The sequence below is a fragment of the Mesorhizobium sp. M1334 genome (genome assembly GCF_040317995.1).
GTDB lineage: Bacteria > Pseudomonadota > Alphaproteobacteria > Rhizobiales > Rhizobiaceae > Mesorhizobium.
Map to the genome: position 1 here is coordinate 1 of NZ_JAMYLM010000026.1, position 55,719 is coordinate 55,719.

The window sequence follows — 55,719 nt, forward strand, 5'->3', positions numbered from 1 at the left end:
CACACCCTTGCGCTCGTGGGGGGCGGGTTGTTTTTTATACCCCCCCCCCTCCGCGGGGGCCGCGCCCCCCCCCTCTTGTCTGGAATTCCAATTCGGCTGTTAGTTGTTGCCGAAGAGGTTGCGGTCGGCGCCCTGAGGCGCGGACTTGGGCACATCGCCGGACGAATTCAGCAACTTGTAGATCGGCGAGTTGCTGTCACGCACCGAATACGTCTGCGTCTTGTCGACATTGACGGTCGACTGCTTATTGATGTCGCTCCCGCCAACATTGTCGTTTTGGGCATAGGCGCCGCCGGCGGTAATCAAGAGAGCGGCGGCAGTAAGAACAATCTTTTTCATTTGGATACTCCTGGATTTCGGATCAAAGCGGCGGGCATGCCCGCCCGCCTTGATGGTGGGATCGGCTGTTAGTTGTTGCCGAAGAGGTTGCGATCGGCGCCCTGGCCGACCGGCTGCTTTTCAGCCTGATCTGACTTCTTGAGGGAGGCCGTGTACGAGCTGTCGACCGCGACAGCCGGCTGGTTGGCTCCGTTGGAACCATAATTGTCGCTGCCGGCGAAGGCGCTGCCGGTGATGGCCAAAACGGCGACGGCGGCAAGAAAGATCTTTTTCATTTCAATACTCCTGAATTTTTTCAGATCCCGGGCGGCGGATATGCCCGCCGCCCTGATGCTGGGATCGGCTGTTAGTTGTTGCCGAAGAGGTTCCGGTCGGCGCCCTGGACAGGCTGCTTGTCAGCATCAGCCGGCTTCTGAATGGAAGCCGTGTACGAGCTGTCGCCCGAGGCGGCAGGCTGGTTCGCACCATTGGAACCATAATTGTCGCTGCCGGCGAAGGCGCTGCCGGTGATGGCCAAAACGGCGACGGCGGCAAGAGCGATCTTTTTCATTTTTAGTACTCCAGTATCTTAGTCTCAGTCCGTCTAGCGGCGTGTCTTGGGAGGAGTTCGCGTCGTTCGGACCGCCCCGATGTGGGAAAGCCAATGGCCAGTTTCCAATCACGAAGTTGTTTGGTGTGGACCAAGAATCTACACCTTGAAATTGTGCCACGGACTCCCTCCGCCACATTTTTACCGTTTAATGCCAACAAGATAGCCCATCGCCTCGGTCTGACTGCAAGGGGACTTGGAAGGCAGCGTTCACAGCGTCCTGCACGCATTGTCAACAGAAACGAACCGTTCGGTTCGATTTTTTAAACCGATAAAAGTCGCAGCCGGGGTTGTTTGTCGAATCGTTAACCATTTCAGCCAAGCGCGGCCTCGCCGTTCTGCCGGTTTTCGGCCCGTTTAGGCCGGCCGGCAAAGGCAGCAACCGGGCAAGCAGAACCGGGTCAGACCCCGTAGCGTTCGGTGCGGATGAGAGCCGCAGGCACCCCGGCATCGATCAGTGCCTCGGCGGCGGCCGTCACGAATGCGTTCGAGCCGCAGACAAAGGCCAGCTTCGGCGGCGCGGGCAACCTGGTCATGGCTTGCACCATCATCGCGGCGTCGACCCGCCGCGCATAATCCGCCGGACGGCGGGCCGGCTCGCGCGTCAGCGTCAGCACCAGGTCGAAGCCATCCCGGCGCTCGGCGAGGTCGATCAGCTCATCGCGAAAGATCACCTCGTCCCAGACCCGCGCCGAAACCACCAGGGCGGCGGCAACCAGCGACCCCCGCATCGCCCGGTGACGGACCATCGACATCAACGGCACCACGCCCGACCCACCGCCGACGAGCAGGAGCGGTCCGCCATCGCCGTCGGACCAGACGAAATGGCCGCCGAGCGGCCCGCGCAATTCGAACTCGTCGCCCACCGCCGCGATCTCGTGAAAGAACGGCGAGACCTCGCCGTCCTCGAGTTTTTCAATCGCCAGCTCGATGGTCTCGCCGGTCTCCGGTGCCGAGGCGATGGAGTAGGAGCGCCGCGCCTGATAACCGTCAGGCGCCGTCAGCCTGACATCGACATGCTGTCCGGCACGGTAGGCGAAGGGCCGCGACGGCTGCAGGAAAAAGCTGGTGACGCGCGGCGTGCGCTTTTGGATGCGGGTGATGGTGACTATCTGCCAGGGCGACTGCGCCGCCGGTGCGTCGCTCATGGATCGTTCGTGTAGCGCTGCTCGCGCCACGGGTCGCCATAGATATGATAGCCTCGCAACTCCCAGAAACCCGGCTCGTCACGCTCGGTGAACTGCAGCCCGTTCAGCCATTTGGCCGATTTCCAGAAATAGAGATGCGGAACGAGCAGCCGCGCCGGGCCGCCATGGTCGGGGGTGATCGGCTTGCCCTCGTAAAGCAGCGCCACCATCGCCTTGCCGCCGGTGAGATCCTTCGTTGGCACGTTGGTGGAATAGCCGTCGAAACCCAACGCCAGCGTGAAGGCGGTGGGCGGCTCGATGCCGGCGTCGGCAAGGATGTCGTCGACCAGCACGCCCTGCCACGCCGTGTCGAACTTGGTCCATGCGGTGACGCAATGGATGTCGCGCGTCATCTTGGTCAGGGGCAGCGCGTTGAACTCGGCCCAGTTCCACTTCTTGATCGGCCGCGGCCCGTGCTTAAGCGTGAACGACCAATCCTCGGTGCGCACATGCGGCGTCGGGCCGGCCGACAGGACCGGGAAACCTTGCTCGAGATATTGCCCCGGCGGGATACGTGCACCCGTATCTGTCGGCGGCTTTCGTCCGGAAGAGAAACCTCGGGTAGCCATCGAGAATATCCGTTTGCGCAAGGTCCAATCGACCTTTGTCAGTTTTCTCGAAGACGCGCGCTCGGGCAACCGAAATCTTGGCTCGGCCGGCAATGCCCTCCATCGATCTTGGCAGCGCGGCGCCTGCCTCAGCCACTGGCGAAGGGGACGGCGACAAACATCTGGGCGTCGCCGCGCTGGACAAGCAGCAGCACCGATTTCTTGCCGGATTTGGCAGCCTGCACAATCGCCTGGTTAGCCTGCCTGGCGCTTCTCACCGGATGCTGGTCGACGGCGACGATGATGTCGCCGGGCTGGATGCCGGAAGCCGATGCCGCCTTGTTCGGGTCGACGCGCTCGACCAGTGCGCCGTGCTGGTTGCCTGCCAGGTTCATTGCCTGGCGTACATCCGGGGTGACATCCATCAGGCGGAAACCGAGCGCCGGTGCACGGAGGCCCTGCTCCGTCGACGGCTGACCCTGATCGCCGGTCACCGATCCCGTTGCCATGTCGTCTTCGTTGCGCCCGATCTCGACGGAGATCTGCAGGCTTTGGCCCTTGCGCCAGACATTGAGGGTTTCCCTCGTGCCGGGCGCAACGTCGGCGACAGCGCGCGACAGGTCCCTTGGGTCCTTTATGTCGCGATCGGCGAAGCTGGTGATGACGTCGCCGGTCTCGATGCCGGCCTTGGCGGCCGGCGATCCGTCGCTGACCTGCGCGACGAGCACGCCGGCGGGGTGATCGAGGCCGATGGCGCTCGCCATATCAGGCGTCACCGGCTGGATCTGGACGCCCAGGTAGCCGTACTGGATGGAGCCGCCCTTCATCAGCTTGGCGACGACCTTTTGCGCCTGGTCGGAGGGGATGGCGAAGCCGACGCCGACACTGCCGCCATTCGGCGAAAAGATCGCCGTGTTGATGCCGACGACATTGCCGTTCACATCCGTCAGCGGGCCGCCGGAATTGCCCCGGTTGATCGGTGCGTCGATCTGGATGAAGTCGTCAAACGGCCCGCTGTGCAGGTCGCGGCCGCGCGCCGAGACGATGCCGGCCGTGACCGTGGTGCCAAGGCCGAAAGGATTGCCGAAGGCGAGCACCTGGTCACCCGGCATGAGCTTGTCGGAATCGCCCCATCTGACGGTCGGCAAGGGCTTGCCGGCTTTGACCTTGAGCACGGCAAGATCGTTCTTGGCGTCATGGCCGATCAATTTGGCGGGAAGCTCGGTGCCGTCGTCGAGCGTCACCTTGATCGATTGGGCGCCATCGACAACGTGATTGTTGGTGACGATGGTGCCGTCGCTGGCGACGATGAAGCCTGAACCGAGCGCCTCGGTGCGCGGCGCCTGTTCCGGCGGTGTTTTGGGAGCGGGCAATCCCTGGTCACCGAAGAAATGGCGGAAATAGTCGTCGAAAGGGGAGGTTCCGCCAAAGGGAGAGGCGTCGCTCATGGTGTCGGGCTGTTGTACTTTCATGACCGTCGTGATGGTCACCACCGCCGGCTTATCGGCCGCCACGACCGGCGCGAACGAGCCGCTCGGCGCCGTCATGCCGGTGACGGGAGGGGTGACCGTTGCCGCCAGGACATCATTCAGCCTGGGAGCGAGAGGCAGGGCGAAAGGGCTGACGATCAACGCTGCGCCCAGCAGAGCGGCGACGCGATGTCTGCGAAGGGTCTGAATTGGTGACATGGCCGTTGTCCGGGCGAGAGATTGGTGAAGCGCCCTAACGTTCCGTCACCGGAACAATTCATCGGCGCGTCGGTCGTCGGCCTTGCCTGTCTCGCCTGTCAGGCAGCCGACCGGATCGACAGCCCCGCATCTAGGGCGCCGATCATGGTTTCCAGATAATGTTACGAAGATTTAATTTTCGGCTGGCAACCGCCGTGCCGGGCTTGCGCCGAAACCCGAAAACAAAAACCCGCCTGACGGCGGGTCGTTGGGGCAAATCAGCACCATACCCAGATTACTAGCATAGCTGCCGGCACAAAGCAAGAACAAAATAGTTGCCCAAGCCAAATCGCTTCAGGCCGCCCCTCACTGCCCCGCCAAGGCTTCTATGCCGCTGTCCCGTCCGTTCGCCTGAGATACGCCGAGGCGATCTCACGCATCCGCCTGCCGTCGAAGCTCGGTCCATGACCGCCATGGCCGATCCGGATCGGCAGATCGCGCAGCCGCTGCATGGTGCGGCGGTAGGCGGCACGATCGGAATCCGGCAGGTCGTCGATCAGCGTGGCGTCATAGATGGCGTCGCCGGCGAAGAACAGGCCGTCTGCCTCATCGAACAGCGCGATCGAATCCGGAGAGTGGCCGGGCAGGTGCAGGACGCGGAATTGCCGGTCGCCGAGGTCGATCCTATCGCCCTCGTCCAGGGTCCGGTCCAGCGGCGCCGGTGGAATCCTGTAATCGGCCGCTTTCCAGCCGTTTGCCGGCAGTCTGGAGACGGCGCCTTCGAGATCATGGAACATGTAGGCGTAGGTCACCGCTTCGTCCATGCTGTCGAACTGCGTGGCGCTGTGGCGCGGACCTGCCCGCAACGGAAACTCGTGCAGCGAGCCGACATGATCGAGATGGATATGCGTGGCGACGACGAGCAGCGGCTTGCCGGCCGGCGTGTCGATCTGCGGCGCCAGCGGGCAGATCCCCATGCCGGTGTCGACCAGCAGGTCGACATCGCGGCCGCGCACATGCCAGATGTTGGCGCGCACGAAATCATGCACGAAGGGCTCGGTCAGCATCATCGTCTTGGCGTCGACGATGGTTTTGCTGAACCAGCTGTCCATCAGATAAAGGCCGGCATCAGACGAACGGCTTACCGACCTTGTACTTTCGCGGAACCAGCCGCTTCAGATAGACCATGCCCGCATCGGACAGCCGGTTGACGTCGGGCAGCATGAAATCATCCGGCATATGGCGCGTCTTGCCGGCGACGTTCTTCAGCGGCACCTTCTTCAGCACGGTTTTTTTGCCGTCATATTGCAGCGCCACCGAACCGCCGCCCTCGTCGGCCACGGTGACGGCGAAGGCGCCGGCATCGAAGGCCTCCTGCGCGTCCACCGCGCTGATGGCGCCGACATAGCCGCGCGGCATATAGCCGAGCGCATCGACGCGCGCCCGCTTGCCCGGCAATCCTTCGGCGAGCGCGCGCTCCAAGGCTGCCGGCAGGTCGCTGCCCGACAGCTTGACGTTGCCGTGCTGGTCGCGCTCCAGCCTTTCGGGCGGCACCAGGCTTTCGACCAGCGCCTTGCCGTCGGCGGTGCTGACGCCTTCGGAGACGGCAACGATGCAGCGCTTGTGGCGGTCGAGCGTGGCGCGCACGTCGTCGATGAAACCGGCCGCCGAGAACGGCCGCTCCGGCACGTAGACGAGATGCGGGCCGCTGTCCTGGTCGAGCTGCCAGGCCGCGGATGCGGCCGTCAGGAAACCGGCATGCCGCCCCATGACGATGCCGACATAGATGCCCGGCAGAGCGCGGAAATCGAGATCGACCGAAAGGAATGCTCCAGCGACGAACTCGGCCGCCGACATGAAGCCGGGCGTGTGATCGTTCTCCTCGAGATCGTTGTCGATGGTTTTCGGCGCATGCACGAAGGCGATCTTGCCGCCGGCGGCGTCGGTGAGGATCTGCTGCGTGCCCGAGGTGTCGTTGCCGCCGATATAGATGAAGGCGTCGGCGCCGGCTTTCTTCAAGCCATTGAGGATGAGGTCGCAATAGGCGGCATCCGGCTTGTCGCGCGTCGAACCAAGCGCGGCGCTCGGCGTCGCTGCGATCAGCCGCAGGCGGTCCTCGGGGATGGCGGAAAGATCGACGTAATTGCCGTCACGAATGCCGCGCACGCCGTGGATGGATCCCAGCACCTTGGCGCCGGGATGCCGTTTGCGGATTTCGAGCGCAGCACCCACCACGGTTTGGTTGATGACGGCGGTCGGGCCGCCGCCCTGCGCGATGACAAAAGTTCCGGCCATTGTTCACGTCTCCCGGGCAATGAAATCGCAGGCACATTCGCCTGTCTTGCGGCATCGCGCAACGGCAGAGTGATCGCTGAAGGCGAAGCCGCCGTTCAGACGACGACGACCGGGTTTTTCTTGGAGACGCGGCTGTAGAGATCGATGACGTCCTGGTTGATCAGGCGCACGCAGCCCGACGACATCGCCTGGCCGATGCTCCACCATTCGGGCGAGCCGTGGATGCGATAACCGGTGTCGCTGCCGTTCTGATAAATGTAGAGGGCACGCGCGCCGAGCGGATTGTCGAGGCCGCCCGGCTGTCCGCCTTGCCACTTCACCAGTTCCGGCCTGCGGGCGATCATCTCGGGCGGCGGGGTCCAGACCGGCCATTCCTTGCCGTACTGGATGTTGGCGCGGCCGGACCAGCGGAATCCGTCCTTGCCGATACCGACGCCGTAACGGATCGCCTCGCCGCCGGGCTGCACGAGATAGAGCAGCCGTTCCTGCGAGTGAACGACAATGGTACCGGGCTGCTCGCCGGTCGGATCGACGACAATCTGGCGGCGAAACTCCGGCTTGATCTTGAGGTAGGGCACCTCCGGCACGTTGAAGCCACCGTCGGTAAGCGAAGCGTACATCACGTCGGGGCTGGTGATGTTCTTGTCGACGCTGATGCTCGGACGGACGGGCCGGATCGAGCCGGTGGTGACGTCGTCGAGCTGGAGCGACGGCAGATCCAGCGTCTGGCTGCAGCCTGTGACGCCGAGCAGCGCCAACGCGCCGGCGCCGGACAGCACCGTGCGGCGGGAAAGCTGTAGTTCGGTTTCGATTGCGTCGCCATTATGCGGCAGCGACAGACCGTGCGGCAACTCACGCATTTACCCAAACCCTACGCTGTCGGCGGGAAACACGGTCCGGCCGGATAGCAGGCATTTTCACCAATCATGGTTGAAAAAGCGTGAAGGCCAGCCGCCTGGCGTTAACGACGCGCTTTTTCGATTCTTGCCTCTTTACATCTGCGCGAGGCCAAGGATTTATCCTCTTCTTTAAGCTCAAGGAGAAGAAAATGTCCTTCGAAAACTGGGCCGCGTTTGCCGCCGCCTCGGCAGTCCTTCTGGTCATTCCAGGCCCGACCATCCTGCTGGTGGTTTCCTATGCACTCGGCCAAGGCTGGCGCACCGCGCTGCCGATGGCAGTCGGCGTGGCGCTCGGCGACTTCACCGCGATGACACTGTCGATGCTGGGCATCGGCGCGCTGCTGGCGGCGTCGGCCACCGTATTCACGGTGCTGAAGGTGATCGGCGCCCTCTATCTGATCTATCTCGGCATCAAGCTGTTTCGCGCCGGCGGCGCGCTCCGGGCCGAACCGCGCACCGATGCGGTGTCATCGGCGAAAATGGCGGCGCATGCCTGGCTGGTTACTGCGCTCAATCCGAAAAGCATCACCTTCTTCGTCGCCTTCCTGCCGCAGTTCCTCGACCGGCACGCGGATTTCTGGACACAGATGCTGATCTTCGAGACGACCTTCCTGACGCTCGCCTTCGCCAACGCGCTCGGTTATGCGCTGATCGCCGCAAGGGCGCGCAACGTCGTGCGCAATCCAAAGGCGATCCGCATCTTCAACCGCACCGGCGGCACGCTGCTGGTCGGCGCAGGCATCGCCACGGTGGCGATGCGATCGGGCAACTGAGGACACGCCATGGCGGTCAGGGATGCATTCGGCCTGACACTGTCTGGCGCGACGGAGGCCGGGTTTTCGTCCTACAGCCGGGCCGTGCGCGAATTGCAGTGCTTCATCGGCGATCCGGTCGGCTCCATTGACCGGGCAATCGCCGACGATCCCGGCTTCGTCATGGCGCAGGTGTTCAAGGGTTATCTCTTTGGCCTCGCCACCGAGCGTGAGGCGACGGCGGTGGCCAAGGCATGTCACGAGGCGGCGCTGCCGCTTGCCGCGACGACACGCGAGCAGGCGCATGTCGCCGCCCTTGGCCACCTTGCGGAGGGACGCTGGCACGAGGCCGCCCGCGTGCTGGAGGATATCGCCATCGAGTTTCCGCTCGATGCGCTGGCGCTGCAGACCGGGCACCAGATCGACTTCTTCACCGGCAACGCGCGCATGCTGCGCGACCGCATCGGCCGCGCGCTGCCGTCCTGGCAGAGCGGCATGCCGGGCTATCACGCCATACTCGGCATGCAGGCCTTTGGCCTGGAGGAAATGGGCGATTACGCGCGCGCCGAAAAACTTGGCCGCACGGCGGTCGATCTCGAGCCGCGCGATGGCTGGGCTCAGCATGCGGTGGCCCATGTCATGGAGATGCAGAGCCGGCAAAAGGACGGCATTCTGTGGATGCGCGCCAATCCCGAAGCGTGGACGCGGGAAAGTTTCCTGCAGGTGCACAATTGGTGGCACCTGGCGCTGTTCCACTACGATCTTGGCGAAATCGACGAGGTGCTGGCGCTCTATGACGGGCCGATCTATGGCGAGCGCTCGACGCTGGCGCTCAACATGGTCGATGCCTCGGCGATCCTGTGGCGGCTGCATCTCGGCGGCGTCGATGTCGGCAGCCGCTGGGCGGCGCTCGCCGCCAACTGGTTGCCCAAGGCCAGCGCCGGCCATTATGCCTTCAACGACGCCCACGCAATGATGGCGTTTGTCGGTGCCGGCCTCGACGCGCCGGCCAGCGGCTTGCTCGAGGCGCAGCGCGAGGCGATGCGCGGCAAAGACGACAACGCCGCTTTCACCCGGGATGTCGGCCATCCCCTGACGCTCGCCATCAAGGCATTCGGCGAGGGCAATTATGCCGGGACGATAGGCCTGATCCGGCCGATCCGGGCGATCGCCCACCGCTTCGGCGGCAGCCACGCCCAACGCGACGTCATCGACCTGACGCTGATCGAGGCGGCATTGCGTTCCGGTGATGGCGCGCTGGCAAGGGCGCTGGCGGCGGAACGCGCGCTGGCACGGCCGGACAGCCCGTTGTCGGCACTGTTTTCACGGCGCGCAATCGCTCTCACGGCGAATTGACCAAGATTAAATCTTGCCTTAAAAACTGCCCCGGCCAGATTTTTTCGAGTGTCGAAAAAATCTTCGCGTGTTGACTGGAGCGTTTTTCCGGCAGCACGATTGCCGGGATATCTTCGCCGTCCGTGTCGCAGGACTGGGCCGGGGAGCAAGAAAGACCGTCGCCGCCAGGCCTGACGGATATGGGAGGAAGCATGTATCTCGGCCTCGATCTCGGCACGTCGGGCGTCAAGGCGCTGCTGACCGATGCAAGGCAGGGCATCGTCGGCTCCGGCCATGCGCCGCTCGATGTGTCGCGCCCGCATCCCGGCTGGTCCGAGCAGAACCCGGCCGACTGGATTCGCGCCTGCGAAGCGGCGATCGCCGAGCTGAGGTCCATGCATGCGAAGGAGCTCGCGGCGGTTAAAGGCATCGGCCTTTCCGGCCATATGCATGGCGCCACCCTGCTCGATGCCGCCGACCAGGTGCTGCGCCCCTGCATCCTGTGGAACGACACACGCAGCCACGCCGAGGCGGCTGCACTCGATGCCGACCCACGCTTTCGCAAGCTGACCGGCAACATCGTCTTTCCCGGCTTCACCGCGCCAAAGCTCGCCTGGGTGAAAAACAACGAACCGGCTGTTTTTGCCAAGGTGGCAAAGGTCCTGCTGCCGAAGGACTTTTTGCGGCTCTGGCTCGCCGGCGACCATATTTCGGAAATGTCGGATTCGGCTGGCACGTCGTGGCTCGACGTCGGCAAACGCGCCTGGTCCTCCGAACTGCTAGCAGCGACGTCGCTGGACGAAAGGCAGATGCCGTCATTGGTCGAAGGCACGGCCAAGGCCGGTGCCTTGCGCGGCGAACTGGCTGCGAAATGGGGCATCCAGACGGGCATCCCGATCGCCGGCGGCGCCGGCGACAACGCGGCCTCGGCCTGCGGCATGGGCACGGTCGGCGCCGGCCAGGCTTTCGTCTCGCTCGGCACATCGGGCGTGCTTTTTGCCGCCAACGCGTCCTATCTGCCCAATCCGGAAAGTGCGGTGCACACCTTCTGCCACGCACTGCCCGGCACCTGGCACCAGATGGGCGTCATCCTGTCGGCAACCGATTCACTCAACTGGCTGTCGGCAATTGCGGGAAAAAGCGCCGTCGAGTTGACCGCCGAACTCGGTGATGCGCTGCAGGCGCCGACCGGTGTCTCCTTCCTGCCGTACCTGTCAGGCGAGCGGACGCCTCACAATGATTCCGTCATTCGGGGCGCCTTTAGCGGGCTTGCCCACGAGTCCGGCCGCGCGGCGCTGACCCGGGCCGTGCTCGAAGGCGTCGCCTTCGCCTTCCGCGACAGCCTCGAAGCCCTGGCCAAAGCCGGCACGACGCTGACCCGGGTGACGGCGATCGGCGGCGGCTCGCGTTCGCGCTACTGGCTGAAGGCCATCGCCACAGCGCTTGGCCTGCCAGTCGATATTCCAGCCGAGGGCGATTTCGGCGCCGCCTTTGGCGCCGCCCGGCTTGGCCTGATCGCGGCGACCGGCGCCGATCCGCGCGCCGTGTGCACGGCGCCGGCGACGGACGCCACGGTCGAGCCGGTCGCCGCCCTCGGCGGTGCCTATGCAGATGCCTATCAGCGCTACCGCCAGCTTTACCCGGCGATCAGGAGCGCCACGGCGTGAGCGGTTTCCCGCCCTCGCCGTGGCCTGCCGAGAAGGCCTCACTGTGCCGGCACCTTGTCGAGAAAGCCGGTAACACTTTTCAGCCGGCCATTCTCGATGACGCCGATATCGGTGCCTTCGATGACGGACTCGACGCCTTCCGGCCCGAGATTCCAGGAGAAACGGACGGTATCGGCGAAGCCGTCCGGCTTGCCTTTCAGCGAGAACCTGAAGCCGGCAAAGCGCTGCTGCACGCCTTCGATCAGCGCGGCGATGCCGTCATGGCCGTCGCCCTGCATGATCGGATCGCGGTAGCCGACGTCCTCGGTGAAGGTCGCCTCGAGCAAGGCTTTCCTGCGTGCGGCGTCGCTCTCGTTCCAGGCGGCGATGTAGTTTTCGGCAATGGTGTTGAGGTCGGTCATGGTTCTGTCTCCTTCGCTGGGTGGCTTTGACATGAGCCTTTTCGACCAGCGCCAGCGCGAAACCAATTACGCCTGAGGTAATCAGGCCGAACCATGCGAGAGGAAAAGAACATGAGCAGCGGTTTTTTCGGCGACATCCAACAGATTAAATACGAGGGACCGGATTCGACCAATCCGCTGGCCTACCGGTTCTACAATCCCGACGAGATCGTCGCCGGCAAGCGGCTCGAAGACCATCTGCGCTTTGCCGTCGCCTATTGGCATTCCTTTGCCTGGCCGGGCGGCGATCCGTTCGGCGGCCAGACATTTGACCGGCCGTGGTTTCCGAAGGCCGGCAGCACCGACACCATGGAGTTGGCCAAACTCAAGGCCGACGTCGCCTTCGAGATGTTTTCGTTGCTGGGCGCGCCTTATTTCTGCTTCCACGATGCCGACGTGCGGCCGGAGGGCCGGGACTTTTCCGAAAGTAAGGCGCGGCTCGATGAGATCGCCGATTATTTCTCGGAAAAGATGAAGCAGACCGGCGTCAAGCTGTTGTGGGGCACGGCCAACCTGTTCTCCAACCGCCGCTTCATGTCGGGCGCCGCCACCAACCCCGATCCGGACGTCTTTGCCTATTCGGCGGCGACGGTGAAACACTGCATCGACGTCACCAAGCGTCTGAACGGCGAGAATTACGTGCTGTGGGGCGGCCGCGAGGGCTATGAGACGCTGCTCAACACCGACCTTGCCCGCGAGCAGGAACAGGCCGGCCGTTTTCTCAATCTGGTCGTCGATTACAAGCACAGGATCGGCTTCGAAGGCACCATCCTGATCGAGCCGAAGCCTCAGGAGCCAACCAAGCACCAGTATGATTACGACGTCGCCACCGTCTATGGCTTCCTCAAGCGTTTCGGACTGGAGAATGAGGTCAAGCTCAACATCGAGCAGGGCCACGCCATCCTGGCCGGCCATTCGTTCGAGCATGAACTGGCGCTGGCCAATGCGCTGGGAATCTTCGGCTCGATCGACATGAACCGCAACGACTACCAGTCGGGCTGGGACACCGACCAGTTCCCCAACAATGTGCCGGAGATGGCTCTCGCCTACTATCAGGTGCTGCAGGCCGGCGGCTTCAAGACCGGCGGCACCAATTTCGACGCCAAGCTCAGGCGCCAGTCGCTCGATCCGCAGGATCTGCTGATCGGCCATATCGGCGGCATGGATTGCTGCGCTCGCGGCCTCAAGGCGGCAGCGCGCATGGTCGAGGACAAGGCGCTGTCCGCCCCGCTCGCCGAGCGCTATGCCGGCTGGGATTCGGCCGAGGCCAAGGCGATGCTTGCCGGCAAGCGCACGCTGGAGGAAATCGCCGAGCGCGTCGTCAAGGAGAAGATCGAGCCGCAGCCCAGATCCGGTCGCCAGGAACTACTCGAAAACATCGTCAACCGGTACGTCTGAGGCGTACCATCCCGCGGCCGCATTGTTCAGCGGCCGCGGGATAAAGACGACTTTCCGCGGGGCTGACACCGACAAGGTTTGCCCCGTGCGAAACTTTCGGTCTGCTTGCTGACCGGGCCTGGCATTTGCCTTAGCCGTGATCGAGGCCTCTCAGGTAGGCGCAGAACATGTCGGCCATGGCGTCGGCGTAGGCTTCGATCTCCGCGGGGGTTCGGGGCAACTCCGAGAACTGCTTCCCCACCGTGCTGAGCGTCGTCATGACCAGGTCGCCGGCCAATTCGCGAGTCGCTTGCGCGGCGTTGGGCAACGCCTCCTGCATGAAGAGCTGGATGGTGCGGTCTCCGGACGCCCTTGCCGCCTGCGCCTCGGGCGCGTCGCGGTAAAGCGGTGCGGCGTCGTCGAGCGCCACGCGCACCGCGGCCTCGTCACACTCCGAGCGGAGGAAGGCGTGGACCAAGGCGCGCAGCCGTTCAAGTGGCGGTTTCCTGACATCCTCGAGGATGTCGCGCAGCAAATCGGTCGTCTGCCGCCATTCGTCGCTCTGGAGCCGGAACAGGATCGCCGCCTTGTTCGGAAAATACTGATACAGCGATCCGACACTGACACCGGCCTTCTCGGCCACCCGCGCCGTGGTGAAGCGCTGCGCGCCTTCCCTCGCCAAAACCTGAACAGCAGCCTGCAAAATCGCAGCAACGAGCTCCCCCGAGCGGGCCTGCTTGGGCTGTTTTCGCGAGGAAATCCGCGGACTGCGGTGATCGCTCATTGAGAGGCGCGCCAATGCGATTAGTAAATGCGAATGATTAGTCGTATTTTGAATGCCGCACAAGAACACATTCCATTCTGACTGGAGACCGATATGACCACACTGACGACGCCGCCGCTTGCGCCCCTGCTGGACCGCCTGTTCGAGGAAGCCGCTGCGGCAACGAGCCCTGCAGTGGCGGAATTCTCCGCCGAGGAGCGGAGCCGCCTCGTTCGAAGCAAGACCGAATACCTCGATTTCTATGGGCGGCTAAAGGACCTCTGGCTTCCCGTTTCGCGAGAGACCGGCACGCTGCTCTACATGCTGGCACGGGGCAGCAGCGCAAGGACGATCGTTGAATTTGGAACCTCGTTCGGCATCTCGACCCTACACCTTGCCGCAGCCTTGCGGGACAATGGCGGTGGCCGCCTCATCACCAGTGAGTTCGAGCCATCCAAGGTGGCGCGCGCCAGGAACAATCTGACGGCAGGCGGTCTCATCGACCTGGTGGAAATCCGAGAAGGAGATGCGGTGCAAACATTAAGCGTCGATCTTCCCGAAACCGTCGACCTGCTTCTGCTCGACGGCGCCAAAGCGCTCTATCCAGAGATCTTGAGTCTTTTCGAAAGCCGCCTCAGGCCGGGCGCCTTCGTCGTTGCCGACAACGCCGATCTTTGCCCCGAATACCTCGAGCGGGTGCGCTCGACCGGAGGCGGCTACATGTCCACGTCGTTCAGCGAGGATGTCGAGCTGTCGATGCGGCTTGGCTGAAGCACTGCCTGACCTACTGGTACGATCGTGCCCAAGATGGGCGGCGGCGGACAAAACTTTGCCCGGCGCCGCCCATCAATCGCCTCGCTCTTGCCTTCAAACAGCCGTCACGAACCTCCTATAGTGTGGTTCGTGGCGGGAACGGAAAGAAGGAGGCGAAACGATATGCAGCACGAACGCGAAATCGACGCCCTGCTCTCATCTGGCGAGGCCGGATCGATCATCGACCGGCTGATGGCGCTGCCGCACCCGAAGCAAGGCGCGCTGAGTGCGAACGAATGGGATCGCGCGGTCGCCAGCCGCTTCGAGACCCATCTTGCGAGACAAATGCGCTCGCAGATCGACGGCAACAGCGACCGCCAGGACGCTGCCTGATCTACCTTTGTCTGTGCATGCCGTTGTCCCAAAACCGCTACGGACTTTTGGGCGACATGCATTATCCCCGACGCAGCCTGACCGGCGCCTCGCCGAACGCTCTTGAAAACGCCCTGGAAAATGCCGCGGCGGACGAAAACCCCGTTCGCCCGGCAATATCGGCCATGGCCACGCGCGTGTCGACCACCAGCCGGCGCGCGGCGCCGAGGCGCAGCCTGAGATAATAGGCGCCGGGCGTTTCGCCGATCGACTTGCGAAAGATACTTTCCAGCGTTCGTGCCGTCACCCCGGCGCGCTTGGCCACCGCGGCTATGGTCAGCGGCTGGTCGATATGCGCTTCCATCAGCCGGATGGCTTGCGCCAACCTGGGATCGTAGCCGTCGAGACGGCCGAGCGAGACCAGCGGCTGTGCGTCGGTCGCAGCGCGCGCCTGGTCGTAGATGAAGACGCTCGCGACATCGAGCGCCACGGCCATACCGAGCCGCGTGCGAATCAGATGCAGCATCAGGTCGAAGGTCGGCGAGGCGCCGCCGGAGGTGAACACCGGGCCGTCGATGACGTAGCGGTCGGGGCGCACGTCGACGCCGGGAAAGGCCGACGAGAAATCCTCCATGTCCTCCCAGTGGGTGGTGGCGCTGCGCCCTTCCAGCAAGCCCGCGCGCGCCACCAGCCACGTACCCGCCTCGACGCCGCCGCAGGCGCGTGCCGCGCGCGCCGCCCGGCGCAGTCCGGACAGCAGGGCCGATGTGGCATAGTTCTGCGTGCCGAATCCGGCGACGACGACCAGCATGTCGGTTGTGTCAGCCGCATCGAAGCGGCCGCTGACCGCCACCGGCAGGCCGCATGTGGTAACCGGCGCCTCGCCCGTCACCGAGACCAGCCTGAAATCGAACAGCGTCTCACCGGCAATGCGGTTGGCGGCGCGCAATGGATCGACGGCCGAGGCTACGCACATGATCGACGAGCCGGAGAATACCAGCAGCGTTACCTTGAGCGGCAAACGTTCGGCACGAAAGATCGTCGGCTTTTCGTTTTTGATCACACGATCTTCGTAAAACGCAAAACAGTTTCCGGCAAGTCAGGCATTCTTGCCCTACGTCCTATTGGGAGAGAGTCCTATGCCGTTAGCGATGAACCGTGAGGTCTTCATTACCTGTGCTGTGACCGGGTCCGGCAGTTCGCAGGATCGCAGCCCGCATGTGCCGCGTTCGCCCAAGCAGATCGCCGATTCGGCCATCGAGGCGGCAAAGGCAGGTGCGGCGATCGTCCACTGTCATGTGCGCGATCCCGAAACCGGCAAGCCTAGGCGCGACGTACACCTTTATCGTGAAGTAACGGAGCGCATCCGCGCGGCGGATGTCGATGTGGTTTTGAACCTGACCGCCGGCATGGGCGGCGACATGGTGTTCGGCCCGCCGGAAAACCCGCTGCCGCTGAACGAAAAAGCCACCGACATGGGCGGTGCCAGCAACCGCATGGAGCACGTCCGCCAGTGCCTGCCGGAAATCTGCACGCTCGACTGCGGCACGATGAATTTCGCCGAGGCCGACTATGTCATGACCAATACGCCCGGCATGCTGCGTGCCATGGGCGGCATGATGACGGCGCTCGGCGTCAAGCCGGAAATCGAGGCTTTCGACACCGGGCATCTGTGGTTCGCCAAGCAATTGGTCGAGGAAGAAGTGCTGAAGCCGGACGCCTTGGTGCAATTGTGCATGGGTGTGCCGTGGGGGGCGCCGGACGACCTCAACACCTTCATGGCCATGGTCAACAATGTACCGTCGACGTGGAACTGGTCGGCCTTTGCCATCGGCCGCAATCAGATGGCCTATGTCGCGGCCGCGGTGCTAGCCGGCGGCAATGTCCGCGTCGGGTTGGAGGATAATCTCTGGCTCGACAAGGGCGTGCTGGCGACCAATGCGCAGCTGGTCGAGCGGGCGGTCAGCATCGTGTCGAATATAGGCGCCAGGGTCATCGGCCCGGATGAGGTGCGCAAAAAGCTGAACCTGACGAAGCGCGCACCGCTTTGAAAAGCCGGTAGCTGGTTGGGAGGAGCCGCCGATGAAGACCGTGAAATTCACTGCGATGAAGGACGGCGACCGCGAGGATGCCTTCCTCACCGAGCACGAGATCGACTATGCGGCAAAGACCGGCGAGCGGTTGCTCGACGCGCTCGTCCAGCTGGATGCGGGCCTCTCGGGCTACAAGATCACCCGGCTCGGCCATTCGCTGCAAGCGGCAACACGCGCCTGGCGCGACGGCGCCGACACCGACTGGATCGCCTGCGCGCTGCTGCACGATATCGGCGACATCTATGCACCCTATAATCACGACGAGTATGCGGCGTCGATCCTGAAGCCTTTTGTGCGCGAGCAATGCACCTGGGTGGTGGAAAAGCACGGCGATTTCCAGCGCCTCTATTACGCCCACCACCTCGGCGGCAATCCGCACGCCCGCGACCGTTTCGCCGGGCACATGTATTTCGACGATTGCGATGAGTTTTGCGAGCGCTGGGACCAGTCGAGCTTCGACCCGGATTACGAGACATTGCCGATCGATTTCTTCCGGCCCTTCGTGCTCGAAGTGTTCGCGCGCAAGGCCTATGACGCGTCCGTGATCCGTGCCGGCGAGCGTGTCGCCCTCACCGACCCCGCAACAGCCAGGACAAGAACCGGAGCCTCCGCATGAGCATCATCAACAAGGCGGCCGCCATCGGCGGCGGCGTCATCGGCGCCGGCTGGGTGGCGCGGCTGCTGCTCAACGGCATCGACGTGTCGATCTTCGATCCCGACCCCGAGGCGTCACGCAAGGTCGGCGAGGTGATGAAGGGAGCGCGACGCGCCTACAAGCAGATGCTGCCCGGCGGCCTGCCTAAGGAGGGCAAGCTCACCTTCGCCAAGACGATCGCCGAGGCGGTGGCCGATGCCGACTTCATCCAGGAAAGCGTGCCGGAGCGGCTCGACCTGAAGCACCGCGTGCTGGCCGAGATCGACCTTTATGCGCCGGCCAACGCCATTGTCGGCTCCTCCACCTCCGGCATCAAGCCGACCGACATGCAGGTGGCGATGAAGAAGCATCCGGAGCGGCTGGTCGTCGGCCATCCGTTCAACCCCGTCTATCTCCTGCCGCTGGTCGAAATCGTCGGCGGCGAACAGACCTTTCCCGAGGCGATCGAAGTCGCCAAGGAGATGTATGCCTCGATCGGCATGAAACCGGTGGTGATCCGCAAGGAGATCGAGGCCTTCGTCGGCGACCGCCTGCTCGAAGCGGCCTGGCGCGAGGCGCTGTGGCTGGTCAAGGACGGAATCTGCACGGTCGAGGAGCTTGACGACATCATGCGCTATGGCTTCGGCCTGCGCTGGGCGCAGATGGGCATGTTCCAGGTCTATCGCGTCGCCGGCGGCGAGGCCGGCATGCGCCACTTCATGGCGCAGTTCGGCCCGTGCCTGAAATGGCCGTGGACCAAGCTGATGGATGTGCCGGAGTTCAACGACGAGCTGGTCGAGCTGATCGCGACCCAGTCGGACGACCAGGCGCACGGTCTGTCGATCCGCGAGCTCGAAAAGATCCGCGACGACAATCTGGTCGCCATCATGGAGGCACTGTCGAAGCAGAACAAAGGCAAAGGCTGGGGTGCCGGCGCCCTGCATAAGGACTACACCAGGCAGCTGGCCAAGCTTGCGGCGAAGAAGCCCGTTGCCTCCAAGGCGGCCGAAAAGGCCAAGGCTGAAAAGCCGAAGAAAAAGAAGAAAGGCTGAGACCATGGATTTTGGTCTTTCGGAGGAGCAGAAGCTCATCGTCGAGACGACGCGGGCGTTCGTCGAGAACGAGCTTTACCCGCATGAGCGCGAGGTCGAGCGTACCGGCGTGCTGCGCCGCGAGCTGATCGAGGAGATCAAGGCCAAGGCGATCGAAGCCGGCCTCTATGCCGCCAACATGCCGGCCGATGTCGGCGGCGCCGGGCTCGATACGGTGACCTGGCTCCTTTACGAGAAGGAGCTCGGCCGCGCCAACTACGCGCTGCATTGGACTTGCGTTGCGCGGCCTTCGAACATCCTTCTCGCCGGCACGCCGGAGCAGCGCGAAAAATATCTGTTTCCCTGCATTCGCGGCGAGAAGTGGGATTGCCTGGCAATGACCGAGCCGGGCGCCGGTTCCGATTTGCGCGGCATGAAGGCAACCGCCGTGCAAGACGGCGACGACTGGGTGCTGAACGGCACCAAGCATTTCATAAGCCACGCCGACATTGCCGATTTCGCCATCGTCTTCATGGCCTCGGGGGAGGAAGAATCTTCGCGTGGCAAACGCAAGAAGATCACCGCCTTCTTCGTCGACAAGGGCACCAAGGGTTTCACCGTGCGCGACGGCTACCGCAACGTCTCGCATCGCGGCTACACCAATGCCATCCTCGAATTCGACGATTGCCGGTTGCCGGCCACTCAGGTCCTGGGCGAGGTCCACAAAGGGTTCGACGTCGCCAATTCATGGCTCGGCGCAACGCGCCTGCAGGTCGGCGCCACCTGCCTCGGCCGCGCCGAGCGGGCGCTTGGCCACGCCATCGAATACGCCGCGCAGCGCCAGCAGTTCGGCCAGCCGATCGGCAAGTTCCAAGGCGTGTCGTTCAAGCTCGCCGACATGGCGACCGAGCTGAAGGCCGCCGACCTGATGGTGTTCGAAGCCGGCTGGAAGTACGATCAGGGCACCGTCACCGACCAGGACATGGCCATGGCCAAGCTGAAGGCCACCGAAATGCTTGCCTTCGTCGCCGACGAGGCGATCCAGATCCATGGCGGCATGGGGCTGATGGACGATTTGCCGCTGGAGCGCATCTGGCGCGACGCCCGCGTCGAGCGCATCTGGGAAGGCACCTCGGAAATCCAGCGCCACATCATCTCGCGCGCGCTGCTGCGCCCGTTCGGGGCCTAGAGCATGACCCCAAAAAGTGGAATCCGGTCTTTGGAAAAGATCATGCTCAGACGAAAAGATGACAATGCACAGGCTTGAACGTCTTTTGCGGCCGAAATCGATCGCCGTCTTCGGTGGTGCGCAGGCGGCGGCCGTCGTCGCGCAATCGATCAAAATGGGCTTTGCCGGCGAGATCTGGCCGGTGCATCCGAGCAAGGACGAGGTCGCCGGCCGCAAGGCCTATCGCTCGGTGGCCGAATTGCCCGGTGCGCCGGATGCCGCTTTCGTCGGCGTCAACCGGCACTTGACCATCGAAGTGGTCAAGGCGCTGGCGGAGCGCGGCGCCGGCGGTGCGGTCTGCTTCGCCGCCGGCTTTCTCGAAACCGAGGCCTATGACGAGGACGGCGAGCGGCTGCAGGCCGAACTGGTCGAGGCGGCCGGCCAAATGCCGATCATCGGGCCGAACTGCTATGGGCTGATCAATTACGCCGACGGCGCGCTTTTGTGGCCCGACCAGCATGGCGGCATCAGGCTGCCGGAAGGCGGTCGCGGCGTTGCCATCATCACCCAGTCGTCGAACATCGCCATCAACATGACGATGCAGAAACGCGGCCTGCCGATCGCCTTTCTGATGACCGCCGGCAACCAGGCGCAGACCGGGCTTTCCGAAATGGCGCTCGGCCTGATCGAGGACGACCGCGTCACCGCGCTCGGCCTGCATATCGAGGCCTTCGATTCGGTAGCCGGCTTCGAAAGGCTGGCGGCACGGGCACGCGAGCTGAAGAAGCCTGTTATCGCCATGAAGGTCGGCCGCTCCGAGCAGGCGCGGCAGGCGACCGTCTCGCATACCGCGTCGCTGGCCGGCTCGGACGCGGCGTCCGGCGCCTTCCTGAGGCGGCTCGGCATCGCCCGGATCGATTCAATTCCCGCCTTCATCGAGGCGCTCAAGCTGCTGCACGTCACCGGCCCCCTGCCCGGCTACCGGCTGTCATCGATGAGCTGCTCGGGCGGCGAGGCGTCGGTCATGGCCGACAGCGCCGAAGGCCGCTGGGTGACGTTTCCGCCACTCACCCCCGAGCACCGCGCGCGGGTCAAATCGACGCTCGGGCCGCTGGTCGCGGTGGCCAACCCGCTCGACTATCACACCTTCATCTGGAACAACGAACCGGCGATGACCGCCACCTTCACCGCCATGGTGTCTGGCGGCTTCGACCTCAATATGCTGGTGCTCGACTTTCCGCGTCCCGACCGCTGCTCGGACACGGACTGGTGGGCGACGCTGCGCGCCTTCGAATCGGCGCTGAAGACCAACAGCGCGCAGGGCGCGATCGTCTCCTCGTTGCCGGAAAACCTGCCCGAGGAATACACTGCCGGCCTGATGGCGCGGGGCATGGTGCCGCTGTTCGGCATTTCCGAGGCCATGGACGCCGCCCAGGCGGCAGCCTTCATCGGCTGGGCGTGGCGCGAGCCGCAGGCGCAGCCGATCGACACTTCCGCGTCCGGCGCGCCGGCCGGCGACCATGTCACGCCGGACGAGGCCGAGGCGAAGGCGCGGCTCATCGAGGCCGGGCTCCCCGTGCCGAAGGGCGAGCGCGCCGGCAATGCGGTCGAAGCTGTGATCTCCTCGATGGCGCTCGGCTTCCCGGTGGCGCTGAAGGCTCTTGGCGTCATCCACAAGTCCGAGCTCGACGCGGTCCGGCTCAACCTCAGGGATGCCGAATCGGTCAGCACCGCCGCCCATGATCTCGGCCCGCTCGGCACCGGCCTTTATGTCGAGCGCATGGTGCGCGACGGCGTCGCCGAGCTGCTGGTCGGCTTCACTCGCGACCCGATGTTCGGCGCGGTGATGACGCTCGGCACCGGCGGCGTGCTGGTCGAGCTGTTGCGCGACAGCGTCACACTGATGCTGCCGGCGACCCGTGATGACATCGAGGCCGCTTTGCGCGGGTTGAAGCTGTTCCCGCTGCTCGACGGTTATCGCGGTCGGCCGAAGGCCGATGTCGCAGCTGCAATCGATGCGATATCGGGCATTGCTGCTTTCGTGCAGCAAAATGCCGGCGAGATCGAGGAGCTCGACATCAATCCTCTGATCGTCTGCACCGAGAGCAAGGGCGCCTGGATCGCCGACGCGCTGCTGGTGCTGGGAGAGAACAAAAATGTCTGACGTCATCACCACCCGCCGCGAGGGCACGATCCTCGAAGTCATGCTCGACCGGCCCAAGGCCAATGCCATCGACCTGAAGACGTCGCGGCTGATGGGCGAGACGTTCAAGGGGTTTCGCGACGATCCCGACCTGCGCGTCGCCATCGTCAAGACCGCCGGCGACAAGTTTTTCAGCGCCGGCTGGGACCTTAAGGCAGCGGCTGGCGGCGATGCCGTCGACGGCGACTATGGCGTCGGTGGCTTCGGCGGGCTGCAGGAATTGCGCGACCTCAACAAGCCGGTGATCGCCTGCGTCAACGGCATGGCGGTCGGCGGCGGCTTCGAGCTGGCGCTGTCCTGCGACCTCATCTACGCGTCGGACCACTCCTCCTTCGCGCTGCCCGAAATCCGCGCCGGCACGCTGGCCGATGCGGCAACGATCAAGCTGCCGAAGCGCATCCCTTATCACGTCGCCATGGACCTTTTGTTCACGGGCCGCTGGATGGATGTCGCCGAGGCGCATCGCTGGGGCCTGGTCAACGAGGTGCTGCCCAAGGAAAGACTGGAGGACCGCGTCTGGGAGATCGCCCGGCTGCTCGCCAGCGGCCCGCCGCTGGTCTTCGCCGCGATCAAGGAAACGGCCCGGGTCGCAGAATCGCTGACCTTCCAGGATGCCATGAACCGGGTGACGCGCCGGCAACTGCCGACGGTTGACGCGCTCTACGGCTCGGAGGACAATCTCGAGGGTTTTCGCGCCTTTGCCGAAAAGCGCGATCCGGTGTGGAAGGGCAGATAGTGAGTGTCCCTGGAACGACGGCGTTCCGTCCCAGAGGAGGGTGTTCAGGCGGATTCGTCACTATCCGTTCCGTTCCCATGACCAACTACAAGAAACTCATCGACGCCGAGACCTGGGCGTTCATCGAGCGGACCAATTCGTATTATCCGCCGGATACGATCGACTACACGATCGCCGAGCAGCGCGCGATCTACGACCGGATGTGCCGCGAATTCTCTGCCGGCTATCCGGATGGCGTGACGGCTGAAACCACCGTCATTGCCGCGCCAGCGCACGACGTCCCGATCCGCATTTATCGCAGCGCGGCGCCGAACGCCTCTGCGATGGTGCTCTATGTCCATGGCGGCGGCTACATCCTCGGCGGGCTCGACAGCCACGACGATGTCTGCGCCGAGCTTTGCGCCCGCACCGGCTATGAGGTGGTCTCGGTCGACTACCGGCTGGCGCCGGAACATCTGCACCCGGCCGCCTTCGACGATGCGATGGGCGCCTTCGAATGGGCCACCGCCACTTACGAATGCCCCGTCCTGCTCTGCGGCGACAGCGCCGGCGGCAATCTCGCCTGTGCCGTCAGTCATGCGACGCGTGGCCACGTGACAAAGCCGGTCGGCCAGGTGCTGATCTATCCTGGCCTTGGTGGCGATCGTTCACTCGGTTCCTATGTCACGCATGCCGAAGCGCCAATGCTGACGATGCGCGACCTGGAGTTCTATAAAAACATCCGGACTGGCGGAGTGGACGCTACAGGCGACATCACTTTGTCTCCGCTCGCCGACGCCGATTTCGCCTATCTGCCGCCTACCGTCGTGATCACCGCCGAATGCGACCCGTTGTCGTCGGACGGCGAAGCCTATCGCGACCGCGTCGTTGCCGCAGGCGGACGTGCCTGGTGGCTCGAGGAGCCGGGGCTGGTGCACGGCTATCTCAGAGCCAGGCACACGGCCGGCCGCGCCCGCTCGAGCTTTACCCGGATTGTCGATGCCGTGACGGTACTTGGGAAGGGCGAATGGATCTGGTGAGGGCTGTCCTCCTCACCGCGAAGGGCCTTTATCGGCCGCTATAGCTCTACTTGCGGCGGCGTCGGCCGGAGACCCGCCTCAACCAAGGTCCCAAATGAAAGGCGCTCATCAGCAGGTACATCGGGACCATGCCGCCCAGCGGCGACGCATCTTGCCCGGTCGAGCACATCATATCCGGCGCTCCGCCAAGAAACGTCAGCAGCGCCATGGTTGCGAAGGCCGGCGCGGCCGCAAAGGACAGCCAATCGGCTGCGCCAAGGCCGGCCGGGCTCGCATCGGCGGTGGATCCGCCTGCATGAATCTCGCTCATGGCCATAGTCCTGCATAACGAGCGGGATGCGTCGAATGAACGTGCATCCCGCTCCTCCAATTGTCCTAGCCGCATTTCCGCGACGCCAAACGTTCTATTCGGTGCGGTTCCGGAACGCGGCCTCTCCGGCGTCCGACACCTCGACCCACTTTTTGTCGGGAACGGTTTCGGCGCCATAATTGTCGTGCCAGTTCCACCACTTGTACGTCGGCGTCTGCGGATAGCCTTCGGGCGAATCCTCCCAAACCTCCTGGCGGCCGAGCGGCGACAGGTCGAGATAGCTCCATACGGTCCCCATCGCCTCGTCGCCGCGGTTGTTGATGAAGTAGGTACGGAACACGCGATCGCCATCGCGGATGAACACGTTATGGCCGTGCCACTCGTCAACGCCGAAATCGGCATCGAAGCTGTCGGTGATGGTGTACCAGGGCATCTTCCAGTCCATCCGCGCCTTCAGCCGCGCAATGTCGGCCTGCGGTGCGCGCGAGGCGTAGGCAAGCGTGGTGTCGCGGGCGTTCAGATGGGCAAGATTGCCGACCTGGTCTGCCCCCAGCGAGCAGCCGCGGCAAGCGTGATCGGGCCAGCCGAATACGCCGGGCTCGAAGAAAGCGCGGTAGACGATCAGCTGACGGCGGCCCTCGAACAGGTCGAGCAGGCTCACCTTTCCGTTGGGGCCCTCGAACGTATAGGCCTTCTCCACCGCCATCCACGGCATCCGCCGACGCTCGGCGGCCAAGGCGTCGCGAGCCCGGGTCACGGTTTTCTCCTTCACGAGCAACTGCTGGCGCGCGGCCTCCCACGCATCAGGCGAAACGACCGGTGGTGTCTTCATCGCGAGCCGCGTCGTCTGCTCGCCTGTGCCATTCTGATGTGCCGTCATTGTGCATCTCCCTTGCTGGTCTGTTGTCGCACCATTCCCGGCGCGACGTGTTGCTGATCGGTCATGAGCCAGGATAGGGGCGATAGCGGATTGGCGAGAGTGACAAGTGTGACGCGATTCCGACGGGTTCGCTGATCACGGCCAATTTCGCCGCCCCGTGACGCCTCTGCTCATTCGTGCCCGGACTGCTGAATGGGCCGTGCGCCAGCCAGGTAGCGATCATTGTCAAACGGTTCGGCCTGGTTGCTGTCCGGGCTCCACAGCTGCCGGTGGGTTCGTGTGAGATCGCCGAGATAGACATGCAGCGCACCGGATCGCGCGCTGCCCGTATTCGCAACCGCATGCACGGTATTTGACGCCATGTGCACGACGGCAGGCGCTGCGATGTCCTGCCTTTCGGGAACATCGAGTTCGCTGCCGGCAACGGGATAGATGAAGTTCGTCTCGCTGCCCTTGTAGATGCCGATCAAGGCATCCATCAGGTGGTTGTGGGGCGGGTACTGCAGGCCGGGCGACAACGTGATGTGATAGATCGTCAGGTTCGGGCTGGCATGCAAAAGAACCTCGTCGTCGTCTTCTTCGTGAGCGAGTGTTCCCGATGCGTGAAAACGGTTGATGTAATCGCCCAGGACCGTCCTTACCGCTTCGAGGGGATCTGGCCCCTTCGCGGCATTGACGATATCATCGGCAACAGCGTAGAGAGGCGAGTTGGCGGGTAAAGGCATATCAGTTATCCTCCCTGAGATGCTCAGATTTTCAACCTGAGGTGCTCACGCTAGCGAATGCCGATGCCAGCGTCAACCGGACAGCCAAACGGACAAAATATGAAAACGACGAAGTTGACCGCCGAACCGGCAAGGCCGGCCACGGTCGAGGCGACAGCACTGTCAGCCGCCGACGTCCTTCGCAGGGAACAGGCATATGAGCAGCTGAGGAACGACATCATTGCCTGCGTGCTGCGCCCCGGCGAAGCGCTGACCGAAAAACAGATCGGCGATCGATACCAGATCAAAAAGGCAACCATCCGCGCGGCGTTGGCCCGTCTGATGCAGGAAGGTCTGGTCAGGAGCGAGCCGCGCCGCGGCTACGTCGTTGCAACGCTCAGCCTGCGGGACGTCAACGAGATCTTCGATGTCCGCAGCTTGATCGAACCGGAAGTGTTCAGGGTGGCGGCATCGAACATTACCGAGCGCGGGCTGGAGGACATCGGGCTGGCAGCGAAAAAAGTGCTGAAGCCGGAGACGTTGCGTAGTCATGTTGCATTCCTGGCGGCGGATCGTGCGTTTCGTCTGGCCCTTGCGGGGCTCTCGGGAAATTTACGACTGGCGCATCTACTGGACCAGATACTCGACCAGTCGGCGCGGGTTCTCCACCTTGGGTTCAAATCCCGCGACTTCACCCAGTTGATCATCGCCCAGCAAAAGGAACTGGTTCTTGCCTGCGAGGCAGGCGACGTTTCCGGCATCGTCAAACTTGCCCGTTCGCAGTGCCTGTTTCTCAAGAAGCAGGTGCTCGAGGCTTTGCTTGCCGGTTCCAAGCTTCGGGACGTCAATTTGCAGCCCTTCGCCTAGAGCGGTTCTCCTGGAACCGGTAACCGGCTCTAACTATCTGTTTTGCCGCATTTATGCGGGCGCCGAATGATTCCATTTGGCTGCAAAATGCTCAGAGGGAAAGTTGGCCGTTCGGTGCGACCGCCACCTTGGCGCAACGGCGCCGGCGGGGCTTGTTCACCCCACCGAGGAAGATGCCGCCGAGCGACCAGAATGCCTGGCCGCCAAGCGACTGCTCCGGCTCCTGCTCGACGGCCTTTGCCGGCCGCAGTCAGTTCGGCGGCCGCGACAAAGCCGGCAAGGCCGGCGCCGACGATGATCACATCCGCATCGTCGGGCATCTATTTGGCCAAGATCTCGTCCAAAAAACCGGCCCGTTGCAGGATCACGGCCGGCCTAGACTGCCTCCCAGCCTTCCTTCTCGCCGGCGCGGAAGATGGCATCGATGACCTTCTGGTTGAGCACCGATTCTTCCAGGGTGAAGACACGATCCTTGCCACCCTGTGCCGCCCGCGCGAAGGCCTCGACTTCCAGCCGGTACTGTTGCGTGCCGGGAAAGCGGAAGACCTGCGCCTCGCTGTGGTTCTGGTTGTGCAGTTCGACACGGTGATGGTCGTAGAGTCCGGCATTAAACGGTGAGAACACCTCGATGAAGCCCTTCTCACCGTGAAAGACCATCACCTGGCGTGCCGCCATCTGTGTCGACAGGTAAAACGACAACTCGAAGTCGCCGAAATCGGCGCGGATCGAGGAATAGATGTCGGTGCCGAATGTCTTGTCGCGCTCGATCCTCGCCTGGACGCGCAGCGGCTCCTTGCCGGTCGAAAAGCGCGTCGATACCGTCGGATAGACGCCGATGTCGGGCAGCGCGCCGCCGCCGAGATCGAGCTTGTTGCGCATGTTGTTGGGGTCGACATTGTAATAGGAGAACGCGCCCTGGACATGGCGCAGCCGGCCGATGGCGCCGTTGGCGATCAGCTCGCGCACCTTGATCCATTGCGGATGGTAGACGACCATGAAGGCTTCGCAGACCAGCACCTTCCTGGCATCGCGCAGCTTGATCAGTGGCGGAATGTCCTTGGCGTCGAGAGCCAGTGGCTTTTCGACCAGAACATGCTTGCCGGCCTCGATCGCCTTGGCTGTCCATTCGACATGCTGCGAGGTCGGCAGCGGAATGTAGACGCCGTCGATGTCGCTGGAGGCGAGCAGCTCCTCATAGGAGCCGAAAGCGTGGCGCGCGCCGAAGCGTTCGCCCAGCGCCCGTGCTTTCGACAGATCGCGGCTGGCGATCGCCGACAGCACGCTGTTCTCCGCCTCGACGATTGCCGGCAAAAGCTGCTCGCGGCCGATTTTGGCCGTCGACAAAACACCCCATCGGAACATCAGATTTCTCCTCTCGATTGCAGGCCTGGAGGTTTGCCTGAAATCGGCGGAAAAGCCAATGCGGGAGCGTGGTTCCTCGTCCCACGAAGTGGGGAGAGGAACCCAGGTCCTGCAGCGACGGTGAAATCGCAGGAAGAACCGCTCAACCCCTTCTACCCGTCAGCGTCATATTGAATTCGACGACGTTGGAATAAATCGGCGTGCCGACATCCATGCCATAGCGCGACCGCAACACCTTGCCTGTGACGTGGAACTTTATCGTGCCCGCCTTGAGGCCGCCGAGCTCGGCCGTGAACTTTTCCTGAAAGGTCTTGCCGCGCGCCGTCAGCTGGCCGGTGACAAGGGCCGACGTGTCGCCGGTGCGTTTGACGCTGGTCGAACGGAACTGGATCTCCGGATTGTTGGTCGCGTCGAAAACCGCGTCCGAGCGGAGAAAGGCATCGATGCGACTTTGGCCGGTACCGACGCTTTCGGGGAAGATGGTGAAATTGACCTGGGACCGGCCGACATCGCTGTTGTCGATAAGGATATTGCCCTTGAAGCGGGAGAAGGCACCGTCGAGCCCGCCGCCGCCGAGCTTGGCGATGGAGAAGTGGATGCTGGAACTCCCTGGGCTGATCGTGTAGCTGCCGGCCGCCTCGCCAAGGGCAACGGCGGCGAAAACAGCCATGGCAAAACAAGCGGCGGCTGCCGCAAATCCGAAGATGCGCGCGTACATGGAAATGGTCCTCTTGGCAGGCAACGCTTTCTTGCGTCCTCGCCCCATGAACGAATGAGCCGCCCGCTCTATTCCGTCTCGCGATGTGACGAAGCCGTGATCATGCGCGTCAGCACGGTATCCCTCAGCCAGAAATGATGACGCAGCGCAGCGGCGAGATGCAAAGCGACAAGTCCGATGCCGGCATAAGCGAGATACCAGTGCGTCGCTGCCCAGAAGCTTTCTGCCATGTCCGATTCACCAAGCGGCAGATTGGGCATGACGAACAGATTGAACGGCACGCTCGGGATCTCCAGCACCGAGACCGAGACCAGTGCCCAGCCGGACAGCGGCAGAGCGAGCTGAAAAGCATAAAGCGCAAGATGGACAAGCGGCGCCATGCGGCGCTCGAAAGGGCCGACTGAGCGCGGCAGCGGCGGGGCCGGTCTGCCAAGGCGCCAGGCGATGCGCAGGATGACCAGCCCAAGCAGCAGGAAACCGAAGGATTTATGCAGCTGAATCAGCTCGAAGGCGGTGCGCTGGCTGGACAGCCGCACCATGACGAAGCCGAGCACGAACTGGCCGATAAAGAGCGCCGCGATCAGCCAGTGAAGGATGATTGCTGTCCAGCCGTAGCCGGTCGGCTGGTGTTTGGGTAGTGCTGACATGGTCTGTGAACGAATGCCAGGTCGGCTTTCTTCCATCCCGGAAAGGCGGTTTCCACTTATGTTTGGAGACGACTAATTGCCGGTGCCAACGGCCGTAAGACGAGCATTCACGCCGAAATAGATTGCCCTCCGCTGTTTCGACGGTGCCACTATGTACTCACTTTGAAGAAATCGACAAAGGCCCTGAGCGCCGGCCGCATCTGGCGTCGGCTCGGATAATAGACGAAAAAACCATCGAAGGGCGGGCACCAGTCCTCCAGCACGCGAACGAGCTTGCCGGCGGCGAGCGGGTCGCGGACATAGTCCTCGAACACGAAGGCGAGCCCGGCGCCGTCAACCGCAGCATTGGCAATCAGATGGTCCTCGTCGAGGATCAATGGCCCTTGCACCGGGATTTCGATCTCCTCGCCGTTTTTCTCGAATTCCCAGCGATAGATGGTGCCGCTGGAGAAGCGGAAGCGGATGCAGCGGTGAGCGGCGAGATCGCGCGGATGCTGCGGCTTGGGCCTGGTCTCGAAGTAAGATGGCGTGCCGACCACCGCGCCGCGAAGGTTCGGCCCGATGCGCACTGCGATCATGTCGCGCTGCAGGCTCTCGCCCAGCCGCACACCGGCATCGAAGCCGCCCTCGACCACATCGGTGAAGCGGTCATCGATGACGATCTCCAGCACGATGTCGGGATAGGCAGCCGCAAAGGCGCCGAGCCTTGGCGTCAGCGCCAGGTGGGCGGCGGTGCGCGGCACGGTCAGCCTGAGATTGCCCGCCGGCCGGTCGCGCGCCTCGATCGCCGATTCCAGCGCCAGGTCGATTTCCGACAGCGCCGGCCTGAGGCGCTCGAGCAGTTGCGCGCCCTCCTCGGTCGGAGCGACGCTGCGCGTGCTGCGCGCCAGAAGGCGCACGCCGAGGCGCGCTTCCAGGCTGGACACCGCGTGGCTGACCGCCGACGGCGCGATTGCCAGTTCCTTGGCGGCGCCGCGAAAACTGCCGCATTGGGCGACCGTTGCCAGCACGGCAAGCTGTGAAAGATGTGTTCGCTTCATTGATCTATTTTTGGGAACAGCCCGTGCAAATAAGAGGCGATTATCGAACGCTGCGCAAGACGGTATCTCTGTGGCATCACAACCATCACAACAAGGAGACACGTGATGCAAACCCGCAAGCTCGGCAATGAACTCGACGTCTACCCAGTCGGCCTCGGCTGCATGGGGATGAGCTTTGCCTATGGTGGCCAGCCGGAGGCGGAGGCGATTGCCACGCTGCGCCACGCCGTTGAGATCGGGGTCAATTTCTTCGACACCGCCGAGGTCTATGGCCCCTACGAGAACGAGATCCTGGTCGGCAAGGCGCTGAAGCCGGTGCGTGATCATGTGACGATCGCGACCAAATTTGGCTTCAAGATCCTCGAAGAAGGCAGCGGCACCGAGCGCATGGCCGGCGTCGACAGCCGCCCGGAGCATGTCAAGGCGGTGGCCGAAGCGTCGTTGAAGCGGCTGGATACCGAGATCATCGATCTCTACTACCAGCACCGCGTCGATCCCAGCGTGCCGATCGAGGATACGGTCGGCGCCATGGCCGAGCTTGTACGCGAGGGCAAGGTGCGGGCCCTCGGCCTGTCGGAAGCGAGTGCGGCGACCATCCGCCGGGCGCATGCCGTGCATCCGATCGCCGCGGTGCAGAGTGAATATTCGTTGTGGAGCCGCGATCCGGAGGAGGAGGTGTTTGACGTCTGCCGCGAGCTCGGCATCGGCTTTGTCCCCTATAGCCCGCTCGGCCGCGGCCTGCTCACCGGCACGATCGCCAGGCCCGATGTTCTCGGCGCCGACGACTGGCGCCGGGGTTTGCCGCGCTTCCAGGCCGACGCCATGGCGGCCAATGCGGCGGTCGTCGCCGTGCTGGAAAATATGGCCGCCGAGAAGGACGTGGCGCCGGCGCAGCTGGCGCTCGCCTGGGTGCTGCATCAGGGCGATTTCATTGTGCCGATCCCTGGTGCCCGCAAGATCCGACATCTCGAACAGAATACGGCGGCAGCCGATATCGTGCTGACCCAGGCCGAGGTAGCAGCCATCAGCGACGCCCTGTCGCCGGACAAGGTTGTCGGCAAGCGCTACACCGAGGAGCTGCTGGCCCTGGTCGACGGGTGAACTGCAATCGACAGCGCAATCGAAACGGGGCGTTTCGGCACCCCGTTTCGAATGCCGCAGCGGTGCAAAATAATCGCGAGAAATTGGCGCGACCTCCGTCCTGCCGGACATCTCCCCCTCAAGGAGGGAAATTGGACGTCACCTCGGCTTTCGCCAATCACCGGCGCCGGAAGGGCGGGCAGGCCGATGGAACTGCCAATCTCCCTTCTTGCGGGAGATGCCCGGCAGGGCAGGTGCCTCGCGCCGACATTCTACCAAGGCACGACAGTAATCTCCGGCCAGCACTCCTGTGCCCGCCTGCCCTTCATCTCATGGGTCCGCTGATTATCCAGCACCCTGTTAGGTGTGATGCGGAACGAAAAAATGTCGTCGAGCCCGAACGGCGCCACCAGATCGAGGCGCCCCTCGGCATCGTAGCGCACGCCGACTGCATGCGTCTTCGACGCAAAATAGCTGACCGATTCGCTAGCGCTCATATAACGCGGGCATTCCTGCCCGAACCTGCTCGGATACCACAGATGCACCCGTGCCTGATTGCGCACCTCGACCGGCAGCTTCAGCCCTTCGAAATGCTCCGCTGCACAACGAATGACCAAATCCTCGGCCTCGTAGGACAGATCGCTCTCATCGAAATAGAACAGGTCGACATCTTTGATGCCGTACCCCGAGGGCTTTCCGGTCAGATGATTCCAGACGCTGTTGTAAAGCGCGCCGGAGACGACCAGCCAGTCGGGGAGGTCGAGCGTGCGCACCCGCGACAGCGTCTCGCCGATCAGCGGATCGGACGAAACGATATCGAGAAAGACTGCACGCTGTTCCTCGAAGGGCAGCCCTGAATAGCGCAGATGGTCCATCGCCCTTTGGAGGGCGATTCGTCACCTGCCGGCAACCCCTCTAGATCCTCAGCGCGCCATCCGTTCTGCAATTATCGGAAAGGGCGTCGTGACGCCCATTTCTGCAGGCTAGTTTCCCTCCCGCCCAAGGCTCATTGTTCGGTCGGTCTCGGACCAGAAGACTGGCTCCTCGATTGACGGCCATTCTTCGCCATACACAAAGCCTTCGATCGCATCTAGCTTTCCTTCAATCTCATCGAAGAACAGCACCATGCCGCAAAGAAGCTGGTCAGGTCCAACGCACGCTACCCGAAGCGAACTGAACACTCGACTCTCAAAGCGCAATTCCGGGGGAACCGATGAGGCAACGATTGTGGTCATGAACCCTACAGGATCGCGGGTGCGGTCTTTGACTTTCAGCCCGCTTGCTATGTCAGAAGAAATGCCCGCGAAACGACAGAACTCCCGAACGAAAAACATTTCGAGCGAGGTCAATTTCATCCAGCTATCCGCGCAGCACGCCGCCGGTCTGCTTGTGCACATTCTCGACGATGCGCTTGGCCAGCGCCTCGAAATCCTCGTCGGTCAGCGTCTTTTCGACCGGCTGGATCGACACCTCGATGGCGATCGATTTCTTCGCCGCGCCGAGGGCGGTACCCTCGAAAACGTCGAACACCGAGACGCCGGAAATCAGCTTCCTGTCGGCGGCTAGGGCGGCGCGAACGAGTGTGCCGGCTTCGACCGCCTTGTCGACGACGAAGGCGAAGTCGCGCTTGACCGCCTGGAAGGCGGACAGATCGAGCCTTGGCTTTGTCCGCGTCGGCTTGGCCTTCGGCTCGGGCACCGCATCAATGAATACTTCGAAGCCGCAGAGCGGGCCGGAGACGTCAAGCCCTTCCAGCGACTTCGGGTGGAATTCGCCGAATGTGCCGAGCACGACCTTCGGCCCGAGCTTGATCGTGCCGGAGCGGCCGGGATGATACCAGGCCGGGCCGCCGGCCTCGATCTGCAGCCGCTCGACCGGCGCGCCGCAGGCTTCGAGTGCTGCGATCGCATCGGCCTTGGCATCGAAGACGCCGACGGCGCCGGCGTTGCCGGCCCAATGGCGGCCGGAGCCCTCGAGCTTGGCGGTGCCGCGCCGCACGCCGGCGGCAACGCGCCGCTGCTGGTCGGCGCCGTCGCCCTCGTAAGTGCCCGACACTTCGAACAGCGCGACATCGCCGATGCCCTTGTCGGCATTGCGTTGCGCTGCCGCGATCAGCCCCGGGAGCAGCGACGGCCGCATATCCGACATATCGGCCGCGATCGGGTTGGCAAGCTTTAGCGCCTGCTGGCCGCCGCCGAACAATTCGGCGTGTTTTGCCGGAATGAACGACCAGGTGACGGCCTCCATCATGCCGCGCACGGCAAGCGCCCGCTTGGCGGCGCGGGTGCGGATCTGCAGCACGGTCAGGATCTTGGCGTTGACCGCATCGTGCGAACCAAGCGGCTGCGGCGCGATATTGTCGACGCCGTGGATGCGCATGACCTCCTCGACCAGGTCGGCCTTGCCGTCGACATCCGGTCGCCAGGACGGGACCGCTACATTGACGACATCGCCCGTGCCCTCCGGCCTGAAGCCGAGGCGGACAAGAATGTCGAGGCTCGTCGAGCGCGGCACTTCGATGCCGGTCAGCCGCCTCACTTCCGACAAAGGGAACGAGACGATCTTCGGCCGATGGCCGGCATAGCCGACGACCTCGGTTTGCGCCGGCGTGCCGCCGCAGAAATCGAGCACCAGCTTCGTTGCCAGCTCCACGCCGGGAACCATCATTTCCGGGTCGACGCCACGCTCGAAGCGGTAGCGTGCATCGCTGATGATGCCGAGCGTGCGGCCGGTGCGGGCGGTGGTGATCGGGTCCCAAAGGGCCGATTCGATCAGCACGTCTGACGTGTTCTCGTCGCAGCCGGAATGCTCGCCGCCCATGATGCCGGCGATCGATTCGACGCTGTCCTGGTCGGCTATCACGCACATATCAGGCGTCAGCGTGTATTCGCGGCCGTCGAGCGCTAGCACCTTCTCACCGTCACGTGCCCGGCGCACGACGAGGTTGCCGGCGACCTTGTTCGCGTCGAACACATGCAAGGGCCGGCCGCGGTCGAAGGTCACGTAATTGGTGATGTCGACCAGCGCGCTGATTGGCCTCAGACCGATGGCGATCAGCCTTTGCTGCAGCCATTTCGGCGACGGCCCGTTCTTCACGCCGCGCACCAGGCGCAGCGCAAAGCCGGGGCAGAGCTCCGGCGCTTCGATTGTCACCTTGACCGGCGTCTCGCCCTCGCTGGGGATCGCCTCGACCGGCGCGCTCTTAAGCCGGCCGAGTCCGCTCGCCGCCAGATCGCGGGCGATGCCATGGACGCTGGTCGCATCCGGCCGGTTCGGCGTCAGATTGATCTCGATCAGTGGGTCGTCGAGATGGGCATAGGCGGCGAAGCTGGTGCCGACCGGCGCATCGGCGGGCAGGTCGATGATGCCGTCATGCTCTTCGGATAATTCGAGCTCACGTTCGGAGCACATCATGCCGTGGCTTTCAACGCCGCGGATCTTGCCGACGGTCAGCGTCACGTCGATGCCGGGGATATAGGTGCCCGGTGCTGCAAAGGCGCCGATCAGGCCGGCGCGGGCGTTCGGCGCTCCACACACGACCTGCACAGGTGGCTTGCCGTCGCCTGTGTCGACGGTCAGCACGCGAAGCCGGTCGGCATCTGGGTGCTGCACCGCCGTCACCACCTTGGCGATGACGAAGGGGGCCAGGCTCGCCCGGTCGTCGACATGCTCGACCTCAAGGCCGACCGAGGTGAGACGCTCGACGATCTCCGCCAGCGAGGCGTCGGTCTCGAGATGATCCTTGAGCCAGGAGAGGGTGAGTTTCATGACTGTGTTCCGTCTGGTCTTTGCAGGCTGACTGGTCTTTGCAGGCTGACTGGTCTGGGCACGTTGCACTTGAAGCTATGCGGCCGCGCGTCGGACATGTGCAGGAAGACCAGTTGCCCGCGGATTTGCTGCGGCCCGCTCGTCACGCGCTCAAGCCCCCGAACAGCGTCGGCATGTCGAGCGGCCTAAAACCGTAATGCGAAAGCCAGCGGACATCGGCGTCGAAGAAGGCGCGCAGATCCGGCATGCCGTATTTCAGCATGGCGATGCGGTCGATGCCCATGCCCCAGGCGAAGCCCTGGTATTCGTCAGGATCGAGGCCACCGTAACGGAGCACATTGGGGTGCACCATGCCGCAGCCGAGGATCTCCATCCAGTCGGAGCCTTCGCCGAACCGCACCTCGCCCGGCCGCGAACGGTCGCACTGGATATCGACCTCGAGGCTGGGCTCGGTGAACGGGAAGAAGGACGGCCGGAAGCGCATCTTCACGCTCGGCACCTCGAAGAAGGCCTTGCAGAACTCCTCCAGCACCCATTTCATGTTGGCGACGTTGGCCGACTTGTCGATCACCAGCCCCTCGACCTGATGGAACATCGGCGAGTGGGTGGCATCGGAATCCTGCCGGTAGGTCTTGCCGGGGATGACGATGCGGATCGGCGGCTTCTGCATCTCCATGGTGCGTATCTGCACCGGCGAGGTGTGGGTGCGCAAAAGCTTGCGTTCGCCCTGCGCGTCCGGCTGGAAAAAGAAGGTGTCGTGCATCTCGCGCGCCGGGTGGCCTTCCGGGAAGTTCAGCGAGGTGAAATTATAATAGTCGGTCTCGATGTCGGGGCCTTCGGCGATGGCAAAGCCGAGATCGCCGAAGATCGCCGCGATCTCGTCGATGACCTGGCTGATCGGATGGATGCGGCCGCGCTCGGCCGGCGATTGTCTGACCGGCAGCGTCACATCAACCTTCTCGGCGGCGAGACGCGCCATAATCGCCGCGTCCTTCAGCTCGGCGCGGCGAACAGAAAGCGCCTCGGTGACGCGGTTCTTGAGGCCGTTGATCGCCGGGCCCTTGACCTGGCGCTCCTCGGCGCTCATCGAGCCAAGCGTCTTCAGCATCTCGGAAACCGAGCCCTTCTTGCCGAGGGCCGAGACACGCACCGCCTCGATCGCCTGCTCGTCGGCGGCCGAGGCGATCTCGGCCATCAGGGAATGTTCGAGAGTTTCCATGTCACTCATGTTCCAGATCCGATTGGAAGCAAAGAAAAACCCGCGCCAGCCCTGCCAGCGCGGGTTTCCCAAATCAGTGTCGAATAGCTTGGGAAGCGCTGGTCTTAAGCGACAGCGCTTTCAAAAGCATTCGGCGTGGTGTTCTTGAGATATTCGAGCGCGACCTTGGCCTTGGCCACGAGTGCGGCGAAGGCCTGCGGCTCGTGGATGGCCATGTCCGACAGGATCTTGCGGTCGATCTCGATGCCAGCCTTGTTGAGACCGTCGATGAAGCGGCCGTAGGTCAGGCCATGCTCATGCGTCGCCGCATTGATGCGCTGGATCCACAGCGCGCGGAACGAACGCTTGCGATTCTTGCGGTCGCGATAGGCGTACTGCAGCGACTTTTCCACCGCCTGCTTGGCGATGCGAATGGTGTTCTTGCGGCGGCCGTAAAAACCCTTGGCGGCTTTCAGGACCTTCTTGTGCTTGGCGTGCGAGGTGACGCCTCTCTTTACGCGTGCCATGTCATGATCTCCTTAAACGTTGTCCAGGCCGAATGCTCTAAAGGCCGTTCGGCAGAAAATTCTTGATGACCTTCTTGCCGTCCGGTTCAGCCAGAACCATCGTGCCGCGGGCATTTCGAATGAACTTGTTGGAACGCTTGATCATGCCGTGACGTTTGCCGGCCGCAGCCGACAGAACTTTACCCGTACCTGTGATCTTGAACCGCTTCTTGGCGGCCGACTTGGTCTTCATCTTGGGCATTTTGCTACTCCGTTTATATGCGCACCAATGCGCTTTTTGTTCGCTTCAGGCCGACCAAAGCCCGAAAAGCAAATGAAACCGCCACGGCATGCCCTGCCGGGCGGTTTTTTGGGAACGGCGGTCCTATACGTCAAAGCGGGCTGGCGCGCAACACCCCGTACCGAGCAACACTGTACTCAGCAACACTGCACTCAGGGGAGACGGAACAGCACCGGCAATATGCCGGACTGCTGGGCGCCGTCGATCAGTTCGAAAGCCGGCAAGGCAACCAGGAAGACCAGGCCGTCCAGCAGCGTGGTTCGCAGCAGGCGCGGCTTGAAGCCGCCGGTGTCGCCTTCCTGGTACAGCGACAGCTTCGGAAAAAAGCGCGGCACTTTCGCCAGGTAGGCCTGGTATGGCGCGCCGAGAACCTCCTTGAGGAATTTCTCCTCGCGCAGGATAACGATGTAAAAGGCACCAGCGCAGAGCGCTGCAAAGCCGATCGTGGCGGTGATCGAGCCGATCTGTGCGCCGACACCGGCGGCAGCTAAAGTAGAGAAGACATAGAGCGGGTTGCGGGTGATCGAATAGGGGCCGCCGGTCACCACTTCGGAGGATTTGCGACCGCCGATATAGAGCGTCGACCACAAGCGTCCGACGATGCCGAGAAAGATCAGCACGACGCCAACCATTTCGATCGTTTCATGCACAGGCGTATCGGGCGGAAAAACCGACTGCCCGAACAAAAGCATCGCGAACAGGACGACGACGACGACGGCAAGCACCATCCTGCGTGTGTGCTGGTAGCTGCCCAGCCCATATTTGGCTTCCGAATGCTTGACGTCATTGACCATGTCGGGAATCCGATCGTCGAGGGAACCAGAGCGTCTTTGCTCTCGCCGGCGATCGCAGCGTCTGGCCAAGAAAACAGGCGCCCCGCCGATCGCCGGGACGCCTTGCAACATGATTCAGGCGGATTTTATGCACGTCGCCCAAAAGTGCGCAGCGGTTTTGCGACAACGACATGCACAAAACAGAACTAAAGCGCAACGCGCTTTAGCGGGGCGCCAGCACCATCATCATCTGGCGGCCTTCGAGCTTCGGTTCGGCTTCGACCTTGGCGATGGGCGCCACTTCCTCGCGAACCTTGTTCAGAAGCTGCATGCCGAGTTCCATATGCGCCATCTCCCGACCGCGGAAGCGCAATGTCAGCTTGACCTTGTCGCCTTCCTCGAAAAAACGCCGGACAGCCTTCATCTTGGTCTCGTAGTCGTGGCTGTCGATGTTCGGGCGCATCTTGATCTCCTTGATCTCGATGACCTTCTGGTTCTTGCGCGCCTCGGCCGCCTTCTTCTGGTTGGCGTATTTCAGCTTGCCGAGATCGAGGATCTTTACGACGGGCGGCACTGCATTGGGCGATATCTCGACCAGGTCGAGCCCAGCCTCTTCGGCGAGCAGCAATGCGTCGTTGATGGAGACATCGCCGCGGTTCTGGCCTTCGGCGTCGATTAGCTGGACCCGGGGGACCCGGATGTCACGGTTGGAGCGCGGGCCTTCCTTGGTGGGCGCCGCTGCTTTGAAAGGTCTGCGAATGGTCGTGGTCTCCTTGAGCCGTTTCGTTAAGGGGTTCTTCAATTCAGAATTGCGAACGCGCAATGTGGTGAGCGCGCGGTCGGAGTCAATAGCACAGCATTCTCAGGAAATCACCTGCCCGATGAATGCTCCTCTGCACCAAGCGAAGAAAGTAGCAGAGCACTTTTCGTTGAACCCCCGCTTGTGCCAAAAGACCGGCGTGAGGGAATACACGATGAGCACCACCCCGATCTTCCTGGACGTCGACGGGACGAGCATCGCCGTCAGGCATGCGGCAGGTGCCGAGCCCGGCATCGTCTGGCTTGGCGGCTACAAGTCCGACATGCTGGGCACCAAGGCTGAAACGTTGTCGGAATGGACGCGCAAAGAAGGCCGCGCCTTCCTGCGGCACGATTATTCCGGCCACGGCGAATCGAGTGGTGCCTTTGCCGACGGCACCATCTCGAAATGGCTGGGCGAGAGCCTGGCGGTTTTCCGCCGTTTCACCCGGGGCAGGCAAATCCTGGCCGGTTCGTCGATGGGCGCCTGGATCGCGCTGCGCATGGTGCAGGAGTTGCGCAAGGCGGGCGAGAACAGCGTCGCCGGCCTTGTGCTGCTGGCGCCTGCGCCCGATTTCACGTTCGAACTGGTGGAGCCGGTGCTGACCGGGGCGCAGAAGCGCGACCTCAGGAAAAAGGGCTTCTTCGAAGAGCCGTCGGACTATTCCGCCGAACCGTACATCTACACGCGCGCACTAATCGAGGACGGCCGCAACAACCGGGTGATGACCGGGCCGATCGACACGCACTGTCCGGTCCACATCCTGCAAGGCCTGGCCGATCCCGACGTGCCGTCGAGCCATGCGTTGAAGCTGGTCAGCCTGCTGCCGGCCGACGACGTCACGCTGTCGCTCATCCCGGACGGCGATCACCGCCTGTCGCGGCCACAGGATCTCGACATGCTGGTGCGGACGGTGGACGCTATGGTGCGGCAGGCGGGATAGAGGCATGCGCATTTCCATTCCGGTGTCCGCCTTCGTCGCGGCGATCGTCGGCTTCGGCGGTACGCTGGCCATCGTCATTGCCGCCGCCAAGGCGGTCGGCGCAACGCAGGTCGAGACGGCAAGCTGGGTGACAGCGCTTTGCCTGGCGATGGCGATCGAGAGCCTGTGGCTGTCCTGGCGCACAAAAATGCCGGTCATCACCGCATGGTCGACGCCAGGCGTGGCGCTGATCGCCGCGTCGACCGGCTTTTCGATGGGTGAGGCGGTTGGCGCCTTCGTCGTCACCGCGGTCCTGCTGATCGCCACAGGCCTGTTCGGGCCCTTGACCAAGCTGATCGCCAGAATACCGGCGTCCGTCGCGTCCGGAATGCTGGCCGGCATCGTCGTCACCTTCACCATCAATGCGGTCAAGACCGTTCCCCTCGACCCCCGGCTGATCCTGCCGCTGGTTGCGGCGTTCTTCGCCATCCGCCTGTTCAACCCGGCGCTGTCGGTGCTGCTGGTGCTGATCGGCGGCGGTCTCGCCGCCTTCCTCACCGGCCGGGTCGGCGGTCTGCCGGCACCGGAACTCTCGAGCTTGACGCTGGTGATGCCGCGGTTCACCGCCACTGCAATCATCGGCCTCGCCTTGCCGCTCTACCTCGTCACCATGGCCTCGCAGAACCTTTCCGGCCTCGCCGTGCTGAGGGCAGCCGGCTATCATCCCGAACCCGGGCCGCTGATCGGCGTCACCGGCCTGTTTTCCCTGCTGACGGCGCCGTTCGGCGCCTCGACCACCAATCTGGCGGCAATCTCGGCGGCGATCTGCACCGGGCCCGACGTGCATCCCGATCCGGCCGAGCGCTGGAAGACCGGGCAGTTCTATGCGTTGGCCTATCTCGTCTTTGCCCTGTTCGGCGCCTCGCTGGTGGCGATCTTCGCCGTATTGCCGCAGAGCCTGATCGCGCTGGTCGCCGGCCTGGCGCTGATGGCGCCGCTCGCCAATGCACTGTCGATCGCCTTGAAAGACGAGGACGAGCGGATGGCCGCCACCGTCACCTTCGCCGTCACCGCATCGGGGCTGACGCTGTTCGGCGTCGGTGCGGCGTTCTGGGGGCTGATTGCCGGATTGGTCGTGCTTTTCCTCGAAAATCTCAAAAAGCGATAATCATTTCAGCCGCTTGTCCGGTTTTGGCGATCGCTGTCTTGAATCGCCGTTTTCTCCATCCCATTTCGATTCAACGCAGCCGGATTTGGCTGCCTCCAACTGAAGGATTGGGAGAAATGAACACATCTGCATTGATCCGTCCGGCCTGGACGCCGGCGACCATCGCGTTGATGGTGATCGGGTTCATGGTGTTCTGGCCGCTCGGCTTGGCCATGCTCGCCTACATCATCTGGGGCGACCGGCTCGAGGGCTTCAAGCGCGACGTCAACCGCGCCACCGACGGCATCTTCGCCGGTTGCCGCCGCGGTTCCGACAAGGCCGCGCGCTGGGGTCATGGCTCCGCCCGCACCGGCAACGTCGCTTTCGACGACTGGCGCGAAAAGGAACTCGAGCGGCTTGCCGAGGAACGCCGCAAGCTCGACGAGATGCTGAGCGAGTTCGACGAATATGCCCGCGAGTTGCGCCGCGCCAAGGATCAGGAAGAGTTCGATCGCTTCATGGCCAATCGCAACAAGTCGACGTCCCCCACGACCGGGTCGGCGACGAACAACAAATCCAGCGGCAAGTCCACGCCAGGCCTGCTCGACGAGTAAGGTCCCGTGCGCAGATAGATAATCCAACGGCGTCGCGTCAGCGGCGCCGTTTCTTTTTTGTTCTAGTCGTTTCCCTCGAATCACGTATCGTCCCGGAATGTCCTTCGGCTTCTTTCGCACCCCGACGAAACCCAAACCCACGCCCGTCGTGGAGCGCGAGCATTGCGTTGCCGGCCGCACGCTGCCGCTCAAGATCGTCGAGAACGACCGTGCCCGCCGCCTTACACTGCGCATCGATTCCGGCGGCCGCGGCTTGCGCATCACCGTGCCGCCGGGGCTGCGGCGCGGCGAGGTGGAAAAATTCCTCGACCGCCATCAGGACTGGCTGGAGCAAAGGCTAGCCAAAGTGCCCAACCGGCCGCAGGTGCGGCCCGGCATCAAGATACCGGTGCGCGGCGTGCCGCATCGCATCGTCCATGAACCGTCGAAACGCGGCACCGTCACGCTGTCGCGCGACGAGCGCGGGCCGCTGATGATCGTGCATGGCGAACGCGTGCATCTGCCGCGCCGCATCGCCGATTTCCTCAAGCGCGAAGCCAAGCGCGAGATCGAAGCGCTGGTGACCAAGCACAGCGCGGCGGTCGGCAAGCGCGCCAAGGCGATCCGCTTCAAGGATACGTCGAGCCGCTGGGGGTCGTGCACGTCGGACGGCAATCTGTCGTTTTCCTGGCGCATCATGATGGCGCCGCGGCCGGTGATAAACTACCTCGTCGCGCATGAGGTGGCGCATCTCAAGGAGATGAACCACGGGCCTAAATTCTGGAAGTTATGCGAGCAGCTTTGCCCGGATACCGAACGCTGCAAGGATTGGCTCAAGCGCAATGGCGGCGCGCTGCAGGCGATCGCGTTCGAGTAGTTGTCCGATCAATCGTCATTCGCCGCGTTCAACTCCTCCGGCCGCAACCCCTCATCGACATGGCGGGGCCAGGGCAGAAAATCCTTCTCGAAGGTCTCGTTGCTGAAATAAGCCAGCGCCCGGTGCGCCTCGGCGCCGTTGAAAGCCGTCTTGTCCATCAAATGAGCGATGACCTCATGGGCCTGCGCCAGCTTTTGCCTGAGTTCCGCGACGGTCTTTTCCGGCATGATCTTTGTTCTCCCGCCTTTGTGCCTGAGCAAGTAGCGTTGCGCTCTTATATTAGCAAGATAGCGCGTTCCGCTCTTACATTAGCAACGTAGCGCGTTCCGCGCTGGCGGCAAACAGGATGCTTTTTCTCGACTCTTTGGCCGTTTCGTGCCAATCCCGCGCCATGGCGCTCGACATCAAGATATGCGGGTTGAAGACCGACAAGGCACTGGCCGCGGCATTGGCCGGCGGCGCCAGCCATGTCGGCTTCATTTTCTTTGCCAAAAGCCCGCGCTATGTCGAGCCGGCGGAAGCCGGCCGCCTGCGCGAAGCGGCGCGCGGCAAGGCCAAGGCGGTTGCCGTGACGGTCGACGCCAGCGATGCGTTCCTGGACGAGATCGTCGAAAAGATGCAGCCCGACATGCTGCAGCTTCACGGCGCCGAGCCCCCCGAGCGGGTGGCCGAGGTGAAGGCCCGCTACGGCTTGCCGGTGATGAAGGCGCTGCCGGTCAGCGAGGCTGCCGATCTCGGGCGGGTCAAACCCTTCATTGGCATTGCCGACCGCTTCCTGTTCGATGCCAAGCCGCCTAAGGGTTCGGAATTGCCGGGCGGCAACGGTCTTGCCTTCGACTGGCGCATTCTGGCTGGCCTTGACGCCGGCGTCGATTACATGCTTTCCGGTGGGCTCAATGCCGGCAATATCGGCGACGCCTTTCGGCTGGCGAACCCGCCCGGAATAGATGTTTCCTCGGGCGTGGAGAGCGCGCCGGGCGTCAAGGAACCGGCGCTGATCGAACAATTTTTCCGCGCCGTCGGGACAGCACGCGACAACCGCGCCGCCTGACCACGCTTCAAACCTCAGACCAGGAGATCGGCGATGGACAAGCCGGCGATACCGAATTCCTTCCGCACCGGCCCCGACGAGCAGGGCATGTTCGGCATTTTTGGCGGTCGTTTCGTTGCCGAAACGCTGATGCCGCTGATCCTCGAACTGGAGCGGCACTGGAACGAGGTCAAGAACGACCCGGATTTCAAGGCCGAACTGACCGATCTCTCGACGCATTACGCCGGGCGGCCGTCGAAACTCTATTTCGCCGAAGGCCTGACCAGGCATCTTCGTGAGGTGTCCTTGGCGAAGGGCCTCGGGGGCGGCGCAAAGGTCTATTTCAAGCGCGAGGACCTGAACCACACCGGCTCGCACAAGATCAACAACTGCCTCGGCCAGATCCTGCTCGCCAAGCGCATGGGCAAGACGAGGATCATCGCAGAGACCGGTGCCGGCCAGCATGGTGTCGCTTCCGCCACGGTCGCGGCGCGCTTCGGGCTTCCTTGTATCGTCTATATGGGCGCGACCGATGTCGCCCGGCAAAGCCCCAACGTCTTTCGCATGAAGCTTCTGGGCGCCGAGGTGCGGCCGGTGACGGCCGGCCACGGCACGCTGAAGGACGCCATGAACGAGGCCCTGCGCGACTGGGTGACCAACGTCGAGGATACCTATTACCTGATCGGCACCGCCGCCGGCCCGCACCCCTATCCGGAGTTGGTGCGCGACTTCCAGTCGGTGATCGGCACCGAGGCGCGCGCCCAGATCCTCGAGCAGGAAGGCCGGCTGCCGGACACCATCATCGCTTGTGTCGGCGGCGGTTCCAACGCTATCGGCCTGTTCCATCCCTTCCTCGACGACAGTGGGGTGCGCATCATCGGCGTAGAAGCCGGAGGCCGCGGCCTCGACGGCATCGAGCATTGCGCCTCGATGAGTGCCGGCGCGCCCGGCGTGCTGCATGGCAACCGTACCTACCTCCTGCAGAACGCCGACGGTCAGATCATGGACGGCCACTCGATCTCGGCCGGCCTCGACTATCCCGGCGTCGGGCCGGAGCACTCATGGCTGCGCGATTCCGGCCGCGTCGACTACGTGCCGATCCTCGACAGCGAGGCGCTGGAGGCGTTCCAGTTGACGACACGCGTCGAGGGCATCATTCCTGCGCTTGAATCGGCCCATGCCATCGCACAGGCGGTGAAGATCGTGCCTGACATGGACAGGGACCAGATCGTCATCGTCAACCTGTCCGGCCGCGGCGACAAGGACGTGCATACGGTGGCCAACATGCTGGGCATGGAGATCTGATCATGGCCACCCGTATCGACCGCCGCATGGCAAAGCTGAAGGCCGAAGGCCGACCGGCACTCGTAACCTATTTCATGGGCGGCGACCCTGACTACGACACGTCGCTCTCGATCATGAAGGCGCTGCCCGGCGCCGGCAGCGACATCATCGAGCTCGGCATACCGTTTTCCGATCCAATGGCCGACGGCCCGGCGATCCAGGCGGCCGGCCTGCGGGCGCTGAAGGGCGGCCAGACACTGGTCAAGACACTGAAGATGGCCTCGGAATTCCGCGCCGGCGACAGTGAAACGCCGATCGTCTTGATGGGCTATTACAATCCGATCTACATCTACGGCGTCGAGCGCTTCCTGAGCGACGCGCTGGCCAGCGGCATAGACGGGCTGATCGTCGTCGACCTGCCGCCGGAGATGGACGAGGAACTTTGTATCCCGGCACTCAAGGCCGGCATCAATTTCATCCGGCTGGCGACGCCGACCACCGACGACAGGCGCCTGCCCAAGGTGCTGCAGAACACCTCCGGCTTCGTCTATTATGTGTCGATGACCGGTATCACCGGTTCGGCGCTGGCCGACACCGGCAAGGTGGCGGCAGCTGTCAAACGCATCAAGAGCCATACCGACCTGCCGGTCTGCGTCGGCTTCGGCGTCAAGACAGCAGAGCAGGCGCGCATCATCGGCGCGTCGGCAGACGGCGTCGTTGTCGGCACCGCGATTGTCAATGCCGTCGCCAACGTGCTCGGGCCGAAGGGCGAAAAAACCGCCGATCCGGCCGAGGCCGTCGCCACGCTGGTCAGCGGGCTTTCGCAAGGGGTTCGCGCGGCTCGCCTTGCTGCCGCCGAATAATCTTCCTACGTCTTCTTAAGGGACAGGAGCCGAAGCGATGAACTGGATCACCAATTATGTCCGTCCGAAGATCAATTCGATGCTCGGCCGCCGCACCGACATGCCGGAAAACCTGTGGATCAAGGATCCCGAGACCGGCGAAATGGTGTTCCATAAGGATCTGGAGCAGAACCAGTTCGTCATCCCGTCCTCCGGCCACCACATGAAGATATCGGCCAAGGAACGGCTGAAATTCTTCCTCGACGACGGCAAATACGAGACGCTGGAAAACCCCAAGGTCGTTCAGGATCCGCTCAAGTTCCGCGACGAGAAGCGCTACGTAGACCGGCTGAAGGATGCCAAGGCCAAGACCGGCATGGAAGACGCCATCATCAATGCGCTGGGCACGGTCGAAGGCGTGCCGGTGGTGGTGACGGTGCAGGATTTTGCCTTCATGGGCGGCTCGCTCGGCATGGCGGCCGGTGACGCCATCGTGCATGGTTTCGAGGTCGCCTTGCAGCGCAAGCGGCCGCTGATCCTGTTTGCGGCCTCCGGCGGCGCGCGTATGCAGGAAGGCATCCTGTCGCTGATGCAGTTGCCGCGGACCACGGTCGGCGTCGACAGGCTGAAGGAGGCCGGCCTGCCCTACATCGTCGTCCTGACCAACCCGACGACCGGCGGCGTCACCGCCTCCTACGCCATGCTGGGTGACGTGCACATTGCCGAGCCAGGCGCGCTGATCGGCTTTGCCGGACCGCGTGTCATCGAGCAGACGATCAGGGAAAAACTGCCCGAAGGCTTCCAGCGCGCCGAATATCTGATGGAACACGGCATGGTCGACATGGTGGTGTCACGGCTGGAGATGCGCCAGACGATTGCGCGGCTGCTGAGAATGCTGCTCAAGCTGCCGGAAGAGCAAAAACCGCAGGAGCCGGAGATCCTGCCGCCGTCTGTGATTCCGGCCGAAGCCCGGCCGCACGCCTGACGCATTCGCCACGAACTGCGATTGCGCGCCATCCGTGACGCGCCTAGAGCGGTTCCGGTTCTCCTGGAACCGGTAACCCGCTCTAACTATCTGTTTTGCCGCATTTATGCGGACGCCAAATGATTCCATTTGGCTGCAAAATGCTCTAGGATTCGCCATGACCACGCTTGCCGCCGACCGCGAAATCGAAAGCCTGATGGCGCTTCACCCGAAGGGCTTCGACCTTTCGCTCGACCGCATTTCGCGGCTGCTCGAACGCCTCGGCAATCCGCAGGACCAGCTGCCGCCGGTCATCCACATCGCCGGCACCAACGGCAAGGGCTCCTGTGCCGCCTTTTCACGGGCGCTGCTCGAAGCAGCCGACTACCGCGTCCACGTCCACACCTCGCCACACTTAGTGAACTGGCACGAGCGCTACCGGCTGGCCGCAGATGGCGGCGGCAGGCTGGTTGACGACAAGGTCTTCGCCGAAGCCATCGCCCGGGTCGCCGAGGCCAATCAAGGCCAGAAGATCACCGTCTTCGAAATCCTCACCGCCGTCACCTTCCTGCTGTTTTCTGAACATCCGGCCGATGCCGTCATCCTCGAGGTCGGCCTTGGCGGCCGCTTCGACGCCACCAATGTCATCGCCGAGCCGGCCGTGTCGGTGATCATGCCGGTCTCGCTCGACCACGAAGCCTATCTCGGCGACCGCGTCGAGCTGATCGCCGCCGAAAAGGCCGGCATCATCAAGCGCGGGTGCCCGGTCGTCATCGGCGCGCAGGAAAGCGAGACGGCCCAGCAGGTGCTCATCGAAACCGCCGAACGGCTCGACTGCCCCGCCTTCGTCTATGGCCAGGATTTCCTTGCCTTTGAGGAAAACGGCCGCATGGTCTATCAGGACGAAGATGGATTGATGGACCTGCCGCCGCCGCGCCTGCCGGGGCGCCATCAATTCGCCAATGCGGCGGCGGCGATCGCGGCAGTCAAGGCGGCCGGCTTCGAGATCGGCCACCGCGCTGCCGAGAAGGCGATGGCGAATGTCGCCTGGCCGGGCCGCATGCAAAAGCTGCCGCAAGGCCGGCTGAGCGAACTGGCGCCGAAGGGCGCCGACATCTGGCTCGACGGCGGCCATAATCCCGGCGCCGGCGTGGTCGTCGCTGAGGCCCTGGCCGAGCAGGAGGAAAAGAACCCGCGGCCGCTGTTCCTGATCTCGGGCATGATCAACACCAAGGACCAGAGCGGCTATTTCCGGGCCTTCAAAGGGCTGGTGCGGCACGTCTACACCGTGCCGGTGAGCCTGAGCGACGCCGGCGTGCCGAACGACGAACTGGCGACCCGCGCCATTGAGGCAGGCTTGTCGGCCGAACCGGTTAGTTCCGTTGCAAACGCACTGATGCTGCTGCGCGATACATGGGACGGACCGCCGCCACGGATCCTGATCGGCGGATCGCTTTACCTGGCCGGCGCGGTACTGGCCGAAAACGGCACGCCGCCAACCTGAGGCGTGCGTTCGCCCGGGCCGCGATGACGCCACACCTGTCAGGTCACCGCGAGGAGCCAGTCATGATCAAGGTAAAGCAGCTCGCACATGTTTGCATTTTCGCGAATGACCTGGAGATGACGCGAAGCTTCTATCGGGACGTCCTCGGCATGGACACTCAGTTCAATTTCCTACGCGAGGGGAAGATTTTCGGCTTCTACCTCAATTGCGGCAGCCGTAGCCATGTCGAGGTGTTCCAGAAAGACGGCGCAAGCTATAGCGACTTGAACCAGATCAACCACTTCTGCCTCGAAGTGGAAAACATCGACGCCGCGATCGCCCATCTGAGGTCAAAGGGGGTTGATGTCACTTCCAAGAAACGCGCCTGCGATGACACCTACCAGGCCTGGATCCGCGACCCCAACGGCGTGAAGATAGAACTGTTCGAATACACTGAGAAAAGCGCACAATTCCTCGGCGGCGATCGTATCGCGGATTGGTGATCGCGTTTCGCCGGACAATTGTAGCGGCGCAGCCGATGGTTGGTGGACTATTTCAACTCGACCTCGATGAAGGCGAATTCGCCATCGTTTGCGCTGATGACATCATGTTCGACGCCCTCATTGCGGAAATACGGCGAGCCCTTCTTCATTTCGGCAAAGGATTCCCCATCCTTGGTCAGGAGCTTCACCTTACCGTCGGTCAACGGCACGATCACATAGTCGTGGCCATGGCGGTGCCAGCCGGTGTTGTCGCCCGGGGCGAAACGGTATTCGGTGACAATGACTCGCTCATTGTCGATGAAGACGGTGGCCTTGGCGGATCCGGTCATATCGCTTCTCCTTTGTATTCAGAACAGAAGAATACCGGGCGGCAAGCCGCGAGTGCCAGAGCGCCCCACCAATGACGCCAGCAAAAGAAAGCCCGGCACAAGGCCGGGCTTTCTGCAAAATTTTGATCGGATCAGGCGAGGCTGCCGTTGATCCAATGCGACAATGCCGTTTTCGGCGCAGCACCGACCTTCATGTCGGCGACTTCGCCGCCCTTGAAGATCATCAGCGTCGGGATCGAGCGCACGCCGAACTGCGCGGCCAGCTCAGGATTCTCGTCTATGTTGAGCTTGGCGATCTTTATCTTGCTACCGAGTTCGATGGCGATGTCCTCGAGCGCCGGGGCGATCATCTTGCACGGGCCGCACCATTCCGCCCAGAAATCGACCACGACCGGCTCCTTGGCGTTGAGCACGTCGGCCTGGAAATTGCTCTTGTCGACCTTGACGGTGGCCATGCTGAGATCCTTTCGATTTGTTCGTCGCACCAAATGTGGTGGTGATCGCGTCCGTCTTCAAGCAAGTGTTGTGTCACGCTCCCGTGAGTCTAGCAAGCGCGTCGTCCATGGCCGCTGCCGGCAGATCGATCAGCCGCGGCGCCTCGGTGAACAGCAGCGCCGCCGAGACCTCGCGTCCCGGATAGAGCGGCTGAAGCAGCGCGCGATAGAGTGCGAGCTGCAGAACATAGGCTTGCGGCACTTCGGCGAGCGTAGCTGGCGCTGGCCGATTGGTCTTGTAGTCGACGATCGAAACCTTGTCCGGCGTTACTGTCAGCCGGTCGATCTTGCCGGAAATCGAGCGCAGTTTGCCCCTCACCTCCAGGCTGCCCATGATGGCGATTTCAGCGCGCGAGTCTGGCGCAAACAGCGGCGCGAAGCGGCTGTCGGCAAGAATTCTGAAAACGCCAGCCAGGGCCTTGTCGCGCTCGTCGTCGGGCCATGCCGCGCCGGCTCTTGCCAGATAGCGTTCGGCGGCATCCCGGCGTTTTCCCTCGGCGATGCCGGGCAGCATCTGCAGCAATTTGTGCAGCGCCAGCCCGCGCACGACGGCAAAGCCGGGCTCGGCGTCGGCATCCAGCACCGGCGAACGCGTGTCGGCCACCGCTTGCCGCGCCTCGTCGATCAGCACCGAGGCGCCGGACGGCGAGAGCGGCCGCGGCAATTCCTCGAAGGGCGGCAGAGGCTGGAACAGGGTTTCCGGCAATGGCGCAAAGCGTTCAGCCTGTCGTGCCTCATCCACGGACGCCAGTGGCATGGGCGGCAGTTTCGTCACCTGGAAACGATGCACGGTCTCGCCGGTGGCGGGATGCCGGCGTTCTTCGCTCTCCGTGGCACCGACCAGTGCGCGGCTGACGATCGAATGCCAGGTGCCGGTATTTGGCGCCCGTTTGCCATGGTAGCCGCAGACGATCAGCCGATCCTCGGCGCGGGTCATGCCGACATAGAGCAGCCGGCGATATTCATCGTCGGCGAGCTCGCGGGCGCGGGCCGATGCGGCGCGTGAAAACCCATTTGCGACATCGCTGGCCGAACGCCAGAGATAACCCTTGCCCTCCCAGCAGTCGCCCGAGCCTTCGAACGGCATCAATCTCGGCAGATGCTGGTCGCTGAACGGCGCGGAGCCGCCATCGACAAGGAATACCACCGGCGCCTCCAGGCCTTTGGCGGCATGCACGGTCATGACGCGAACCTCGTCGCGGGTCTGGTCCATTTCGCGCTTGATCTCGGGGCCGGCGTTTTCCAACGTCGACAGGAAGGATTCCAGTCCCGGCAGGCCGGTCCGCTCCTCGGCCAGGCAGAAATTCAGGAATTCGTCGAGGATGTCGCCAGCCTCCGGCCCGAGCCGCGCGATCATCTTCTTGCGCAGGCCGTCGCGGGCGAGAGCTGCAGCATAGAATTCGAACACCGGCTTGAATGCGGCCTCGTTCGACCATGTGTCGAGCCGGCTGACGACGGCGGCCAACGCCTCGCTTTCGCCGGCATGCCGGCGCAGCGAGGCGATCAGCGAGACGCCCGACGGCCTCTCCGCAGCAAACGCGAAAAGCTGCTCTTCCGAGACATCGAAGATCGGGCTGCGCAGCACGGCGGCCAGCGACAGATCGTCCTCGGGCTGGATGAGGAAATGACCGAGTGCGATCAGGTCCTTCACCGCGATATGGCCAGGCAGGCTGAGCCGGTCGGCGCCGGCCACGGGGATGTCGCGGCGCTTCAACGCCCGTGTCAGGGCATGGACGAAGCGGTCGCGCTTGCGCACCAGCACCAGCACGTCGCCGGGCCGGAGTTTCTTGCCACGCCCTTCGATGACCTCGCCGCCGCCGATCCAGCCGGCAATGGTCGCTGCAACGTTTTCGGCAACGCGCACCGCCGGTGCGTGGGCGTGATCCACCGCTTGCGTCCAGTCGTCCGGTTCGTCGACGGCGTCGGCGCCGAGCGAGGGCCAGACCTCGACATAGCCCGGCGCATCGTTGCGGATCGCCTTGTGGTCGAGCGGATCGGGATCGTGGCTGATGCCGCGCCGCACGTCCGGGTCGGCAAAGACACGATCCACCGCCGCAAGCACGTCGTCGGTCGAGCGAAACGACCAGGTCAGCTTGAGATCGGCGAAGGCGGCGGCGGCGGATCTGACTTTGCCGGCAAACAAAATCCGGCTGTCGGCAAAGGAGTCCGGGGCGGCTCCCTGGAAGGAATAGATCGACTGCTTTTCGTCGCCGACCGCAAAGATGGTGCGGTGGACGGCGTCGCGTGCGCCGAGTCCGGCAAAGAACTCCTCCGCCAGCCGCTTGACAACCTCCCACTGGTCGGGACTGGTGTCTTGCGCCTCGTCGAGGAGGATGTGGTCGATGCCCTGGTCGAGCTTGTATTGCACCCATGGGCCGGCGTCGGGCCGCGCCAGTAGATGGACCGTGCGGGTGATCAGGTCGTTGAAGTCGAGGAAGCCGCGGGCGCGCTTCAATTGCTCGTAGCGGGCGATCAGCCAGTCGGCGATGGTCAGCGCCGCACGCGTGCCCTCCAGCATCCTGAACAAGGCCAGCCGGTCGGAGATTTCGAGAATGGCGTCGACCGCCGCCAGATATCGTTCAGCAAGATCGGGCAACCGGTCCAGCAATGCCCTTTTGAACGTCTTTGCCGGATCGTAAGGCTCGCCGTCGGCCCTCAGGAAAGCCTTGGAGAGCAAATTCAGGCGACGGACCGGATGCTCCTCGGCGAAGGCGAGACGGGCGTATGGCAGCATATTGTTCAGCACCACGCGCGCATCGGCGGCCTCGGCCGCCCGCGAAAAGGTGACGAGATAATCCGGCAGGAAGCCGGGCAGCGGCCAGACGGAGGCGGCTATGCCTTCGGGCGTCTGGCCGGCGCGGAACTGAAACTCGTCGAACAGCGCCTGAAAACCATCGCCGCCGGCCGCGGCGATGAACGCACGCAAACCATCGCGCTTGCGCACGATCTCGGCCAGCAGTGCGTCGAGCCCATGTTCGCCGCCGCGCTCAAGCACGGTGGCGAAGGCCTCGGCCAATGCCGCATCGCCTGCAACGCCGCCCGAAATCATGTCGCGGCGGGCGGCGGCGAACAGCGAAGCCTCCATTTGCGGATCGAGCATTTCGAAATGCGCCGGGATATTGGCTTCCAGCGGGAACTGATGCAGCACCGATTCGCAGAAGGCGTGGATGGTCTGGATCTTCAGCCCGCCCGGTGTTTCCAGCGCCTCCGCAAACAACCGCCGCGCCCGGCGCATGGTTTCGCGGTCGGGCTGGCGGCCGTCCAGCGCCTCTATCCGTGTCGAGAGCTCGGCATCGCCCAAGGTCGTCCATTGCGACAGGGTGGAAAACACACGGTTCGACATGTTGGCGGCTGCGGCACGCGTATAGGTCAGGCACAGGATCTTGGACGGATCGGTGCCACGCAGCAAAAGCCGGATAACGCGCTGGGCGAGTACATGGGTCTTGCCGGATCCGGCGTTGGCCGACACCCAGGCGGAATTGCGCGGGTCGGACGCGCTTGCCTGGCTCGCGGCAGTGTCGCTTGGAATGGGGTAGGCCTTTTTCATGCCTCCCCTCCCTCGTCGTCGGCGTCGCCGCCGGCGGACCATTCGAGCACGCGGGCGAGATGGTCATAGTCGCCGTCGGTCTCGCCCTCGCGGAACGGCAGCGCCCGCGACAGATAGCCGGTCGCGGGGTCGGCGTAGTGGATCAGCAGTTTTTCCAGCCGCGCCCACGCTTCTTCGGCGAGATCGGCGGCGGTTCGCGGCTTGCGGTTGTATTCGAGGATGGATTCCTCGAACACTTCACCATTCGGCCTCAGCCGCACGAAGGCCAGTTGCGACGGCTCGCATGCGCCAAGCTCCTTGAAAGCGCCGCGCCTGAGCAGCGCGCCCTCCAGCGCCAGTTGCGGCGCGAGCAGCGTGTGCGCCTGTGCTTTGGATGGCGACGAGCCGGTCTTGTAGTCGAGGATGTCGGCCATTCTGCCAGCCAGCAGATCGATGCGATCGGCATAGCCGGACAGGGTTACGCCGGATCGGCCGACCCCGGTCTTTTCGGCGCGTTCCTCGGCGTGCCGCCGTGCCACGGCTGCGGCCCGGCCGCGCTCCCATTCGATGATGCCGGCGGCAAGCTTTTCGAAGCGTGGCCACCACACCGCCTCGACATCGGCGGGCAGCGCAGCCTCGGCAAAGCAGGAGCGGCCTGCGGCGATAAGCCCGTCCAGCGCCTCCGGCGCGCGCGGGTCGGCCACCCTCGCTGAGAAGAGGTGCAGAATTGCGTGAAACAGCGTGCCACGCTCGGCAGCGCCCGGATCGCGAATGACCGGATCGAGCGGCATCAGGCCGAGTATCCTTCTGGCATAGACCGCATAAGGATCGCGACGCAGCGTTTCGATCTCCGTGACCGAGAAGTGGTGCGGCCGTACGGTGAGCGGCGGTTTCGGCTGCGGCCGCGGCGCAAAGTCCTGCTTTTCGCCGGCATCGAGCACACGCGCCCAGGCAAGCAGTTCATCGCCGCGCCGGCGAAGTCCCGTAGCATGGTCCTCGCCGACGAAGGTAAGGATACGCTGCAGCCAGCGCGAGGGCACCGACGGTGCGTCGCCGGAACGGGCGGAGCGGGCCAGCACCAATTTCTTGGCGCCCATGGCCATCTGGAAATCATGGGCGGCAAGGCCGATGCGCCGCTCCGGCGGTTCAAGATCGATGCCGGTCTTCATCAGCCGCGACATGAAGCGGTCGCTCTCCGGCTTGCGCGGCCACACGCCTTCGTTGAGCCCGCCGACGACCAGCGTGTCGACATCCTGAAGCCGCGCTTCCAGCACACCCCAGATGGCGATGTTCCTGTCGGTGCCTTGCGCCGGCTTGACCATCTCGGGCGCGATCAGCGCCTCCATCACGTCAGGCCATTCGTCAGCCGCGAAGGAGAACGACACCGAGGCCGCGACCAGCCCGCGCAAGAGCTCGGCAAGCTTTTCGCCGGCATCGCCGGCATAGAGTTCGCTCAGGCTGCCGTCGGCGGCGCGTCCGAGGCTTTCGAGCGCAACGACGCTGGCACGCACAAGCGTGGCAAGATCGGCATTTTCCTCGCCGCGAAAAGCAACCAGCGGCGCCAGCGCAGCCGCTAGCCGGATCAGCAGCTCGCGCGCCTGTTCGATGCGCCTGACCGAGAGGCGCGATCGCCAGAAAGGCGGGCGGCGATTGCCGCCGCCGTCGAATTCGAGGAGCCGCGTGCCGAAGAGCTGCGGCAGCGACGCGACGTCCGGACGCCCGGTGCCACCGCGCAGCGCCACGAGTTCGACGATTTCGGCCGCATGGCGCACGCTTGCCCGCTCTCGGCCGAGGCCAAGCAGCGGATGCTTGAGCAGCGACAGCAAGGCGACCGGGTCGCCCGGCCGGAAGGCTGCCTGAAGCGCCAGCCTGAGCAGGCTGGCGGCTGGCGTGTTGATGAGCGGCGTGCCCCCGGAATCGTCGGCGGCGACGCCGAAGCGCAACAGCTCGACCGAGACGCGCCGCGCCAGCGCGCGATCGCCGGTGACCAGCGCGGCGCGCTGGCCGGGCCGTTCGACGGCCTGTTTGAGCGCGACGGCGATCGCCACGGCCTCATCGCGTTCGCTGGCGGCTTCGAGAAGCGTCACGTCAGCGAAGGCCTCGGCAACATCACCGGCCGTAAAGCGGGCGCGCGTCTCGGCCCAGAGCTCGGTAGTCTCCGCCGGGCGAAGCGCTTCGCCGACGAGTGCGGCGCGCAATGCAAGCGGCCGCGGCGCAACAGCAAGGTCCTCGACGTCGGCGCGCCGCACGCCGATCTTGCCGATCAACTTTGCCAGGCCGTATTGCGGGTGGCCAAGCAGGGCCGGGCGCGCACCGAGTGCACTGATGGCGGCAAAGGACGGCTCGTCCAGTGTCCGGTCGAGCCCAGGCAGCACAACGGCGCCATTGGGCAGACCGGCGATCACGGCAAGCAGCTCGGCCGTGGCTGGGATCGATCCTGTGGAGCCGGCGGCGATCACCGGCCCGGCCGGCGGATTGCGCCTGAGCCGCGCTGCCTCCAGCCTTATCAGGGCATTGCGATGCGCGGCGGGATTGGAGCGATGGCGTTCCTCGAGCAGCTTCGGCCAGTTCTCGGTCACGATGCTCAGGAAATCGAGCGTCACCTGCCACCAGCCTGCGAGATTGCCGGTCACAAGGTCGGCGAGCCTCGCCCAATCCGTGCCCTCGGTCTCGATCTCGTCCATCAGCCGCGCCAGGTCGCGCGCCAGCCAGAGGGCGTCGGCGGCGGAGGCCGGGATGACGATCTCCTCGTCGAACAATGCGGCGACATGTGCCGGCAGGCGGCGTTTCCACGCTCGCACCAGCGGCGCAAGCAGCAGCAGGCGCTCTACCGCGGCGATCGGCGGCGCAAGGTCGATGGCGGCCGAAGCTCCTGCCTCGAAGGCCGCTTCATCTTCGTCGAACT

At 63.7% G+C, this 55,719-nt stretch carries 57 protein-coding genes and 1 pseudogene (1 of these 58 only partly in view); 25 read left to right on the plus strand and 33 right to left on the minus strand.

Features of this window, described 5'->3' with window-relative positions:
* Positions 1–99: 99 nt before the first annotated feature.
* The 9 genes from NKH17_RS28295 to NKH17_RS28335 form a co-directional block, all read right to left on the minus strand.
* Positions 100–339, minus strand: a complete 240-nt coding sequence (locus NKH17_RS28295) for a DUF680 domain-containing protein (RefSeq protein ID WP_352480242.1) — start codon at positions 337–339, stop codon at positions 100–102.
* A gap of 68 nt (positions 340–407) precedes the next feature.
* Positions 408–614: a DUF680 domain-containing protein gene (locus NKH17_RS28300; RefSeq protein WP_254815995.1), complete on the minus strand. Its 207-nt coding sequence runs from the start codon at positions 612–614 to the stop codon at positions 408–410.
* 71 nt (positions 615–685) lie between these two features.
* On the minus strand, positions 686–889 hold the full coding sequence (locus tag NKH17_RS28305) for a DUF680 domain-containing protein (RefSeq protein ID WP_352480241.1): 204 nt from the start codon (positions 887–889) through the stop codon (positions 686–688).
* Positions 890–1,329: 440 nt separating this feature from the next.
* Positions 1,330–2,076: an FAD-binding oxidoreductase gene (locus NKH17_RS28310; protein ID WP_352480240.1), complete on the minus strand. Its 747-nt coding sequence runs from the start codon at positions 2,074–2,076 to the stop codon at positions 1,330–1,332.
* Entirely contained in the window at positions 2,073–2,684 is a 612-nt protein-coding gene (locus tag NKH17_RS28315; protein ID WP_352480239.1) for a molybdopterin-dependent oxidoreductase, read from the minus strand. Before NKH17_RS28315 ends, NKH17_RS28310 begins: the two co-directional genes overlap by 4 nt.
* A 128-nt stretch (positions 2,685–2,812) precedes the next feature.
* Positions 2,813–4,351, minus strand: a complete 1,539-nt coding sequence (locus NKH17_RS28320; protein WP_352900453.1) for a DegQ family serine endoprotease — start codon at positions 4,349–4,351, stop codon at positions 2,813–2,815.
* Between the two features lie 365 nt (positions 4,352–4,716).
* Positions 4,717–5,442, minus strand: coding sequence for an MBL fold metallo-hydrolase (locus tag NKH17_RS28325; RefSeq protein ID WP_352480238.1), 726 nt, complete (start codon positions 5,440–5,442; stop codon positions 4,717–4,719).
* A 16-nt stretch (positions 5,443–5,458) separates the two neighbouring features.
* Positions 5,459–6,625: a diphosphate--fructose-6-phosphate 1-phosphotransferase gene (locus NKH17_RS28330; RefSeq protein WP_352900450.1), complete on the minus strand. Its 1,167-nt coding sequence runs from the start codon at positions 6,623–6,625 to the stop codon at positions 5,459–5,461.
* A gap of 95 nt (positions 6,626–6,720) precedes the next feature.
* Positions 6,721–7,485, minus strand: coding sequence for a L,D-transpeptidase (locus NKH17_RS28335; protein WP_352480236.1), 765 nt, complete (start codon positions 7,483–7,485; stop codon positions 6,721–6,723).
* A 188-nt stretch (positions 7,486–7,673) separates the two neighbouring features.
* On the opposite strand from NKH17_RS28335, the gene NKH17_RS28340 reads away from it, so the two are divergent.
* The 3 genes from NKH17_RS28340 (at position 7,674) to xylB (ending at position 11,278) form a co-directional block, all read left to right on the plus strand.
* The gene (locus tag NKH17_RS28340) at positions 7,674–8,297 is read left to right on the plus strand and encodes a LysE family translocator (protein ID WP_352480235.1); all 624 of its coding nucleotides are present in this window, start codon (positions 7,674–7,676) and stop codon (positions 8,295–8,297) included.
* A 9-nt stretch (positions 8,298–8,306) separates the two neighbouring features.
* A complete protein-coding gene (locus NKH17_RS28345; RefSeq protein WP_352900448.1) occupies positions 8,307–9,632 on the plus strand; it encodes a tetratricopeptide repeat protein in 1,326 nt (441 codons plus the stop codon).
* A gap of 191 nt (positions 9,633–9,823) precedes the next feature.
* On the plus strand, positions 9,824–11,278 hold the full coding sequence (gene xylB / locus NKH17_RS28350) for a xylulokinase (RefSeq protein WP_352900445.1): 1,455 nt from the start codon (positions 9,824–9,826) through the stop codon (positions 11,276–11,278).
* A 38-nt stretch (positions 11,279–11,316) separates the two neighbouring features.
* Here the strand turns inward: xylB and NKH17_RS28355 are convergent, their stop codons facing one another.
* Positions 11,317–11,679: a nuclear transport factor 2 family protein gene (locus NKH17_RS28355; RefSeq protein ID WP_352480232.1), complete on the minus strand. Its 363-nt coding sequence runs from the start codon at positions 11,677–11,679 to the stop codon at positions 11,317–11,319.
* Between the two features lie 111 nt (positions 11,680–11,790).
* On the opposite strand from NKH17_RS28355, the gene xylA reads away from it, so the two are divergent.
* Complete coding sequence (gene xylA / locus NKH17_RS28360) at positions 11,791–13,116, plus strand: xylose isomerase (protein WP_352807494.1); 1,326 nt, start codon at positions 11,791–11,793, stop codon at positions 13,114–13,116.
* A gap of 130 nt (positions 13,117–13,246) precedes the next feature.
* On the opposite strand, the gene NKH17_RS28365 is transcribed toward xylA, so the two are convergent.
* Entirely contained in the window at positions 13,247–13,879 is a 633-nt protein-coding gene (locus NKH17_RS28365; RefSeq protein ID WP_352480230.1) for a TetR/AcrR family transcriptional regulator, read from the minus strand.
* Between the two features lie 93 nt (positions 13,880–13,972).
* Here NKH17_RS28365 and NKH17_RS28370 point away from each other — a divergent pair, with 93 nt between their 5' ends.
* Both NKH17_RS28370 and NKH17_RS28375 read left to right on the plus strand, forming a co-directional pair.
* Positions 13,973–14,629: an O-methyltransferase gene (locus NKH17_RS28370; RefSeq protein WP_352900442.1), complete on the plus strand. Its 657-nt coding sequence runs from the start codon at positions 13,973–13,975 to the stop codon at positions 14,627–14,629.
* Between the two features lie 165 nt (positions 14,630–14,794).
* A complete protein-coding gene (locus NKH17_RS28375) occupies positions 14,795–15,004 on the plus strand; it encodes a hypothetical protein (RefSeq protein WP_254815980.1) in 210 nt (69 codons plus the stop codon).
* 61 nt (positions 15,005–15,065) lie between these two features.
* Here the strand turns inward: NKH17_RS28375 and NKH17_RS28380 are convergent, their stop codons facing one another.
* Positions 15,066–16,046, minus strand: coding sequence for a GlxA family transcriptional regulator (locus tag NKH17_RS28380; protein WP_352820177.1), 981 nt, complete (start codon positions 16,044–16,046; stop codon positions 15,066–15,068).
* A 76-nt stretch (positions 16,047–16,122) separates the two neighbouring features.
* Between NKH17_RS28380 and bcoG the strand changes: the two genes are divergently transcribed.
* The 7 genes from bcoG (at position 16,123) to NKH17_RS28415 (ending at position 23,867) form a co-directional block, all read left to right on the plus strand.
* Positions 16,123–17,034 carry a 3-dehydrocarnitine:acetyl-CoA trimethylamine transferase BcoG gene (bcoG, locus tag NKH17_RS28385; protein ID WP_352900439.1) on the plus strand — a complete coding sequence of 304 codons (912 nt, stop codon included), beginning with the start codon at positions 16,123–16,125 and terminating at the stop codon, positions 17,032–17,034.
* A 31-nt stretch (positions 17,035–17,065) separates the two neighbouring features.
* Positions 17,066–17,692, plus strand: a complete 627-nt coding sequence (locus NKH17_RS28390; protein WP_352900436.1) for an HD domain-containing protein — start codon at positions 17,066–17,068, stop codon at positions 17,690–17,692.
* Complete coding sequence (locus NKH17_RS28395; RefSeq protein ID WP_352900434.1) at positions 17,689–18,762, plus strand: carnitine 3-dehydrogenase; 1,074 nt, start codon at positions 17,689–17,691, stop codon at positions 18,760–18,762. Before NKH17_RS28390 ends, NKH17_RS28395 begins: the two co-directional genes overlap by 4 nt.
* A 4-nt stretch (positions 18,763–18,766) precedes the next feature.
* Positions 18,767–19,930, plus strand: a complete 1,164-nt coding sequence (locus tag NKH17_RS28400; protein ID WP_352900431.1) for an acyl-CoA dehydrogenase family protein — start codon at positions 18,767–18,769, stop codon at positions 19,928–19,930.
* Positions 19,931–19,994: 64 nt separating this feature from the next.
* Entirely contained in the window at positions 19,995–22,073 is a 2,079-nt protein-coding gene (locus NKH17_RS28405; protein WP_352900429.1) for an acetate--CoA ligase family protein, read from the plus strand.
* Entirely contained in the window at positions 22,066–22,848 is a 783-nt protein-coding gene (locus NKH17_RS28410; protein WP_352505940.1) for a carnitinyl-CoA dehydratase, read from the plus strand. The genes NKH17_RS28405 and NKH17_RS28410 overlap by 8 nt, the downstream gene beginning before the upstream one ends.
* Before the next feature lie 77 nt (positions 22,849–22,925).
* Positions 22,926–23,867 carry an alpha/beta hydrolase gene (locus tag NKH17_RS28415; RefSeq protein ID WP_352900426.1) on the plus strand — a complete coding sequence of 314 codons (942 nt, stop codon included), beginning with the start codon at positions 22,926–22,928 and terminating at the stop codon, positions 23,865–23,867.
* Between the two features lie 46 nt (positions 23,868–23,913).
* Here NKH17_RS28415 and NKH17_RS28420 read toward each other — a convergent pair whose 3' ends face one another.
* The 3 genes from NKH17_RS28420 to NKH17_RS28430 all read right to left on the minus strand — a co-directional run bounded on the left by NKH17_RS28420 (position 23,914) and on the right by NKH17_RS28430 (position 25,782).
* Positions 23,914–24,177: a hypothetical protein gene (locus tag NKH17_RS28420; protein ID WP_352505942.1), complete on the minus strand. Its 264-nt coding sequence runs from the start codon at positions 24,175–24,177 to the stop codon at positions 23,914–23,916.
* Positions 24,178–24,271: 94 nt separating this feature from the next.
* Complete coding sequence (locus NKH17_RS28425; RefSeq protein ID WP_352480219.1) at positions 24,272–25,057, minus strand: DUF899 domain-containing protein; 786 nt, start codon at positions 25,055–25,057, stop codon at positions 24,272–24,274.
* Positions 25,058–25,227: 170 nt separating this feature from the next.
* Positions 25,228–25,782: an autotransporter gene (locus tag NKH17_RS28430; RefSeq protein WP_352505944.1), complete on the minus strand. Its 555-nt coding sequence runs from the start codon at positions 25,780–25,782 to the stop codon at positions 25,228–25,230.
* A 99-nt stretch (positions 25,783–25,881) separates the two neighbouring features.
* Between NKH17_RS28430 and NKH17_RS28435 the strand changes: the two genes are divergently transcribed.
* Entirely contained in the window at positions 25,882–26,628 is a 747-nt protein-coding gene (locus tag NKH17_RS28435; protein ID WP_352505945.1) for a GntR family transcriptional regulator, read from the plus strand.
* Positions 26,629–26,764: 136 nt separating this feature from the next.
* Here NKH17_RS28435 and NKH17_RS28440 read toward each other — a convergent pair.
* The 5 genes and pseudogenes from NKH17_RS28440 to NKH17_RS28460 form a co-directional block, all read right to left on the minus strand.
* A pseudogene (locus NKH17_RS28440) lies at positions 26,765–26,948 on the minus strand (FAD-binding protein); the annotation flags it as partial.
* A gap of 55 nt (positions 26,949–27,003) precedes the next feature.
* Entirely contained in the window at positions 27,004–27,990 is a 987-nt protein-coding gene (locus tag NKH17_RS28445; protein WP_352900422.1) for a Gfo/Idh/MocA family protein, read from the minus strand.
* A gap of 142 nt (positions 27,991–28,132) precedes the next feature.
* Positions 28,133–28,708 carry a YceI family protein gene (locus tag NKH17_RS28450; RefSeq protein WP_352900420.1) on the minus strand — a complete coding sequence of 192 codons (576 nt, stop codon included), beginning with the start codon at positions 28,706–28,708 and terminating at the stop codon, positions 28,133–28,135.
* Between the two features lie 68 nt (positions 28,709–28,776).
* Positions 28,777–29,355 carry a cytochrome b gene (locus tag NKH17_RS28455; RefSeq protein WP_352736799.1) on the minus strand — a complete coding sequence of 193 codons (579 nt, stop codon included), beginning with the start codon at positions 29,353–29,355 and terminating at the stop codon, positions 28,777–28,779.
* A gap of 149 nt (positions 29,356–29,504) precedes the next feature.
* Complete coding sequence (locus tag NKH17_RS28460; RefSeq protein ID WP_352900417.1) at positions 29,505–30,395, minus strand: LysR family transcriptional regulator; 891 nt, start codon at positions 30,393–30,395, stop codon at positions 29,505–29,507.
* Between the two features lie 105 nt (positions 30,396–30,500).
* Between NKH17_RS28460 and NKH17_RS28465 the strand changes: the two genes are divergently transcribed.
* Positions 30,501–31,496, plus strand: a complete 996-nt coding sequence (locus NKH17_RS28465; RefSeq protein ID WP_352900415.1) for an aldo/keto reductase — start codon at positions 30,501–30,503, stop codon at positions 31,494–31,496.
* A 251-nt stretch (positions 31,497–31,747) separates the two neighbouring features.
* Here NKH17_RS28465 and NKH17_RS28470 read toward each other — a convergent pair whose 3' ends face one another.
* The 8 genes from NKH17_RS28470 to infC form a co-directional block, all read right to left on the minus strand.
* Complete coding sequence (locus tag NKH17_RS28470; RefSeq protein ID WP_352900414.1) at positions 31,748–32,350, minus strand: nucleotidyltransferase family protein; 603 nt, start codon at positions 32,348–32,350, stop codon at positions 31,748–31,750.
* A 108-nt stretch (positions 32,351–32,458) separates the two neighbouring features.
* Entirely contained in the window at positions 32,459–32,830 is a 372-nt protein-coding gene (locus NKH17_RS28475) for a hypothetical protein (RefSeq protein ID WP_352900412.1), read from the minus strand.
* Between the two features lie 4 nt (positions 32,831–32,834).
* The gene (gene pheT, locus NKH17_RS28480) at positions 32,835–35,243 is read right to left on the minus strand and encodes a phenylalanine--tRNA ligase subunit beta (protein ID WP_352972979.1); all 2,409 of its coding nucleotides are present in this window, start codon (positions 35,241–35,243) and stop codon (positions 32,835–32,837) included.
* Positions 35,244–35,385: 142 nt separating this feature from the next.
* The gene (gene pheS, locus NKH17_RS28485; protein ID WP_352505953.1) at positions 35,386–36,471 is read right to left on the minus strand and encodes a phenylalanine--tRNA ligase subunit alpha; all 1,086 of its coding nucleotides are present in this window, start codon (positions 36,469–36,471) and stop codon (positions 35,386–35,388) included.
* A 95-nt stretch (positions 36,472–36,566) separates the two neighbouring features.
* The gene (gene rplT, locus NKH17_RS28490) at positions 36,567–36,968 is read right to left on the minus strand and encodes a 50S ribosomal protein L20 (protein ID WP_006201247.1); all 402 of its coding nucleotides are present in this window, start codon (positions 36,966–36,968) and stop codon (positions 36,567–36,569) included.
* A 37-nt stretch (positions 36,969–37,005) separates the two neighbouring features.
* Entirely contained in the window at positions 37,006–37,209 is a 204-nt protein-coding gene (gene rpmI / locus NKH17_RS28495) for a 50S ribosomal protein L35 (RefSeq protein ID WP_006201248.1), read from the minus strand.
* A gap of 191 nt (positions 37,210–37,400) precedes the next feature.
* Positions 37,401–38,042 (minus strand): methyltransferase family protein, encoded by a 642-nt coding sequence (locus NKH17_RS28500; RefSeq protein WP_254815960.1) that lies wholly within the window; start codon positions 38,040–38,042, stop codon positions 37,401–37,403.
* Between the two features lie 202 nt (positions 38,043–38,244).
* A complete protein-coding gene (gene infC, locus NKH17_RS28505; RefSeq protein WP_023677573.1) occupies positions 38,245–38,781 on the minus strand; it encodes a translation initiation factor IF-3 in 537 nt (178 codons plus the stop codon).
* Positions 38,782–38,995: 214 nt separating this feature from the next.
* Between infC and NKH17_RS28510 the strand changes: the two genes are divergently transcribed.
* From NKH17_RS28510 to NKH17_RS28525, 4 genes are all read left to right on the plus strand, one after another.
* Positions 38,996–39,763, plus strand: a complete 768-nt coding sequence (locus tag NKH17_RS28510) for an alpha/beta hydrolase (RefSeq protein WP_352900408.1) — start codon at positions 38,996–38,998, stop codon at positions 39,761–39,763.
* 4 nt (positions 39,764–39,767) lie between these two features.
* Positions 39,768–40,910: a benzoate/H(+) symporter BenE family transporter gene (locus NKH17_RS28515; RefSeq protein ID WP_352900407.1), complete on the plus strand. Its 1,143-nt coding sequence runs from the start codon at positions 39,768–39,770 to the stop codon at positions 40,908–40,910.
* Positions 40,911–41,026: 116 nt separating this feature from the next.
* The gene (locus NKH17_RS28520; protein ID WP_352480204.1) at positions 41,027–41,503 is read left to right on the plus strand and encodes a DUF2852 domain-containing protein; all 477 of its coding nucleotides are present in this window, start codon (positions 41,027–41,029) and stop codon (positions 41,501–41,503) included.
* A 97-nt stretch (positions 41,504–41,600) separates the two neighbouring features.
* Positions 41,601–42,359 carry a M48 family metallopeptidase gene (locus NKH17_RS28525; RefSeq protein WP_352480203.1) on the plus strand — a complete coding sequence of 253 codons (759 nt, stop codon included), beginning with the start codon at positions 41,601–41,603 and terminating at the stop codon, positions 42,357–42,359.
* 8 nt (positions 42,360–42,367) lie between these two features.
* On the opposite strand, the gene NKH17_RS28530 is transcribed toward NKH17_RS28525, so the two are convergent.
* Positions 42,368–42,586, minus strand: a complete 219-nt coding sequence (locus NKH17_RS28530; RefSeq protein WP_352900402.1) for a hypothetical protein — start codon at positions 42,584–42,586, stop codon at positions 42,368–42,370.
* A gap of 164 nt (positions 42,587–42,750) precedes the next feature.
* On the opposite strand from NKH17_RS28530, the gene NKH17_RS28535 reads away from it, so the two are divergent.
* From NKH17_RS28535 to NKH17_RS28560, 6 genes are all read left to right on the plus strand, one after another.
* Positions 42,751–43,410 (plus strand): phosphoribosylanthranilate isomerase, encoded by a 660-nt coding sequence (locus tag NKH17_RS28535; RefSeq protein ID WP_352900458.1) that lies wholly within the window; start codon positions 42,751–42,753, stop codon positions 43,408–43,410.
* A gap of 33 nt (positions 43,411–43,443) precedes the next feature.
* Positions 43,444–44,694 carry a tryptophan synthase subunit beta gene (gene trpB, locus NKH17_RS28540; RefSeq protein ID WP_352900400.1) on the plus strand — a complete coding sequence of 417 codons (1,251 nt, stop codon included), beginning with the start codon at positions 43,444–43,446 and terminating at the stop codon, positions 44,692–44,694.
* Between the two features lie 2 nt (positions 44,695–44,696).
* The gene (gene trpA / locus NKH17_RS28545) at positions 44,697–45,536 is read left to right on the plus strand and encodes a tryptophan synthase subunit alpha (RefSeq protein ID WP_352900397.1); all 840 of its coding nucleotides are present in this window, start codon (positions 44,697–44,699) and stop codon (positions 45,534–45,536) included.
* A 37-nt stretch (positions 45,537–45,573) separates the two neighbouring features.
* The gene (gene accD / locus NKH17_RS28550; protein ID WP_254815952.1) at positions 45,574–46,500 is read left to right on the plus strand and encodes an acetyl-CoA carboxylase, carboxyltransferase subunit beta; all 927 of its coding nucleotides are present in this window, start codon (positions 45,574–45,576) and stop codon (positions 46,498–46,500) included.
* Between the two features lie 157 nt (positions 46,501–46,657).
* A complete protein-coding gene (locus NKH17_RS28555; RefSeq protein WP_352900395.1) occupies positions 46,658–47,983 on the plus strand; it encodes a bifunctional folylpolyglutamate synthase/dihydrofolate synthase in 1,326 nt (441 codons plus the stop codon).
* Between the two features lie 62 nt (positions 47,984–48,045).
* A complete protein-coding gene (locus NKH17_RS28560) occupies positions 48,046–48,465 on the plus strand; it encodes a VOC family protein (protein ID WP_352900393.1) in 420 nt (139 codons plus the stop codon).
* A 47-nt stretch (positions 48,466–48,512) separates the two neighbouring features.
* Here NKH17_RS28560 and NKH17_RS28565 read toward each other — a convergent pair whose 3' ends face one another.
* The 4 genes from NKH17_RS28565 to addB form a co-directional block, all read right to left on the minus strand.
* Positions 48,513–48,794 carry a cupin domain-containing protein gene (locus NKH17_RS28565; protein ID WP_254815949.1) on the minus strand — a complete coding sequence of 94 codons (282 nt, stop codon included), beginning with the start codon at positions 48,792–48,794 and terminating at the stop codon, positions 48,513–48,515.
* A gap of 131 nt (positions 48,795–48,925) precedes the next feature.
* On the minus strand, positions 48,926–49,249 hold the full coding sequence (gene trxA, locus NKH17_RS28570) for a thioredoxin (RefSeq protein WP_023677558.1): 324 nt from the start codon (positions 49,247–49,249) through the stop codon (positions 48,926–48,928).
* Between the two features lie 73 nt (positions 49,250–49,322).
* Positions 49,323–52,835 carry a double-strand break repair helicase AddA gene (addA, locus tag NKH17_RS28575; protein WP_352900389.1) on the minus strand — a complete coding sequence of 1,171 codons (3,513 nt, stop codon included), beginning with the start codon at positions 52,833–52,835 and terminating at the stop codon, positions 49,323–49,325.
* Positions 52,832–55,719 carry the 3' portion of a double-strand break repair protein AddB gene (gene addB / locus NKH17_RS28580; RefSeq protein ID WP_352972984.1) on the minus strand. Its footprint extends 250 nt past the window's final position, so 2,888 of the gene's 3,138 nt are visible here — the last part of the coding sequence; the start codon falls outside the window, past its right edge; it ends in the stop codon at positions 52,832–52,834. The genes addA and addB overlap by 4 nt, the downstream gene beginning before the upstream one ends.

Coding starts and splice junctions, on each gene's coding strand:
- NKH17_RS28375 (WP_254815980.1), top strand. CDS start 14,795: ATGCAGCACGAACGCGAAATCGACGCCCTGCTCTCATCTGGCGAGGCC.
- NKH17_RS28335 (WP_352480236.1), bottom strand. CDS start 7,485: ATGCGTGAGTTGCCGCACGGTCTGTCGCTGCCGCATAATGGCGACGCA.
- NKH17_RS28295 (WP_352480242.1), bottom strand. CDS start 339: ATGAAAAAGATTGTTCTTACTGCCGCCGCTCTCTTGATTACCGCCGGC.
- NKH17_RS28465 (WP_352900415.1), top strand. CDS start 30,501: ATGCAAACCCGCAAGCTCGGCAATGAACTCGACGTCTACCCAGTCGGC.
- NKH17_RS28460 (WP_352900417.1), bottom strand. CDS start 30,395: ATGAAGCGAACACATCTTTCACAGCTTGCCGTGCTGGCAACGGTCGCC.
- NKH17_RS28365 (WP_352480230.1), bottom strand. CDS start 13,879: ATGAGCGATCACCGCAGTCCGCGGATTTCCTCGCGAAAACAGCCCAAG.
- trpB (WP_352900400.1), top strand. CDS start 43,444: ATGGACAAGCCGGCGATACCGAATTCCTTCCGCACCGGCCCCGACGAG.
- rpmI (WP_006201248.1), bottom strand. CDS start 37,209: ATGCCCAAGATGAAGACCAAGTCGGCCGCCAAGAAGCGGTTCAAGATC.
- NKH17_RS28500 (WP_254815960.1), bottom strand. CDS start 38,042: ATGGTCAATGACGTCAAGCATTCGGAAGCCAAATATGGGCTGGGCAGC.
- xylB (WP_352900445.1), top strand. CDS start 9,824: ATGTATCTCGGCCTCGATCTCGGCACGTCGGGCGTCAAGGCGCTGCTG.
- NKH17_RS28405 (WP_352900429.1), top strand. CDS start 19,995: ATGCACAGGCTTGAACGTCTTTTGCGGCCGAAATCGATCGCCGTCTTC.
- NKH17_RS28320 (WP_352900453.1), bottom strand. CDS start 4,351: ATGTCACCAATTCAGACCCTTCGCAGACATCGCGTCGCCGCTCTGCTG.
- NKH17_RS28555 (WP_352900395.1), top strand. CDS start 46,658: ATGACCACGCTTGCCGCCGACCGCGAAATCGAAAGCCTGATGGCGCTT.
- NKH17_RS28395 (WP_352900434.1), top strand. CDS start 17,689: ATGAGCATCATCAACAAGGCGGCCGCCATCGGCGGCGGCGTCATCGGC.
- NKH17_RS28325 (WP_352480238.1), bottom strand. CDS start 5,442: ATGGACAGCTGGTTCAGCAAAACCATCGTCGACGCCAAGACGATGATG.
- NKH17_RS28435 (WP_352505945.1), top strand. CDS start 25,882: ATGAAAACGACGAAGTTGACCGCCGAACCGGCAAGGCCGGCCACGGTC.
- NKH17_RS28430 (WP_352505944.1), bottom strand. CDS start 25,782: ATGCCTTTACCCGCCAACTCGCCTCTCTACGCTGTTGCCGATGATATC.
- NKH17_RS28535 (WP_352900458.1), top strand. CDS start 42,751: ATGGCGCTCGACATCAAGATATGCGGGTTGAAGACCGACAAGGCACTG.
- trxA (WP_023677558.1), bottom strand. CDS start 49,249: ATGGCCACCGTCAAGGTCGACAAGAGCAATTTCCAGGCCGACGTGCTC.
- NKH17_RS28425 (WP_352480219.1), bottom strand. CDS start 25,057: ATGACGGCACATCAGAATGGCACAGGCGAGCAGACGACGCGGCTCGCG.
- NKH17_RS28305 (WP_352480241.1), bottom strand. CDS start 889: ATGAAAAAGATCGCTCTTGCCGCCGTCGCCGTTTTGGCCATCACCGGC.
- NKH17_RS28315 (WP_352480239.1), bottom strand. CDS start 2,684: ATGGCTACCCGAGGTTTCTCTTCCGGACGAAAGCCGCCGACAGATACG.
- NKH17_RS28330 (WP_352900450.1), bottom strand. CDS start 6,625: ATGGCCGGAACTTTTGTCATCGCGCAGGGCGGCGGCCCGACCGCCGTC.
- NKH17_RS28300 (WP_254815995.1), bottom strand. CDS start 614: ATGAAAAAGATCTTTCTTGCCGCCGTCGCCGTTTTGGCCATCACCGGC.
- pheT (WP_352972979.1), bottom strand. CDS start 35,243: ATGAAACTCACCCTCTCCTGGCTCAAGGATCATCTCGAGACCGACGCC.
- NKH17_RS28370 (WP_352900442.1), top strand. CDS start 13,973: ATGACCACACTGACGACGCCGCCGCTTGCGCCCCTGCTGGACCGCCTG.
- NKH17_RS28455 (WP_352736799.1), bottom strand. CDS start 29,355: ATGTCAGCACTACCCAAACACCAGCCGACCGGCTACGGCTGGACAGCA.
- NKH17_RS28520 (WP_352480204.1), top strand. CDS start 41,027: ATGAACACATCTGCATTGATCCGTCCGGCCTGGACGCCGGCGACCATC.
- addA (WP_352900389.1), bottom strand. CDS start 52,835: ATGAAAAAGGCCTACCCCATTCCAAGCGACACTGCCGCGAGCCAGGCA.
- NKH17_RS28515 (WP_352900407.1), top strand. CDS start 39,768: ATGCGCATTTCCATTCCGGTGTCCGCCTTCGTCGCGGCGATCGTCGGC.
- xylA (WP_352807494.1), top strand. CDS start 11,791: ATGAGCAGCGGTTTTTTCGGCGACATCCAACAGATTAAATACGAGGGA.
- NKH17_RS28510 (WP_352900408.1), top strand. CDS start 38,996: ATGAGCACCACCCCGATCTTCCTGGACGTCGACGGGACGAGCATCGCC.
- NKH17_RS28355 (WP_352480232.1), bottom strand. CDS start 11,679: ATGACCGACCTCAACACCATTGCCGAAAACTACATCGCCGCCTGGAAC.
- NKH17_RS28565 (WP_254815949.1), bottom strand. CDS start 48,794: ATGACCGGATCCGCCAAGGCCACCGTCTTCATCGACAATGAGCGAGTC.
- NKH17_RS28420 (WP_352505942.1), bottom strand. CDS start 24,177: ATGAGCGAGATTCATGCAGGCGGATCCACCGCCGATGCGAGCCCGGCC.
- NKH17_RS28560 (WP_352900393.1), top strand. CDS start 48,046: ATGATCAAGGTAAAGCAGCTCGCACATGTTTGCATTTTCGCGAATGAC.
- NKH17_RS28400 (WP_352900431.1), top strand. CDS start 18,767: ATGGATTTTGGTCTTTCGGAGGAGCAGAAGCTCATCGTCGAGACGACG.
- NKH17_RS28410 (WP_352505940.1), top strand. CDS start 22,066: ATGTCTGACGTCATCACCACCCGCCGCGAGGGCACGATCCTCGAAGTC.
- NKH17_RS28445 (WP_352900422.1), bottom strand. CDS start 27,990: ATGTTCCGATGGGGTGTTTTGTCGACGGCCAAAATCGGCCGCGAGCAG.
- NKH17_RS28450 (WP_352900420.1), bottom strand. CDS start 28,708: ATGTACGCGCGCATCTTCGGATTTGCGGCAGCCGCCGCTTGTTTTGCC.
- NKH17_RS28475 (WP_352900412.1), bottom strand. CDS start 32,830: ATGAAATTGACCTCGCTCGAAATGTTTTTCGTTCGGGAGTTCTGTCGT.
- NKH17_RS28525 (WP_352480203.1), top strand. CDS start 41,601: ATGTCCTTCGGCTTCTTTCGCACCCCGACGAAACCCAAACCCACGCCC.
- NKH17_RS28340 (WP_352480235.1), top strand. CDS start 7,674: ATGTCCTTCGAAAACTGGGCCGCGTTTGCCGCCGCCTCGGCAGTCCTT.
- bcoG (WP_352900439.1), top strand. CDS start 16,123: ATGCCGTTAGCGATGAACCGTGAGGTCTTCATTACCTGTGCTGTGACC.
- NKH17_RS28345 (WP_352900448.1), top strand. CDS start 8,307: ATGGCGGTCAGGGATGCATTCGGCCTGACACTGTCTGGCGCGACGGAG.
- NKH17_RS28390 (WP_352900436.1), top strand. CDS start 17,066: ATGAAGACCGTGAAATTCACTGCGATGAAGGACGGCGACCGCGAGGAT.
- NKH17_RS28415 (WP_352900426.1), top strand. CDS start 22,926: ATGACCAACTACAAGAAACTCATCGACGCCGAGACCTGGGCGTTCATC.
- pheS (WP_352505953.1), bottom strand. CDS start 36,471: ATGAGTGACATGGAAACTCTCGAACATTCCCTGATGGCCGAGATCGCC.
- rplT (WP_006201247.1), bottom strand. CDS start 36,968: ATGGCACGCGTAAAGAGAGGCGTCACCTCGCACGCCAAGCACAAGAAG.
- trpA (WP_352900397.1), top strand. CDS start 44,697: ATGGCCACCCGTATCGACCGCCGCATGGCAAAGCTGAAGGCCGAAGGC.
- accD (WP_254815952.1), top strand. CDS start 45,574: ATGAACTGGATCACCAATTATGTCCGTCCGAAGATCAATTCGATGCTC.
- NKH17_RS28310 (WP_352480240.1), bottom strand. CDS start 2,076: ATGAGCGACGCACCGGCGGCGCAGTCGCCCTGGCAGATAGTCACCATC.
- NKH17_RS28530 (WP_352900402.1), bottom strand. CDS start 42,586: ATGCCGGAAAAGACCGTCGCGGAACTCAGGCAAAAGCTGGCGCAGGCC.
- NKH17_RS28470 (WP_352900414.1), bottom strand. CDS start 32,350: ATGGACCATCTGCGCTATTCAGGGCTGCCCTTCGAGGAACAGCGTGCA.